The following is a 56,410-nucleotide window of genomic DNA, read 5'->3' on the forward strand; positions in this document are numbered from 1 at the left end:
CGACGACGGTCGGCATCGCGGCGGCGGCGCGCTATATTTCGTCGTCGTCGAGCAAGGGCAAGGTCGCGGTGACGGGGCTCGGCACGCCGAACCAGATGCGCGCGTTCGTGAAGAACGGCACCGTGACCGCATTCCAGTTGTGGGATCCGAACGAGCTCGGCTATCTGGCCGCGTACGCGGCGGCGTCGCTCGCGTCGGGCAAGATCACGGGTAAGGAGGGCGAAACGTTCGACGCCGGCAAGCTCGGCAAGCGCACGATCGGCGCGCAAGGCGAGATCATTCTCGGACCGCCGACCACGTTCGATGCGAGCAATATCGACAAATACAACTTCTAGGGCGAGTTCGAGCGGCAACGCAGGCTGTCCGCATCAGCGCCGCTGGCGGCGCGCGGACAGTCGGCACATCACCGTGAGCTTTCGCGTGCGGTCCGCTTAGCGGCGGATCGCAAAACGCCGCGCATAAGCGGCGGATGGCGAGCCGCTTCCCCACACTTCGCCATCGATCAATTCGCGTGTCACATCCTCGCGCGGCACCGCCACGTTCACGCGCGCGGCAGCCTCGCGATACAGCTGTGTCTGGTTGATGCTCGCGGCGATCGCTTCGTAATCGTTGCGCGCATCGACGATTCCCCAGCGCTCGAACTGCGTGAAGAACCACGCGCCTTCGAATGGATGCGGATAGTTGACCGCGCCGTCGTCGAAGAAACGCATCGGCAGGCGGCGCGGGTTCACCGGGTCGAGCGGGTCGCCGAGCCGCGCGGCGATCAGCGTCTCGTCGATACCGATGTAATCGGGCCGCGCGAGCCAGCGCGCGATCTCGTCGCGATGTCCGGCACCATCGAGCCAGCGGCACGCTTCGAGCATGGTCTGCACGAGCGCGCGCGTCGTGCGCGGATGCGCGTCGACGAAATCGCGTCGGCAGGCGAGCACCTTGTCGGGATGCTCGGGCCATATCTCGCTCGAATCAGCGATCGTTCTGCCGACGCCATGCGCCTCGGCCATCGCATTCCACGGCTCGCCGACGCACAGGCCGTCGAGCCGGTCTTCGGCGAGCGCGGCGACCATCTGCGGCGGCGGAATCGCGACGCTGTCGATGTCGCGCAACGGGTCGACGCCTTGCGCCGCGAGCCAGTAGTACAGCCACATCGCGTGCGTGCCGGTGGGGAAGGTGTGCGCGAACACCGGCTTGCGACCGAGCGTCGCGAGCGCCTCGCGTAAGGTGCCACCCGAGGTGCGGTGCTTCGCGAGCGCATCGGCGAGCCGATTCGACAGCGTGATCGCCTGGCCGTTGCGGTTCAGTACCATCAGCACGGCCATGTCGGTGCGCGGGCCGCCGAGGCCGAGCTGCACGCCGTACACGAGGCCGTAGAGCGTGTGCGCGGCATCGAGATCGCCCGATAGCAGCTTGTCACGCACGGCGGCCCACGATGGCTGACGGCACAGTTCGAGCGTCAGTCCATGCGCGTGGCCGAACTCGAGCAGCTTTGCGGCGATCAGCGGCGCCGCGTCGGACAACGCGACGAAGCCGAGCCGCAGATGGGTCTTTTCAGGCGGCCCCGCAAAGGGCGCCGCGGTGACGGGAGTGGCTGGATTCATGAGCGCATCATTTGAGCGAGCCGGCCGACGCGACGACCTCGCGCGCGACCTCGGCGAGTTTGACGCCCTGGTTCATCGCGCGTTTGCGCAGACTCGCGTAGGCGGCCGGCTCGGTGAGTTTCTGCTGATCCATCAGCAGGCGTTTCGCGCGATCGATCAGCTTGCGCTCGGCCAGTTCGTTTTCGGCCTGCGCGAGCCGCTCGCGCAATTGCGACTCCTGCGCGAAACGTGCGAGCGCGACTTCGAGAATCGGCGCAAGCCGTTCCGTCGCGAGGCCTTCGACCAGATACGCGGTGACGCCGGCGTTGACCGCTTCGCGGATCAATTGCTGGTTCGCGTCGTGGCTGAACATCAGCACAGGGCGCGGCGCGGTCGCGTGCATCACGGCGAGCTGTTCGAGCGTATCGCGCGACGGCGACTCCGTATCGATGATGATGACGTCGGGCCGCTCGTCCTGCACCGCGCGATGCAGCGCCTGCGGCGATGCGGTGCCCGCGAGCATCTCGCAACCTGACAGGGCGAGCGCGTCGCGCAGATCGCCGATGGGTTTGTCGGTGTCGGTGACAAGAAGAACACGCAGCATGGAGTCGGTGGAAAGGACAACTGACTCCTGATAAAGCAATAGCTATGCCAGTCCCAGTGCGGCGGGGCTTGGCGAGGCTTGTCGGAGGTTGCGCGCGCGAATGGCGCGGACTGATCGGGCTTATTGCGGGCGATGGCTGCGAATCATCGACGAAAGCGGCAATGTGGTCCCGCGGTTCGCGCTGCACCGGCGCGGGGCATGCAAGACCGCAGACGCCCGATGCACCGAAGCGGCGCATCGCGTGCGCCGCGGCCGATGCCTCAAAGCCAGCGCGAATCACTGCGCGGCGAAAACAGCAACGTCAGCGCCATCATCGCGGCGATGCAGCCGGCGAGGAGCGGGTGGTCGAACACAGGTGCGCAAAAGCGCGAGTGGGGAGGATTTGGGGGTGTTTGGGCGGTCGGGGAAGACGCCGATTTCGCGCGCTGACACGGCGAGGCTGACGGACCGGCTTGATGCGGAAAGCGTAGTCGGGAGGTATTGCGCGAGTCTGAGGGCCTCGCGCTTACGCCTGTAGTTCGGGCGGCCTGCCCGCGTCACCTGCACGAGGGTACGCGGCGCGGCGCCTTTACCGCTGCTTACCTCCGCCGCGCCCCATGCTGCGCCGGCCGTGGCGCACCGCCACCGCTCGAACGCTCGTCCTTGTGGCGGAAATTGATCCGCCCCTTGGTCAGGTCGTAGACCGACAATTCGAGCGTTACGCGATCCCCCGCGAGAATACGGATATGGTTCTTGCGCATGCGTCCGGACGCATAAGCGCCGACCACCACGCCGTTGTCGAGCGTCACGCGGTAGCGGCTGTCCGGAAGCACTTCGTCGACGATACCGTCAAGTTCAATCAGTTCTTCTTTCGCCATGCATAACTCCTGGTCGATGGGATAAAGGGGAAATCGGCCGCGGGCCATTGCGAGCGGCGCGACTGTGGATTCGTTGAACAAGCAGCGGCGCCCGAAAGCACGCTGCGCGACATGAGTGACGCGCCGATGACGCCGCTCAAAGATCGGCGACCGATTGGCCGCTCACCTCGCCGTCGATCAGCCGTTCCGCATGCGCCATGCACGCGATGCGCGCCTTGCCCATGCCGTCGAACGGAAACAGATACTGCAGGCGAAACACCCGGCCGTCGGCCGCCGGATTGGCGCCTACGCGGCAGATGCGCACCGACGCGTCGTAGCCGGCGCCCGGATTGCGGGTCGGTTGCGCGCCCGCGGGGCGGCGCGGATAAACGAGCGGGTGAATTTCGTAACCCTTGTAGGTCTTGATGGCTGGAATCATGAAAAATGTGTCCTGTATTGCGAGGTCCGCGCGCCGCGTGAATGGTGCCGCTTCTGAAAGCGCACCTTCGACGCGTTGCGACAAGAACCGGCGACGCAGCACCGATGGGCGCGCCGCGACAAAATGGTTGGCACAGGCCTGCTAGACCTGGCGGGCTCAATGACAATGGCTCGAGCGGTCGCGCGAAAACGCGGATTCGACCGAAACGCCGAAGCGGCGCGTCAATTCGCGCGCCGTACGCATGATGCTGAGCCGCTCGGTGTACTTCTCGCGACGGCGAATGCATGCGGCGCATTGCCGGAGTGACGGGACCGCCGATAAGCGGCGGTCGAACTGTCGGGGGTGGTGCGGAGATGCCGGTTTGAGACTGCCTGGTGCTGCCAGTGCTATATGGGTGCGAGGTGCAACTATTGCAACATAATGCCTGAAATAGGACTGATTGGATAGTGCAAACTTCAGCGCGCGGCCAGAACGCCCGGCTGGCGGGGCTTCGCGGCGAACACGACGACTCTTTATCGCATGAAAAGAATGCGCTAGCGAGGTAGACGAAATTCCCTTCGGCGTTGATTCGCGGCGCCAGCGCGAGGCCGCTACAATGGCGGCTTCCTGAATTGCGGACCGAGCGCGCGCGCCGGCGTCCGCTGCGGGCGCCTCGCAGCGTCGTCATTCGCTAGCGCGCGCCGCCTTCATCGAACCTCGCGTTTTTTCCATGCGCAACCCGAACGTGTCTCCTGTCAAAGACTTGCTGCTGAAGCGCTACGCGCCGATCGCCGACGGCATCGCCGCGCTGCTCTATCCGTGCGCCGAAGTGGTGATTCACGACCTGCGCGATCAGACCGTCGCGTATCTGGTGAACAATCTGTCGCGGCTCGAGGTGGGTGCGCCGTCGGTGCTCGACGACGCGCACTTCGCGGCGCGCGGCCAGACCATCGGTCCCTACGAGAAACTGAACTGGGACGGCCGCCGCATGCGCTGCGTGAGCAACATCCTGTTCGACGACGACGGCAACCCCGCCGGCATGCTGTGCGTGAACTTCAACATCGCGGTGTTCGAGGACGTGCGCTCGACGCTCGATCTGTTCATCAAGGGCGGCACGATGACCGAGGCGGCCGCCGACGACCTGTTCCGCGACGACTGGCAGGACCGCATCAACACCTATCTGCACACGTGGTTGCGCGACCGGCAGATCGGCATCAATGCGCTGACGCGCGAACACAAGCGTGAAATCGTCGAGGCGCTGCACGCGCAGGGCGCGTTTCGCGGCCGCAGCTCGGCCAACTACGTCGCCGCGGTGCTGACGATGGGCCGCGCCACCGTCTACAAGATCCTGAAGCAGATGAAAGAGGGCGGCTAATCTCGGGCGCGCCGCGCCTGCAAATGCTTCGATGCCGCCCAGAATGAGGACATACACGATGCGCTACCGACACTACAAAGGCGGCATTTACGAACTGGTTTGCGAGGCCACGCTGGAATCGGATCAGACGGTCACGATGATCGTCTACAAGGCGGCCAATGGTACGATCTGGACCCGTCCAGCGACGGTATTTTTCGAGCGGGTGGAGCACGAAGGCGTCGAGGTGCCGCGCTTTGCGCCGCTCGATGAGTTCAACAACGAGGCAGACGCGTCCCACGCGGGCTAACGTACGCTGCCGAAACCACAGGAACAGGAAAACCGAATGCGTCTTTTGCTTGCCATCATTCTGCCGTGGTTGCAGTTTTTCACGATTGGCCGTCCGTTTGCGGGCATCATCTGCCTGCTTCTTCAGATCACGCTGATCGGCTGGGTGCCGGCGGCCATCTGGTCCGTGTATGCGCTGAGCCAGTACAACACGGACAAGAAAATCGCCCGAGCAATGGGCAACGGGCGCTAGGACGCGGCGTCGAAGCCGTCTGCGAGCGGGGCGCCTGGCCCTCTCGCTCGCGCTCCCACTCACCGTGCCGGTATCACGACCGCATCCGGCACTTCGATCACCAGGTCGGTTTCCGCCATCGCCACGCACGGCAGGATATAACCGTCCGCCTTTTCCTCGCGGCTCACGCCGGGCCATTCAATCGAGTAGCGCACCCGCCCGGATGTCACGCGGCACAGGCATGTTCGGCACGTGCCGTTGCGGCACGAACGCGGCAAACGCAGATTCGCGAACGCGGCGGCTTCGAGAATCGTCAGCGAATCGGGCGCTTCGAAGCTCTGGCCGAGAGGCTCGACGCGAACCACAGGCGTGCGGGTGGGGACGGACATCGTATTGATCAGTGGCTGAGTGCGCGACACTTTACACGGGATCGGATGCGGGCAAGACAAACTGCGAGCGAGCCTGAAATGCCCGTTCGACGAGTCGGATTCGCGCAGCAGAAAGTAAAACTTGCACCTGGGCCGAACTCGTCTAAAGTGAATCAATTCACCTCCGCGCGGCGCGAACTGACTATGCCGCGTTCAGGTGACGGCCCGCGTCGACTGCATCGGACAAGGAGGAAAGAGCGGCGGACGCGACAGCAAGCAATCAGCGCGCCCATTACCCGAGCGCATCGTGCGCGCACTCTTCCAGGTGACTCCCATGCAAATCCATTTTCCGAACGAAGCGCCTGAATATTCAGGTCGCGAACTTACCCTGGCGTTTCCGGCAATGGTCGATGGGCAAAGGGTGGAGTGCATGATTACCGCGGAAGCGCTTGAAGATCATTTCGGCGCGGCGTCTTCCCGGCTGGAGGACATGATCGTCGCGTTCGACACGCACCGGCCGCGCATCGAGGCCGCCACGCGCCGGCTGTTGTCGGAAACGCGCGCCCAGTGTCTGGTGCTAAGAAGCGGTTACGTGCGTTTTTATGAGGCGAACTCAAACGATCCGCCGCAGCGTCCGATCCTTGAACACCAGATGGTGCGCGATCGCCGCGAGCGCATGTAGTCCGATTACCCAATAGAAGACGTTGCCGAGCCACTCGTGTGCGTCCTTCAGCAGCGGCCGCGCGATCGAATCCGCACGGATCAGCGTGAAGCCGATGTCCGTCCATGCGAGCGACACCGGCCGCCCGCCCGCGTTGACCATCAGCATACCGAGCAGTGGCTGCGCGAAGATGAACACGTAGAGCGCGAGGTGCGCGGCGCGCGCGAGAAAAGCGAGCAGCCGGTTGCTTTCCAGTTCCTCCGGCGCGCCGGCCCACAGTCTCCATAGCAGCCGCAACACGGCCAGCCCGAGCACCAGCGTGCCCGCCCAGTAATGCACGCCGGTCCACAACGCGCGACTGTCGGAGCCGCGCGGGCCACGGATTTCGATGGCCAGATACGCTAGCGCGACCAGCACAAAAGTCACCCAGTGGAAAAAGATCGCGGGTTTCGTGTAACGGTCCGTGGTGCGGTGATATGAGGACATGGCGGCTGGGGCGACCGGTCTATCGCGACCCGGTCTATCGCGACCCGGTCTATCGTCGTTCGAAAGATCGGATGATAAACGCTCCCCGAGCCCGACGACACATTCGACCACCCCGCCGCGCGAGCTCCGGTGCTCACTCGCTGCCGAGATAGAAATACCGGAACAGGAAAATCGCCCGCGATGATCCACACGACCAGCTTCACCTGGCGCGCCTGGCCCGTCAGCAGCTTGAGCCCCGCGTACGAGATGAAGCCGAACGCGACGCCGTTCGCGATCGAGTAGGTGAACGGCATCAGCAGCGCGGTCAGCGCGGCCGGGACGACTTCGGTCGCGTCGTCCCACGGCAGGTCGAGCATTTCGCGCAGCATCAGGCATGACACGTACAGCAGCGCGGGCGCGGTCGCATACGGCGGCACGACTTCGGCGAGCGGCGCGAAAAACAGCGCCGCGACGAACAACACCGCGACCGTGATCGCGGTCACGCCGGTACGGCCGCCGGCCTGCACGCCCGACGCGCTTTCGATATACGCCGTCGTCGACGACGTACCGAGCATCGAGCCGGCGAGAATCGCGGTGCTGTCCGCGAGCAGCGCGCGGTTCAGCCGATGCATCTTGCCTTCCACCAGCAGCCCCGCGCGGTTCGCGACGCCCATCAGCGTGCCGGTCGCATCGAACAGCTCGACGAGGAAGAACACCAGCACCACGTTCAGCACGCCGCTCGACAGCGCGCTGCGGATATCGAGCTGGAACAGCGTCGGCGCGATCGACGGCGGCGCGGACACGATGCCGTGAAACTGGTTGCCGCCGAAGAAAAAGCTCAGAATCGTGACGCCGACGATACCGATCAGGATCGCCCCGCGCACACGCATATGATCGAGCGTGACGATGCCGAAGAAGCCGATCGCGGCGAGTACGACGTGCGGGTCATGCAGATTGCCGAGCGTGACGAGCGTGGCCGGATTGCCGACCACGACGCCGGCCGACTTCAGCGAAATGATCGCGAGAAAGAGGCCGATGCCGCCGGTGATCGCGATCCGGATCGAGTGCGGAATGCCCTTGACGATCACCTCGCGCACGCGGAACAGCGTGACGATCAGGAACAGGCAGCCGGAAATGAACACCGCGCCGAGCGCGGCCTGCCACGTGTAGCCCATGCCCTTGACGACCGTATACGCGAAGTACGCGTTCAGGCCCATGCCGGGCGCGAGCGCGATCGGGTAATTCGCGTACAGACCCATGATCAGCGACGCGAGCGCGGCCACGAGGCAGGTCGCGACGAACACCGCGCTCTTCGGCATGCCAGCGTCGCCGAGAATCGCCGGGTTCACGAAGATGATGTAGGCCATCGTCAGGAAAGTGGTCGCGCCGGCCAGCACTTCGGTGCGCAGGTTGGTGTCGACGGCGTCGAAACCGAAGTAGCGTTTGATCGAGTCCATGTGGCGGGTTTTCTCTCTTTCAGACAGTGTTTTTGTGATCGAGGCGGTGACCGCGCGGTGGCGTTACGGCGGAATTGTAAGCACGAATGGCGGCGCCCCGACGCCCGCGGCGGCGCCAGCAGGCCGCCCGGGCCCGTCAGGTGGGCGGTTCGCCGTGCGACTGTGGCGTCTGCGCATCACCGCGCGGCGCCTGACGCGCGAGCCAGCGATCGAGTTCGCCAGCAAACGCCTTGCCATCGCGCGCGCTGAAGGCGGCCGGCCCGCCCGTGTCGACGCCGCTCGCGCGCAACTGGTCGAGCATCGAGCGCATGCGCAGACGTTCTTCGATCGTGCCGGGCGTGTACCAGTTGCCGCGTGGATCGAGCGCGTGGGCATTTTTTGCCAGCACGGCGGCGGCGAGCGGGATGTCGGCGGTGATCACGAGGTCGCCCGCGACCACGCGCTCGACGATCAGCTGGTCGGCGGCGTCGAAGCCGGACGGCACCTGGATCGCGCGGATCAGCGGCGACGGCGGCACGCGCAGGAACGCATTGGCGACCAGCGTCAGCGGCATGCCGGTCCGGCGCGCCGCGCGATAAAGCATGTCCTTGACGACGGCCGGGCAGGCGTCGGCATCGACCCAGATTGGCATGGTGGGGTTCCGGCTGAGTGCGGCTGGTTTGCTGCGTGGGAGTTGGAGGGACCGGATGATAGCTTGCCGCGGCGCAAGCCGTGCCCATGCCTCCCCCGGTGGGCGGCATTGAGACTGCGACTACGCATGCCGGGCGCGCTTTACTGCACTGCGGTCGGGGCATTGCCTCGCTGCTCGCGCTGTTGCGCAACGATGCGGGCCGCCCGCTGCGCGTTCTCAGGATAGTTGACCCAGTCCAACGGGTCGTAGCCGGCGGCGAGCCATTCGACGAGCTCGGCGCGGACCTGGGCGCGCGTTTTCGGCGCCGACGGGTCGGCGGGCTGCGTTACCGCTTGCGCGTAGACGGTGCTGATACCCATGGCGGCCAACAGCGCGCCGAGTCCCAATGCGGGAAGACAGTTTCATGGCGGGCTCCTGCGGAGCGGAAAAACAGCCGGACCTGGTGTTTTTTCGGTGCGCGCCAGGTAAGGCGGTACAAAATATCGTCCGATCACGCCGATGGCTTGTTGAAGCGTTCGATCACCGCGCTCACCAGATCGATCGGCAGCGGAAACACGATCGTCGAGTTCTTGTCGGCGGCGATCGTCGTCAGCGTCTGCAGATAGCGCAACTGCATCGCCTGCGGTTGCCGCGCGAGCATCTGGGCCGCTTCGAGCAACTGCTTCGATGCCTGCAACTCGCCTTCCGCGTGAATCACCTTCGCGCGCCGTTCGCGCTCGGCTTCGGCCTGACGCGCGATCGCGCGGATCATCGTTTCATTGATATCGACGTGCTTGATCTCGACGATCGAGACCTTGATGCCCCACGCGTCGGTTTGCGCGTCGAGCACCTTCTGGATGTCGGTGTTCAGCTGCTCGCGCTCCGACAGCAGCTGGTCGAGGTCGTGCTTGCCGAGCACCGCGCGCAGCGTCGTCTGCGCCAGCTGGCTGGTCGCCTCGAAGTAGCGCGCGACCTGGATCACCGCCTTCTCCGGATCGACCACGCGGAAATACACGACCGCGTTGACCTTCACCGACACGTTGTCGCGCGTGATCACGTCCTGGGTCGGCACATCGAACACGACGGTGCGCAGATCCATGCGCACCACCTGCTGCACGATCGGAATGATCAGCACCAGCCCGGGCCCCTTGACCTTCCAGAAGCGGCCGAGCATGAACACGACGCCGCGCTCGTACTCGCGAAAAATCCGCACCGACGACGCAATCAGCGCGACCACCAGCAGGAGCAGGATGCTGCCGAAGCCGAATGTGAAGCCGATCATGAGCGTTCTCCTTGTAAGGCGTCGACCGACGTAACGGGCACCACGGTCAGCGTGAGGCCATTGCGCGCCGTCACGCGCACGCTCTGACCCGGCGCGGCCGGCGTGGTGCTCGAGACGCGCCAGCGCTCGCCGTGCACGCGCGCCCAGCCGGCCAGCGGGCCGGCCGCCGCGGGTTCGGGTTCGGGCAGCAAGCCGCCGTCCAGCACCACCCCGACGCAGCCGATCAGCGCCTCCGAGCCCGTCACGACCGGCCGCCGCCGCGCGCGCAGCGCGAGCCGCGACACGCCGAGCACGAACGTGACGCTGAACACGACGACCGCGGCGATCAGCGCCAGCGGGATGCCGAAGCCGGGGACGTCGGTATCCATCAGCATCATTGCGCCGACCACGAACGCGACCACGCCGCCGAAGCCGAGCGAGCCGAAGGTCGGCAGGAACGCTTCGCCGATCAGGAAGGCGATGCCGAGAAAGATCAGCCCGAGGCCGACGTAGCTGATGGGTAGCATCTGCATCGCGAACAGGCCGAGCAGCAGGCTGATCGCGCCGACCACGCCGGGCAGCACGAAGCCCGGATTCGCGAATTCGAAGAACAGGCCGTACATGCCGAGCATCAGCAGAATCAGCGCGACGCTCGGATCGGTGATCACGGCGAGAAAGCGGCTGCGCCAGTCGGGTTCGAGCGTGATCAGCGGCGCATGCGCGGTGTGCAGCGTGACGCTGCCCGCGCTCGTGACGTACGTGTGGCCGTCCAGCTGGCGCAGCAGGTCCGGCACGTCTCGCGCGACGATATCGACGACGTGCTGCGCGAGCGCTTCTTCAGCGGACAGGCTCACCGCTTCGCGGACCGCGCGCTCGGCCCAGTCGGCGTTGCGGCCGCGCATCTGCGCGAGGCCGCGGATGTACGCGGCGGCGTCGTGGACCTGCTTGCGCAGTTCGGTCGATTGGGTGTCGAGCGGAAGCGCGCTGGCGGGTTCGGACGAAGCGTTGGCTGACGAAGCCGCGGGCGCGGACGCGCTGCCGGGCAGCGTGCGCATGTCCGGCAGTCCCGGCGTGCCCGAGGTGCCCGGCGGCGCCCCGCCGGCGGGCGGCTGGTTGCCGCCGATGCCCATCTGGATCGGAGTCGCGGCGCCGAGATTGGTACCCGGCGCCATCGCCGCGATATGGCTCGCGTAGACGATGTAGGTGCCGGCGCTCGCGGCGCGCGCGCCGCTCGGCGCGATGAAGGTCGCGACCGGCACCGGCGACGCGAGGACCGCCTTGATGATCTGCCGCATCGACGTATCGAGGCCGCCGGGCGTATCGAGTTGCAGCACCGCGAGTTGCGCGCGCTGGCTGGCCGCGCGCTGCAAGCCACGCACGATGAAATCGGCGCTGGCCGGCCCGATCGCGCCGTTCACCGGAATCACGACGACGCTGTTCGCGGCCGCGGCGCCGACGTTGGCCGCATTGGCCGATCGCAGCGGCGCCAGCGTTTCGCGCGTCGCGAAGCCGAATGCGCATAGCACGCCGAGCACGGCGATGCCGCGCATCAAACGGCCCACGATGCCGCCGCGGATAAGCGGCCTGCGCGGACCGGACTGCCGGAGCGGAAGACGGGGAGTCGTGTTCATCGCTGAGGGCCGCCGCGCCTGCCGGTGCGAACCGGCGGCGCGGGCCGATACCTCGATCAAGGCTGGCCGGGTGCCGCTTAAAGCTTAGTCCGATTCGGCGCGTCGCGTGAGATCGAACCCCGTGGCCCGGGCCGGTCGATAGTCGGTCGGCCGCATGCCGGTCCATTTACGGAACGCGCGATGAAACGCGCTCGGCTCCGCGAAGCCGACGGCGTTTGCGATGTCGGCGATCGTGCGTTGCGTGCGCTGCAGTTCGGCGATTGCGATGTCGCGCCGCAGCGCGTCCTTGATCGACTGATACGTATGGCCCTCCTGTTTCAGATGGCGCCGCATCGTCGCCTCGGCGACGCGCAGGCGCGCGGCCATCTGATCGGCCGCGGGCCAGCCCGACATCGGCAGCGCGCGCAGCGTCTTGCGCACGCGCGCGGCGAGCGAACCCGCATTGCGGTACTTGACGATGAAGCTGCCCGGCGCGTCACGCAGAAACGGGCGCACCGAGCGCGTGGTCTGGATCACCGGCAGTTCCACAAACGCAGGGTCGAGATCGACGTACGACTCGGATTCGTCGAAATACATGTCTTCGCAGAACATCAGCCGGTATTCGTGCGCGGCTGGCGGCGCGGCGCAGCGAAAGCGCGCTTCGAGCAACGGAATGCGCCGGCCGACGAGCCAGCACACCAGCCCGTACACGAGGATGAAATACGTCGCGTAAGCGAACATCGCCGGCTTGCGCGTGTCCGCGCGTTCGACGAACTTCAGACGCACGCGCCGCGCGTCGGTGTCGATCGTCGCGCCGAGATCGTCGAGCACGAGCCGCATGAAGCCGACCGCGCGCGCGAGCGCCTGCGCGCCGTTGCGCGCGCCGAGCGCCATCTGCGTCATCGCGATGAAGCTGCCGCTTTTCATCGGATGCGAGTCCTGGCCGAAGAACTCGTCGTCGAGCGCGCGTGCGATGCCGGACCACAGCGCGCCGTATTGCGCCGACGACACACGGCTTTTCGGCGACGCGAGCATCGGCGCGGCGATGCCGGCCGCGTCAGCGAGCGCTCGCGCATCGAGGGCGCGCAGCTGCGCGAGCGCGAGCGTTTCCTCGACGAGACTGACGGAGATCGTGCCTTTGTCGCTTTTCATCGGGATTCGGTTTCTCTTGCAAAAGCGCTCAGCATGGGTCGCTCGTGGTTGATGAAGCGGCGGAAAATGACCGGCAGTTATGCACATGCATGGTATCAGCATGGCAAAAGCGCTCAGCAACAATGAGCGGAGCGAGCATCGAATGGCGCGAGCCGCGTGCCTACACTTGCCGCATCACCGCGATCGCCAGCACGGCCGCGAGCACCCACGAGGACGCAGTCATGGACAGCTTCTACACCGACGAACAACGGATGATCCGCGACGCCGCGCGCGACTTCGCGACCGAATGTCTGGCGCCGCACGCGGCCCAATGGGATCGCGACGCGCAACTGCCGGCCGAGGTCGTCGCGCAGATGGGCGAACTCGGCTTTCTGGGCATGATGGTGCCGGCCGAGTGGGGCGGCTCCTACACCGATTACGTCGCCTACGCGCTCGCGCTCGAAGAAATCGCGGCCGGCTGCGCCGCCTGCGCGACGCTGATGAGCGTGCACAACTCGGTCGGCTGCGCGCCGATCCTGAACTTTGGCAGCGCCGCGCAGAAAGACCGCTATCTGCGCGAACTGGCCAGCGGCCGCACGATCGGCGCGTTCTGCCTGACCGAGCCGCAGGCGGGCTCCGAGGCGAACAATCTGCGCACCCGCGCGGCGCTGCGCGACGGGCAGTGGATTCTGAACGGCAGCAAGCAGTTCGTGACCAACGGCGCGCGCGCCGGTCTCGCGATCGTGTTCGCCGTCACCGATCCCGAGCGCGGCAAGCGCGGCCTGTCCGCCTTCATCGTGCCGACCGCGACGCCGGGCTTCGACGTCGGCCGGCCGGAGCACAAGCTCGGCATCCGCGCGTCCGACACCTGCCCGATCTCGCTCGATCACTGCGCGGTGCCCGAGGCCAATCTGCTCGGCGAGCCGGGCGAGGGTCTGCGCATCGCGCTGTCGAATCTGGAAGGCGGGCGCATCGGCATCGCCGCGCAGGCGGTCGGCATCGCGCGCGCCGCGTTCGATGCCGCACGCCGCTACGCGAGCGAGCGCGAACAGTTCGGCAAGCCGCTGAAGGGCCACCAGACGATCGCGAACATGCTCGCCGACATGGCGACGCGCCTGAACGCCGCACGCCTGCTGGTGCATCACGCCGCACGGCTGCGCTCGGCGGGGCGGCCGTGTCTGTCGGAGGCGTCGCAGGCGAAGCTGTTCGCGTCGGAGCTGGCCGAGCAGATCTGCTCGAACGCGATCCAGATTCATGGCGGCTACGGCTATCTGGAGGACTATGCGGTGGAGCGCCACTATCGCGATGCGCGTATCACGCAGATTTACGAAGGGACGAGCGAAGTGCAGCGGATGGTGATCGCGCGCCACGTTTGACGGCGGCGCTCGTGCCTGCCGTTTGAGCGCACGTTTGAGCGCACAATAGCCTGGCCGCCGATGTCTCGGTGAGGCACCGCAGCGGCAACCCGGCGAAAGCCGCCGGCAACAGAAAAAGACCGAGCGAAACAGGAGACGACGATGACAGCAGCGAAAGCCTTTCTCGAAGCGCGCGATCTGCTAGTGCGCCATCGCACCGACTACGAGCGCGCGTACCGCGAATTCGCGTGGCCCGCGCTCGGCGAGTTCAACTGGGCGCTCGACTACTTCGACGCGATCGCGCGTGACAACGACAACCCCGCGCTGTGGATCGTCGACGATCCTTCGAGCGACGGCCTGCGGCTGTCGTACGCGCAGATGTCGGAACGCTCGTCGCGGATGGCGAACTTTCTGCGCGGCGCGGGCGTCGGTCGCGGCGACCGCGTGCTGCTGATGCTGCCGAACCGCGTCGAGCTATGGGACGTGATGCTCGCCGCGATGAAGCTCGGCGCGATCGTGCTGCCCGCCACCACGCAGCTATCCGCCGACGACGTGCGCGAGCGCGTGCAGATCGGCGGCGCGAAGCTCGTCGTGGTCGACAGCGCGGAGTCGGGCAAATTCGATGCGCTCGACGTGCCGCTCACCCGCTTGTCGGTCGGCGCGCCGCGCGACGGCTGGATCGATGTCGCCGCCGCGTACGAGGCCTCGCCGCATTTCACGCCAGACGGCGTTACCCACGCCAGCGATCCGCTTCTGCTGTACTTCACGTCCGGCACCACGTCGAAGCCGAAGCTCGTCGAGCATACGCATCAGAGCTACCCGGTCGGACATCTGTCGACGATGTACTGGATCGGCCTGCAACCGGGCGACATCCATTGGAACATCAGCTCGCCCGGCTGGGCGAAGCACGCGTGGAGCTGCTTCTTCGCGCCGTGGAACGCGCAGGCCTGCGTGTTCGTGTTCAATTTCGCGCGCTTCGTGCCGCAAGACACGCTCGCCGCGCTCGTGCGCTTTAACGTGACCACGCTGTGCGCGCCGCCGACCGTGTGGCGCATGCTGGTGCAGGAGCGGCTCGGTGACTATCCGGTGAAGCTGCGCGAGATCGTCGGCGCGGGCGAGCCGCTGAATCCGGAGGTCATCGAGCGCGTCAGGCACGCGTGGGGCATCACCATCCGCGATGGTTACGGCCAGACCGAAACGACCTGCCAGATCGGCAATTCACCGGGCCAGCCGGTCGTGCCCGGCTCGATGGGCCGTCCCCTGCCAGGCTACCGTGTCGAACTGCTCGACGCCGACGACCAGCCGGTAGGCGAAGGCGAAATCGCGCTGCCGCTCGTCGAACGGCCGCTCGGCCTGATGAGCGGCTACGCGAACAACGCCAACGCCACCGCGCAGTCGATGCGCAACGGCTTCTATCGCACGTCGGATGTCGCGCTGCGCCGCGACGACGGCTCCTACGTGTACGTCGGCCGCTCGGACGATGTGTTCAAGTCGTCCGACTATCGGCTCAGTCCGTTCGAACTCGAAAGCGTGCTGATCGAGCACGAGGCGATCGGCGAGGCGGCCGTCGTGCCAAGCGCGGACGCGTTGCGTCTGTCGGTGCCGAAGGCGTTCGTCACCGTGCGTCACGGCTACGAAGCCGGTCCCGAACTCGCGCGCGCGGTGTTCGCGTTCTCGCGCGAAAAACTCGCGCCGTACAAGCGGATTCGCCGCCTGCAATTCAGCGAACTGCCGAAGACGATCTCCGGCAAGATCCGCCGCGTCGAGTTGCGGCGCCGCGAAATGGAGCGCGCGGCCGAGCCCGCGCGTCTGCCCGACGAGTACTGGGAAGAGGATTTTCCCGAGTTGCGTTGATTGTCTTTATTCCTCGCTATTGCTGTTTGGCGGCCCCGGGTTGAATCGCACGCGTTGAATTCGAGCTTCGGATTCAACGCGTCGGGGCACTGTTTTCTCACCACAGGAGTTTCAGCATGAGCACCCTTGCTTCGAACGAGACCCGCCGCGACGTTGCCGCCGACGTTGCCACCGAGGTTGCCACCGTCAAACTGCTGATCGACGGCGAGTTCGTCGAATCGAAGACGAACGAGTGGCGCGACATCGTGAACCCTGCCACCCAGGCGGTACTCGCGCGCGTGCCGTTCGCGACCGTCGCGGAAGTCGACGCGGCGGTGCGCGGCGCGCACGCGGCGTTCAAGACGTGGAAGGACACGCCGATCGGCGCGCGCATGCGCATCATGCTGAAGTACCAGGCGCTGATTCGCGAGCATATGCCGCGCATCGCGAAGACGCTGTCGGCCGAGCAGGGCAAGACGATTCCCGATGCCGAGGGCGACATCTTCCGCGGTCTGGAAGTCGTCGAGCACGCGTGTTCGATCGGCACGTTGCAGCAGGGGGAATTCGCCGAGAACGTCGCCGGTGGCGTGGACACCTACACGCTGCGCCAGCCGCTCGGCGTATGCGTCGGCATCACGCCGTTCAATTTCCCCGCGATGATCCCGCTGTGGATGTTTCCGATGGCGCTCGTGTGCGGCAACACCTTCGTGCTGAAGCCGTCCGAGCAGGATCCGCTGTCGACGATGCAACTCGTCGAGCTTGCGCTCGAAGCCGGCGTGCCGAAGGGCGTGCTGAACGTCGTGCACGGCGGCAAGGAAGTGGTCGATGCTCTGTGCACGCATGAACGGGTGAAGGCGATTTCGTTCGTCGGCTCGACGGCGGTCGGCACGCACGTGTATCGCCTCGGCAGCGAGCACGGCAAGCGCGTGCAATCGATGATGGGCGCGAAGAACCACGCGGTCGTGCTGCCCGACGCGAATCGCGAGCACACGCTCAACGCGCTCGCCGGCGCCGCGTTCGGCGCGGCCGGGCAGCGCTGCATGGCGACCTCGGTGGCGGTGCTGGTCGGCGCCGCGCGCGAATGGTTGCCCGAGCTCGTCGCGAAGGCGAAGACGCTGAAGGTCAACGCGGGTCACGAGCCGGGCACCGATGTCGGCCCGGTCGTGTCGCGCGCCGCGAAACAGCGCATTCTCGGTCTGATCGACGCCGGCGTGAAAGAGGGCGCGACGCTCGCGCTCGATGGCCGCGACGTGAACGTACGCGGCTACGAGCAGGGTAACTTCATCGGCCCGACGGTATTTACCGATGTGACGGCCGACATGGACATCTACCGCACCGAAATCTTCGGGCCGGTGCTCGCGGTGCTCAACGTCGCGACGCTCGACGATGCGATCGCGCTCGTCAACGCCAACCCGTTCGGCAATGGCGTTGGCCTGTTCACGCAAAGCGGCGCGGCGGCGCGCAAGTTCCAGAGCGAGATCGATATCGGCCAGGTCGGCATCAACATTCCGATTCCGGTGCCGGTGCCGTTTTTCAGCTTCACCGGTTCGCGCGGCTCGAAGCTCGGCGATCTCGGTCCGTATGGCAAGCAGGTCGTGCAGTTCTATACGCAGACGAAGACGGTCACCGCGCGCTGGTTCGACGACGATACCGTCAACGACGGCGTGAACACGACGATCCGCCTGCGTTGATGGCACACACGGAGACGACACCATGAAAATTGGCTTTATCGGACTCGGCCACATGGGCGCGCCGATGGCGCTGAACCTGCTGAAGGCGGGCCACGTGCTCAACGTGTTCGACCTCAGCGTAGAGGCCGTGCGCACGCTCGTCGACGCGGGTGCGCAGGCGGCCCGCTCGCCGCAGGCCGCCGCAAGCGATGTCGACTGCGTGATCACGATGCTGCCCGCCGCGGCGCACGTTCGCAGCGTGCTCGTCGCGGACGACGGCATCCTCGCCGGCATCGCGCCGGGCCTGCCGATCATCGACTCGAGCACGATCGACCCCGCCAGCGTGAAAGCGTTTGCCGAACTCGCCGCGGCCCAGGGCAACAGCTTCGTCGATGCGCCGGTATCCGGCGGCACGGGCGGCGCGGCGGCGGGCACGCTGACCTTCATGGTCGGCGGCAGCGCGAGCGCATACGAGCAGGTCAAGCCGGTCCTGTCGGCGATGGGAAAAAACCTCGTGCATTGCGGCGATACCGGCACCGGCCAGGTCGCGAAGATCTGCAACAACCTCGTGCTCGGCATCTCGATGGCGGGCGTCGCGGAAGCAATGTCGCTCGGCGAGGCGCTCGGTATCGATACCAAGGTGCTCGGCGGCATCATCAATACGTCGACCGGGCGCTGCTGGAGTTCGGACACGTATAACCCGATGCCGGGCGTGATCGACACCGCGCCGTCGTCGCGCGGCTACAGCGGCGGCTTCGGCACGGACCTGATGCTGAAAGACCTCGGCCTCGCCACCGACGCCGCGCGCAGCGTGCGTCAACCGGTCTACCTCGGCGCGCTCGCGCAGCAGCTTTATCAAACCATGAGCACAAACGGCGCGGGACGTCTGGACTTTTCGGCGGTGATCAAGCTGTATCGCTCGCGCGAGCGCGGTGGTGGCGAGGACGGAGGCGCGCAATGATCGACCTCGATTACGCCGACGACGGCGCCGTCGCATTGATCACGCTGAAACGGCCGCCCGCGAACGCCTTCACACCCGACGGCCTGCTGCAGTTGCAGCGCAGCGTCGAGCAGCTGAACGCCGATGCGCGCGTGCGCGCGCTCGTCATCACCGGCGACGGCCCGAAGTTCTTCAGCGCGGGCGCCGATCTGAACACGTTCGCCGACGGCGATCGCGAAGTCGCGCGCATCGCGGCGGCGCGTTTCGGCGCGGCGTTCGAAACCCTGCAGAACGCGCGGCCCGTCGTGATCGCGGCGCTCAACGGCTTTGCGATGGGCGGCGGTCTCGAATGCGCGCTCGCGTGCGATATCCGCATCGCGGAGCAGCATGCGGTGCTGGCGTTGCCGGAGACCGCGGTCGGCTTGCTGCCGTGCGGCTGCGGCACGCAGACGCTGCCGTGGCTCGTCGGCGAAGGCTGGGCCAAGCGGATGATTCTGACCGGCGAGCGCGTCGATGCGGCGATCGCGCTGCGCATCGGCCTCGTCGAAGAAGTGGTCGAGCGCGGCGCCGCGCGCGAAGCCGCGTTGAAGATGGCGCAGCGCGTCACCGGTTTGAGCCCGCAGGCGGTCAGCTTCAGCAAGACGTTGATTCATCAGGCGCGGCATGGCGTGCCGCGCGCCGCCGCGCTCGCGCTCGAACGGGAGCGTTTCGTCGATCTGTTCGATGGCGCGGATCAGCGCGAGGGCGTCAACGCGTTCCTCGAAAAACGCGCGCCACGCTGGCAGATCGACCATGCAGCGCCGCAGAGCCAGCGATGAGCGCGCCGGGCGCGTGCGGCATTTCCTGAATTCGCCACGGCACCGGGACGCGCATCCGTTGGCGGAGCCGGGCGCTCGCCTGGAGCGCGTCCGATCTTAGGTCTGCCTGGCATCGTGACGTCCAGCGTCCTGCCATCAGCCGCCCGGTGCCGATTGTGGTCTGGCGCACACAGACTACGCGCGCCAATTGACATCTTTCCGGACGCAATCTTAGATAGATAGTTCAGCCCGTCCCGACTGGCAAAGCCTGCTCGCAGCCCTCATCACGGGCGCTCGTCCGACCTGCGGTGCGTTCACGTCACCGTTTCGCGCATTCCAGTGCTCTTGATCGATCAGGAGGCAATGCGTATGGAAAAGCCGTCAGATGAGAATCGCCGCTCCAGAACTTCCGGCGATGAGTCCGATTCCCGCGTCGAACAGGGCCCGCATCCACAAAAGCTGATCCTCACCGCGCTCGGCGCAATGGTGGTTCTGGTGGGCAGCGGTGCCTACTGGTGGCTGACCTTTTCGCATCGCGTGCCGGATGCGCATTGCCTTGTGCCAGGCATCGAGTGCGTTCAGAAGCTCGTCGCGGTGATGGAGGAGGTCAGCGACGTCGATCGCACCGCCAGCATGGGCGAGAGCTGGGCGCTTGCGCTGCTGGTCACGGCCTTTACGTTCGTCGTGTTCTATGTGCACATTTGCCGTGCGGAAGAAGAGCGGGCGCGGACTGTCGCGGAGCGTAAATCCGAAGAGAAGAAGCGAATCGCGCAAGAGCAGGGCGAATCGGCTCCCGACATCATCTCCCGCTCGAAGGGCGTGGTCGGCGCGCTGCGAGTGTGGTTCGTGTCGCGCTGGTGCATTCCCGTGTTCTGCTACATCCCCGCCGTATTGCTGTTCGGGGGCGAGATATGGGAGGGCTATACCGATGCGGTCGTACTCGCGTTGGCGCTCGCCGCCATCTACGTGGCCGCCGAACACTATTCCGCGCTCGAGCAGCAACGCAAGCTCGTCGATGAGCAGGAGGCGGTGCTCGAGACCATCCGCAACGAACTCAGCGACAAGGTCGCCAGCATCGATAACGCGATGGGAACCCGCTATGGTCTTCGCGTGATTTACGATGCCTATCGCGACCCGAACCACGACCAGTTCCGTGCGGAGGAGAGAAAGCGCTTGCAGCCGGGCGCCGCGCAGGCTCACGGCGGCGCGGCGAACGCTCAGGAGTCGGAAAAAGGGATTTTCTCAATCTATCGTTTCTTCGATATCGATAAGCAATGGTGGGCGCGCGAGTCGTGGCAAGGCTATTGCAGCAGCCCCGCGGCGACGCTCTATCGGACCTTGAAGGAAGGCGCGCGCACGAAGATGACGTTGGTGACGCCGCTCGAATATCCGCAGTTCGACGATGAATCGATGCAGGACAAAGCACTTTTCTTCGGCAAGTTCATCGGGCTCGTCTGGCATTACGTCGTGTTGTGGCACGTACGGCGCGCGCTCGAGGCCGACTCGAAAGACGTCGTGTGCGAGCACAAGATCCGCATTGCGCAGACCTCGCTGTGGCTGCATGTCGTCGACCGGACCGTCTATCAGATTCTCGGCGACGATCGCGGCAAGGACGTCAAGGTGCGCAACCTGACGCACGACATGGATGAGATCTCCGTGTCGCTCGCACGCTGGGCGAAGCGTGAGATTCAAACGCTGGCGGCGCGTGGCCCTACCGTCGAGGAGTACATCTGCACCTGCCTGACCGACGCCCATCAGGCGATACCCGCGGACGGCGCGGCCACCTTCGGGCAGAACGAGGATCACGTGCTCGAAAGGCTCGGTTTCAAGGAATGGGCGAACGAAGGCGACGCGCCATCGGGCATTCGCAAAAGAGTGTTGGCGGCACGTTGCAAGGGATTGATCCGGGATGCCGTGGCGATCATCGCCACGTCCGAGCCGGGCAAGCGGCGATCATCGACGGCCAGTACGATCCGTCGATCGAAGAGATTGCAGCGGAGGTCGAGTGATGAGCACTTCCATCGATGCGATGCTGGCCGACCTGGAGATCATCAGCGCGCTGGTGATGTCCATCGTGGTGCCGACGAAAAACACCGACGGGTCGAATTTCACGACCCCGATCTCGCTGATGGTCAGGCACCATCTGGTCGGCGGGCGCTCGCCGCTTGCCGATCGCGACGTGCGCGGTCTCGTCGACAGGCTCAAGGACTGCGCCGGCGCGCTGTGCAAGGTCGGATCGGGCAAGAAACTGCTCGCCGACCCGCAGTTGATGCAGGGCATTCCAGCCGCGCCTTATCAGGCGAATCAGTTCTATGTCGAGTTGCTAACCGCGGTATCGCTCGGCCTTTACTTCCTCGGCGTGCCGATCGGCGAGCCGTGGGATCTCGTGCAGACCTGGGCCGACGAGGAGGGCGGCGGACTGCCGAACGGCATCTGCGTGGCGAAGGCGATCGGCGACATCGTGCGATCGTCGCGCAAGTGGCATCCCACGCTGCCGGCGCAAGCCGATGTGAACGAGCGCGCCAGGCGCAGGGCGTCGACGGATCTGATCGTCCATTCGTTCTTACCAATGATCCTGTTTCGCGATCTGATCCTGTGGGGCGGAGGGCAGCCGGAACCGCACAATTCGGGGCTGCCGGAGCATCCGTCGATTCGCAGCCAGACGGCGACCGGACCCACCGAAGGGGACGAGTCGGATGAGCGGTCGCTGCTCGTACCGTCGATCCATGCGTTGGGGCGCTGTTACGAAGTGTTGCAACTACAACTGTATCTACGGGCCGGTTATCCGATTTACTATGCGGTGCCAGAGGACATCCTGAGGGCCGAAATACTGCGCTCGTGCGCGGCGGGAAAATCGACCGAGGACTGCTGGGAAGACATGTGCGTGTTCCTGCGGGAAAAGATCTTCCGCGGCAAGCTGCCCGACGCCGCCACTCTGCAGAAGCAGTGCGTCTACGTGATCGAGCGGACCAAGCCGCCCGCGTGCTTCATCAATCACGATGCGGGGCTCCTGACCTTCGAAGGCATCGATCTCGACGGGGCAAACCGGGAGCTGCCGCTGCCGGCGAGCTACATGCTCGACGAGCGCAGAGAGCGCTACCGCAAGAGAGTACTTTCGTTCAAGCCGGCGGATGACGAAGCTCCGCTGAGGAATCTGTTGAACGGGGCAAGGAACAAGGAACTTTTCAGGCATATCTTTCACGGCTCGAAAGACAATCATCCCGACCCGGCTCACGGCAACGATGCCGCCAACGATGCCGCGGAGGACGCCGTCACGGTGAGGTGACGACGCACTGGGACTCGGGAACGGGAAATGCTAGCATTTTTCACGTTACTCCGACGCGGATCGCATATGGCGAAGCGATCCGCGCCCATTACCCGGCGCGGCGCGCCGTGCGTTGGCTGTTTCGTTGCAACGCCAGCAGGCAACTCCACAGTCAAACCTAGCAGGAAGGCACCATGGACAGGAATCGTGCAGAAGGTACAGCGAAGGAACTGAAGGGCTCCGTCAAGGAAGCGATCGGCAAGGTCACCGGGAATCGCGCGAAGCAGGCCGAAGGAGCGGCCGAAAAAATAGCCGGCAGGATACAGGCGCGAATCGGCGAACAAGCTGAAGAGGTACGAGAGCGTGTGAAGAGTTAGCGCGCCGCGGATTCACGTACTCCCCGCTTCATCTGCCCGGTTTCGGGCGCATTACTTCCGGTACGCAAGCCGTGCGCTGACGCACCGGTGCGTAGCGCCACGCACGTCGTCGGTGCCCGTCACGTCGCGCCCTCGCTCGCGCGGCGCTCGACACACGCGTCGCATCGATTTCTGATACGGTCAAAAGTCAGCCAGCGCGCTGTTTGCGCCGGACCGCATCGCCCATTCGAGGACGCTTCATGCTGGGATTCGACGTCGGCGCGGCCAGGAAAGTCTGGACCGCGTTTCTGATTGCGCTGCTGTTTCTGGTCATCTATTTCGCGTCGACGACAGTGCTCGTCGTCGTGTTCGCGGTGTTCTTCAGCTATCTGATGTTCCCGATGGTGGCGCTGGTCGAACGCGTGAGGCCGCGCCGCGTGCCGCGCGTCGCGTCGATCGCGTTCGTGTTCGTCGTCGTGGTCGGGCTGATCGCGGTGGTCGGTTCGGTGTTCGGCGTGGAACTGCAGGATCAGGCAACGCGTCTCGTCACGCAGTTGCCCGCACTGCTGCGCACCGGCGTGCCGAACCGTCTGCCACTGCCGCATTTTCTCGAACCGCTGCGCGAGCGGATCGTCGATTTCGTGCGCAGCCAGATCGAGACGGGCTCCGACAAAGCCGTGCCGTTGGCGCGCAGCCTCGGGCTCGGTGTCGTCCATGCGGCGAGCAACCTGATCTATCTGGTGCTGATTCCGATCCTGAGCTTCCTGCTGATCAAGGATGGCGAACGGATGCGCGACGCGTTTCTCGCGTTGCTGAACAAGCGGCATCGCGTGCTGTGGAACGAGATCGTCGACGATCTGAATGTGCTGCTGTCGAAGTACGTGCGCGCGCTGCTGTTTTTGTCGCTCGCCACGCTGTTTAGCTACGGCGTCGCGTTCTCGCTGCTCCGCGTACCATACGCGTTTCTGCTCGCGGTCAGCGCGGGGCTGCTCGAATTCGTGCCGTTCGCGGGGCCGCTTGTCGCGGTGGCGATCACGCTCGTGGTCGCGGTATTCAGCGGCTACCCGCATCTGTTGTGGCTGGTGATTTTTATCGGCCTGTATCGGCTGTTTCAGGACTACGTGCTCAACCCGTATCTGATGAGCGAGGGCGTCGAGGTCAGTCCGTTTCTGGTGATCGTCGGACTGCTCGCGGGCGACCAGCTTGGCGGCGTCGCGGGGATTTTTCTCGCGGTGCCCGTGATCGCGACACTGAAAATCGTGATCGGCCGGGCGCGCGTGTTTTACTCGGCGTCGCACGAGCAGGGTGAAGCCGCGCGGCGCGCGCTGACGGGCAGCAACGACGACGAAGCGTAGCGCGCGGTTTTTGTTGTTGTTCGAAGTACGCCGCGCCGCTCATGCCGCGCGCCACGCGGGCGCACGCTCAGTCGTCGATCGTATCGTGGACCGCGACCGCGCCCTGTTTCCAGTAGCTAGCCGCGCGAATCCGCGCCTTGTCGACGCCGCGCTCGCCGCACAGATGCTGACGCACCGCGCGGATCGTCGCGGCTTCGCCGGCGGCCCACACGTAGCCTTCACCGTTCTGCGGCAGCCAGGTGTCGCGCACCGCTTGCAATAGCGCTTCGCCGCGCGTGCGGGTGTGGATGTCGGCTTGGCTGCGATAGCACCAGACGAGGTGCAGTTCGGCTTGGGTCGTGAACTCGAGGCGCGCCGACGGATCGGCGACTTCGATCATCGCGGTAACGCGCGTGCCGGCCGGCAACTCTTCGAGACGCCGCGCGATCGCGGGCAGCGCGGTATCGTCGCCGATCAGCAGATGCCAATCGAAGCCGGTCGGAATCATCAGCGAGCCGCGCGGGCCGCCGACGCCCAGATACTGGCCCACCTTCGCCTGCGCGGCCCACGTCGCGGCCGGACCCGCATCGTGCATCGCGAACTCGATGTCGAGCTCGCGGGTGTCGCGATCGAAACGGCGCGGCGTGAAATCGCGCGCGGTCGGCCGCTTGCCTTCCGGAAACACCGGGCCGTCGGGGCCGGCTTGCGGCAGCGTCGGTTGGTCGGCGCCGGGCTCGGGGAAAAAGACCTTGATGTGGTCGTCGAAGGACGCGGAGACGAAGTCGTGCAGATCGTCGCCGGTAAAGGTCACGCGAATCAGGTGCGGCGTCAGCGCGCGCACCCGCTTGACCTGCAGCAGACGAAACTTCAACGGATGCCGCACGCGATGCACGGCGAGATCGGGGCGCTTGGATTGTTCTTGCATCAGGGTGGTGCTCCGGTTCGTTTCGGGAGGACGCGCGGGTTGTCTGGTGGACGAGCGCGCGCTGTCAGGCGGTGGGCTCGCTGTCGTTGCCGGCCTTTGCGGCGTCGTCGTGGCCGGCTTCGATTTCCTTGGCCGCGCGCATCAGGATCGCCGCGATGCGGCGCTGCTCGTCGGCCGGCGCGTTGTCTCGGCGCAGCAGCGCGTTCTTCAGTGTGCGGCGCGCTTCGTTCAGCTCGGGCACCCAGCCGCCTTCGCTGACATCGGCCGGCGCTTCGCCGGCAAACGCGCGCCGCACCGAATCCATCTTGCGTGCGATATGCGACAGTCGCGCGAGCATCAGCTCGACGCGCTCGCGGTTCGCGGCCAGATATTCGCGGCCCGCATCCGCCAGCTGATAGCGCTTGCGATTGCCTTCGAGCTGCACGGTCACGTAGCCGAGCTCCTCGAGATAGGTCAGCGCCGGGTAGACCATGCCGGGGCTCGGGCTGTAGAAGCCGTTGGAGCGCGTTTCGAGTGCCTTGATCAGCTCGTAGCCGTGACTCGGCTGCGTGTCGATCAACGACAGCAACAGCAGTTGCAGATCGTCGGAGCTGAATTTGCGGCCGCGCGGGAAGCCTTCTCGGTCGCCGCCGAAGCCGCCCGGAGCGCCGCCGAAACCACCGTAACCGCCCACGCCGCCGGGACCGCCATGACCGCCGAAGCGTGAGCCGCGGCCGCCGAAGCGCCGCTCGTGATGGCGGCCGAACGAGTGAAGCAACACGTGGAGCAGGAAGCGGTGCCGGGTATCGGGCGATACGGAGGCGATGGGGCCGAAGCCGGCGTGACAACGCTCGTGCTCGCCGCGTGCACTGGAAAAATGATGAGGATGACGCATCTCGGTGCCCGTGAATGTCGTAAGATGCATCTTAAGATATATATCTTAAGATAGTCTGTCAAACGCTTTTTTGCGCTGCGTCACGCAGCGACAGACACAGACGACATCAAGTGGGTGGCGCGGCGGCACGCGCGTTAACTGACGCGGGGTACGCGGTGCGCACCGTGTTGCGCGACCAAAGCAAGGCGGCACCGTGATCGGAGGGTGCTGGAGGAACTGCTGAGCCGCCTCAATGCGCGCCCGCCGCATCCGGCCCGCCGCCGCCCTTGGCCGGCCGCGTGATCCAGATCAGCGGAATGATCAGCATGAAGATGATCGCCGAGACAAAGAAGACGTCGTTCAGGCCCATCATCGCGGCCTGCGTGCTCACGGTGAAATCGAAGAGCGCATTCGCCGATTGCGTATTGAGATGCAGCACCGACTGCGTGGTGTCGATCTGCTGCGCGAACAACGGATTGTCGATCGACGCCTGCTCGGTGAGCCGCGCATGATGCAGTATCGTGCGGTTGTTCCATGCGGTACCCGCGATCGACGTCCCCACCGCGCCGCAGAACACCCGCACGAAATTCGACAGCCCCGCCGCCGCAGGAATCCGGCCCTGCGGCTGGCCGGACAGGATGATCGCCGTGAGCGGCACGAAGAACAGCGCCATCGGAATGCCTTGCAGCAGCGTCGGCAGCACGAGGTGCCACGTGTCTATCTCGATCACGTACTTCGAGCGCATGTAGAACACGATCGCGAAGCCGACGAACGCAACCGTCGAGATCACGCGCGCGTCCGAGCGCGGCAGCACGCGGCCGAGCACCGGCGCAAGAATGATCGCGAAGATGCCGAGCGGCGCGGTGACGAGACCGGCATCGACCGAGCGGTAGTTCAGATACTCCTGCATCCATTGCGGCAGCAGCACGAGGTTGCCGAAAAACACGCCGTATGCAATCGAAATCGCAATCGTGCCGCCGAGGAAGTTGCGCTGCTGAAAGAGCCGCAGATCGACGATCGGATGCTCCTCGGTCAGCTCCCATACGAGGAAAAACGCGAAGCTGATCAACGCGACGAGGCCGAGAATCGAGATGACCGGCGACGAGAACCAGTCGAGGTCCTTGCCTTTGTCGAGCATGATTTGCAGAGACGCGACCCACGTGATCAGCAGACCGAGGCCGACCACGTCGATCGGCGGACGGCGCGTCGGCGATTCACGGGTGCGGTAGATCATCCACGTGACGCTGGCCGCGAACACGCCGACCGGAATGTTGATGTAGAAGATCCAGGACCAGCTGTAGCTGTCCGTGATCCAGCCGCCCAGCAGCGGGCCGGCGATCGGGCCGACGGTGGCGGTCATCGCCCACAGCGCGAGCGCGGTCGACGATTTCTCTTTCGGATACGAGCCGAGCAGGATCGCTTGCGACAGCGGAATCAGCGGGCCGGCCACCGCGCCCTGGAAAACCCGCGCGAGCAGCAGGATAGGCAGCGTCGGCGCGATGCCGCACAGCCACGAGGCGAGCACGAAACCGAGAATCGCGCCGACGAACAGCTTGACCTGACCGATGCGCTGCGTCAGCCAGCCGGTCAGCGGAATCGCCACCGCGTTGGCCGCCGCGAACACGGTGATGACCCACGTGCCTTCGTCGACCGACACGCCGAGGTTGCCGGAAATGGTCGGAATCGCGACGTTCGCAATCGACGTGTCGAGCACGTTCATGAACGTGGCGAGCGCGACCGCGAACGTCGCGAGAACCAGTCGGCCGCCTTCGAGAGGCGCGGGCGGCGAGGGTGGCGCGGGAGGCTGAGGCGGCGGCGACGCGGAATCAGGCGCGGCGTTAGGCTGGCTCAAACGGTGTTCTCCGGATGTGTTGCACCGGACAGCGCGGACGGTGTGGGGACGAACGGCGAGGACGCGCGATTCGCAATGCATGGTAAGCGCGGGGTGCCGCGCACAACGCGCCGCGGCGGCGGGGCCCCTCAATGCGCAAAAGCATACCTGCAATCGCCGGCCGGCGTCGCTCACAGCCGCAGCCCATGCCGCTTGCGCCGACGCGAACGCGGCACGCGGCGTATGCTCGCGGCTAAGGCTGAGTCGCCCGGGCCGGAAACACGAAACTACGGAAAAAAGGACACCACCATGAGCTGGCAGCAATTCGAACACGGCTGGCGGCGTGCGCCGCAAAACGCATCGCAGCGTACGTCGAACGACCCGCGCGCCACGAGCCTCGTCGTGCTGATGCACGGCGTCGGCAGCAACGCACGCGATCTGATGCCGCTCGCCGACGTCTGGAGCGAGGACCTGCCCGGCACGGCGTTCGTGTCGCTCGATGGCACCGATCCGTTCGACGGCGGGTTCGGCGGCCGCCAGTGGTTCAGCCTGCGCGATGTCAACGAGGCGAACCGCGAGGCGCGCGTCGCCACCGCCTATCAGGCGCTGCGCCGCGTGCTCGATGCCGAACTCGCGCATTGGCAGTTGTCTTTCGACCGGCTTGCGCTCGTCGGCTTCTCGCAAGGCTCGATGATGGCGCTGCATCACGTCGCGTCGAGCGCGGAGGGCGCGGCCGGCGTCGTGGCGTATTCGGGGCGGCTCGCCTCGCCGATCGTGTCGTCGAACCGCGCGACGCCGCTCACGCTGGTCCACGGCGAGGACGACCAGGTGATCCCGGTGCGCGAACTCGAATTCGCGGCCGACGCCCTCCACGAGGCCGGCTATCCGGTCGACGCCTACGTGCTGCCCGGCGTCGGCCACACCATCACTGCCGACGGCATCGCGCTCGGCCGTACCGCGCTGGAACGCGCCTTGGGCGCGCTGTCGCGCGGTTGACACAACCTCAATAGAAAGTCGGCCTAAAGATTCTGATGGGCTTGCCGTCATATGGGCAATAGCTTGAAAATCACCCCGCCGCGCGGGAAGCGCAACGCCCCGCCGGGCGTGTCGCGCGGCTTCGGGGCACCGGGGGCGCATTTCCAGACCGCCCAGACGGCGGATAACGACACATCAGAGCCTATGGCCAGACCGACGCCGCATTACCCGCTCTTCGAGCGACTGTTCCGCCATTCCGTGGCGGTGGATCTCGGCACGGCCAACACGCTTATCTATACCGACGACGGCGGCATCGTGCTGAACCAGCCATCCGTCGTGTGCTTCGAGAAGCAGCCCGCGAGCGGCGCGAAACGCATCGCCGCGATCGGCGCCGAGGCGCGCCAGCTGCTCGGCCGCGTGCCGCTCAATCTCGAAGCGGTGCGGCCGATGCGCCACGGCGTCATCGCCAATTTCTCCGCCGCCGAACACATGATCAAGCAATTCGTCGACATGGCGCGGCCGCGCTCGCTGTTCAGCCGGCGCGCGGCATTCACGCTGTGCGTGCCGGGCTCGGCGACCCATGTCGAGCGCCGCGCGATCCGCGAAGCGGCCGAGGCGGCCGGCGCGTGGAAGGTCAGCCTGATCGGCGAATCGCTCGCATCCGCGCTCGGCGCGGGCCTGCCGGTGCGCGACGCGACCGGCTCGATGGTGGTGGACATCGGCGGCGGCACCACCGAGGTCGGCGTGCTCGCGCTGGGCGGCACCGTGTATAGCGGCTCGGTGCGCGTCGGCGGCGACAATTTCGACGCGGCGATCGTCAGCTACGTGCGCAATCTGTACGGCGTGCTGCTCGGTGAGCAGACCGCCGAGCACGTGAAGAGAAACATCGGCTCGGCCGTGCACGACGTGCCGCTCGAGCAGATGAACGCGACCGGCCGCAGCGTCGACGACGGCCTGCCGCGCACGGTGCAACTGAGCAATCGCGATATCGCCGAGGCGATCGAAGGGCCGCTGCGTCAGGTGATCGGCGCGGTCAAGCGCGGGCTCGAAATGGCGCCCGCCGAACTCGTGACGGACATCGCGCACAACGGCATCGTGCTGACCGGTGGCGGTGCGCTGCTCAGCAATCTTGGGCGGCGTTTGAGCGAGGAAATCGGCCTCGACGTGTACGTCGCCGACGAACCGCTGACCTGCGCGGTGCGAGGCGCGGGCGCGGCGGCCGCTGCGGGCTGGGTGGACGAGGTTGGGGGCGCGTGAGCGGTGCGCGTGCCAGCGCTGATCCAGCACGCACCTGAGCATTCGCGCGCCGATGCCGCGCTGTCCGTCTATCACCCGTGAATCAATCCGTTCCCGCTTCGTCGCTGTCGTCATCGCCATCCTTCATCGATCTACGCAGCGGCTTGCGCATGCCTTACGTCGAAGCCGGCGAAGGTGAGTTGCTGCTGTTCGTGCACGGCTCGCTGTGCGACTACCGCTACTGGCAGCCGCAACTGGCTGGTCTATCCAAGCGCTATCGCTGCGTCGCGGTCAGTCTCACGCATTACTGGCCAGTGACCGATAGCGCGACGAACCTGCCGTTCAGCTGGAGCGACCACGCGGACGAGGTGGCCGAGTTCATCGCTCGTTTCGGCGCCGGGCCCGCGCATGTGGTCGGGCATTCGCGTGGCGGCTGCGTCGCCTATCATTTCGCGCGACGCCGTCCCGAACACGTGCGTACGCTGACGCTCGCCGATCCCGGCGGCCCGCTGCGGATCGCCGGACGTCCACCCGCGAGCCTGCCCGAGACGGTCAACGCATTACGCGCGAAAGCGGCGCAGCTGATCGAAAGCGGTGAGGTCGAAGCGGGCTTGCAACTGTTCGTCGATTCGGTGAGCCGCCCCGGCTTCTGGGCGATGAGCACGCCGGGTTTTCGCCGCATGGCGACCGACAACGCGCACACGCTCGCGCGGCAATTCCACGATCCGCTGCCCGCGTACGTGCCGGAGGACGCGGCCGACCTGCGCTGCCCGGTGCTGCTGATCGACGGCGAGAAGAGTCCCGACATGTTCCACCGCACGGTGACGGCGCTGCAGGGATGGTTGCCGGATGCGCGTCGCGAAACGGTACGCGGTGCGTCGCACGGCATGAATCTCGCGCATCCGTCCGCGTTCAATCGTTACGTCGATGAATTCATTCAGGCGATCAGCGCGCGCTAAAGCAGTGAAGCGGATCGCCCGTTGACCGCGTCAGGCCTTGCGATGAGCGTCCTTGTCGAGCGCGAGTTCGGCCGCCTCGCCGACGAGCCCGTGATAGTACAGATGCACGCCGATCGCGAGCGAGTCGTTGCGAATTTCGTGGAACGCCTTCCACGCCCTCACCGGTTCCTTGAACAGCAGATAGTGAGCTTCCTGCGCGATCAGATCCGCGACCTCATGCAGGCCGTGTCCATGCAGCACGTCGACCAGCGTGTCGAGGCTGCGATGCGTGCGCGCGTCGGTGCGCGGATACAGCATGTGCAGCACCGCGACGTCCTGCGCCTTCAGCGCCGCCGACAACGCGACGACGATATCCTGATGATTGAGCGCGGTGACGGAATGGTCTTCGGTATGGACGTGATCCGGAAACAGCGTTTCGAGAGAGGCATTCATTTGTGTCGTTCCTGCTTTTCTGTGTGATCAAAAAAGCCCGCTTCGAATCGCGGGCCGCAAGCATCAATGCACGGACTCAGTATCGCAGATGGATCCAATCGGGCGCAGTGTGCCGGCAGCAAAACATTGTTGCAGCTGATGTTCCGACTTTCATGCATCTTTCATCGGGTTCGATGCACGCATGCGTAACGCTGAAGGGGTGCAAGCGCCGCGAGCCGACAACGAATGTTGCGCACACCGACATGGATTGTTGCCATCAATCGACGCAATCAACGACACGTCGCCCCGTAGAATGCGCAGCGGAGCCTGAGCATGCCCGTACTTCTTCGAGAGCGCCGTTGTCGCGCCTCGCGGTACGGCCGCGAGGCATGCCGGCAAGTGTGCGGTATCAAGCAAAAGGAAGACGTAGATGAATTCGAAGTCACACGCAACGCTGAGCTTCTCAGACAGCGACCAGACCATCGATCTGCCGATCTATCAGGGCTCGCTGGGCCCCGACGTCATCGACATCCGCAAGCTGTACGGCCAGACCGGCAAATTCACGTACGACCCGGGCTTCATGTCGACGGCGGCGTGCAACTCCGAAATCACGTATATCGACGGCGACAAGGGCGAGCTGCTATACCGCGGCTATCCAATCGACAACCTCGCGCAGAACGCCGACTTCCTCGAAACCTGCTATCTGTTGCTGAAGGGCGAACTGCCGAACGCGCAGCAGAAAGCCGAGTTCGTGAACACCGTCACGCAGCACACGATGGTGCACGAGCAGATGCATTTCTTCTTCCGCGGCTTCCGTCGCGACGCGCACCCGATGGCGATTCTGGTTGCCGCGGTCGGCGCGCTGTCGGCCTTCTACCACGACTCGCTCGACATCACGAACCAGCAGCATCGCGACGTATCGGCGATCCGCATGATCGCGAAGCTGCCCACGCTGGTCGCGATGGCCTACAAGTACAGCGTCGGCCAGCCGTTCGTGTATCCGAAGAACGATCTGTCGTACAGCGCGAACTTCATGCGCATGATGTTCTCGAACCCGTGCGAAGAGTACGTGGTCAACGACGTGCTGGTGCGCGCGCTCGACCGCATCCTGATCCTGCACGCGGATCACGAGCAGAACGCGTCGACGTCGACCGTGCGTCTCGCCGGCTCGTCGGGGGCGAATCCGTTCGCGTGTATCGCAGCGGGTATCGCGTGTCTGTGGGGCCCCGCGCACGGCGGTGCGAACGAAGCCGCGCTGAACATGCTGGAAGAAATCGGCTCCGTCGACAACATTCCTGAGTTCATCAAGCAGGTGAAGGACAAGAACTCGGGCGTGAAGCTGATGGGCTTCGGCCACCGCGTGTACAAGAACTACGACCCGCGCGCGAAGCTGATGCGCGAAACCTGCTACGAAGTGCTCGAGGAGCTGGGTCTGCACGACGACCCGGTGTTCAAGCTGGCAATGGAACTCGAAAAGATCGCGCTCGAAGACGAATACTTCGTGTCGCGCAAGCTGTACCCGAACGTCGACTTCTACTCGGGTATCGTGCAGCGCGCGCTGGGCATCCCGACGTCGATGTTCACGTGTATCTTCGCGATGGCACGTACGGTCGGCTGGATTGCGCAGTGGAACGAAATGATCGCCGATCCCGAACAGAAGATTGGTCGTCCGCGTCAGCTGTTCATCGGCGATACGCTGCGTGAAGCGAAGCCGATCGCGAAGCGGTAACAGGCCGGATAGACGCCCGATAACGCATTGATTCGAGCGCCCCGACCCACGGCTCACGAGGCCGTGGGTTTTTTTGCGCCCCGCGCCATGCTGCCTGCATGTCCCGTGCCACCGAAAACGCCGTAAAAAACGGCGGAAAAAGTCGAAACTCCGACGCGATAAGTTCGTCTCACGCGCACAGAGCCTCTACAATCGGATGCGCCGGGCTACCGGGTGCCGCGCCACCCGGCGGCAAATCCCAGGCGAGACCCGAAGTGCAACTGAACGCAGCAGCGAATCCATAGGAGCGAGCGACCTTGATACAGCAGCCAGAAGCCCTCGGCGGGCTGACCCACTCGGGCGGTGTCGATCATCGCGACGCCGAGCAGGACGGCGTCTTCATCCCGACGGAAAACCTCAACGTCGCGAGCGCCACGCAGCACGTGCTCAAGTCGGGCGACACCTTCATCGTCAACGATCCGCTCGGCGACATCACCGGCCACGACGATGGCCTGTTCGTCAACGACACCCGCGTGATGTCGCAACTGCGCCTGACCTTCGGCGGCCGCGCGCCGTCGCTGCTGTCGGGCAGCGTCAGCAGCGACAACACCACTTTCACCGCGCACCTGACCAACCGCCCGCTGCCGCCGCTCGGCGGCAGCAGCACGCCCGAAGGCGTGATCCACGTCGAACGCGTGCGCGTGCTGTCGGGTACCGTGCTCAACGAGGCGATCGAACTCACGAACTACGGCACCAGCGATGCGACCGTGCCGCTATCCATTTCGTTTTCCAGCGATTTCCGCGACATGTTCGAAGTGCGCGGCCTGAAGCGCGACAAACAGGGGCGCATCCAGCCCGCGCGGATCGAGAACCAGGAGGTGCTGCTCGGCTATGTCGGTCTCGACGACGTGGCGCGCAACGTGCAGATCGCGTTCTCGCCGCAGCCGGACAAGCTGTTCGCCGACCGCGCCGACTATACCGTCACGCTGCCCGCGCAGGCCTGCGTGTCGATCTATCTGTCGGTGGCGGTGCATGTCGTGCCGATGACCGGCAAGCCCGGCGCCGGCGTGTCGCAGCCGGTGCATGCGCTGAGCGAAGCGCACATGTCGCAGATCGACGCCGAGCGGCCGCGTGTCGGCCGCGCGGCGGTACGCGCAGCATTGGTCGACGCGCACCTGGTGATGCGCGAGCGACGCAACGCGAGCGCGCGCGTGCGTTCCAGCAATCCGCTGTTCAACGCGTGGATCGACCGCTCGTTCGCCGACCTCGGCCTGCTGACGACGGATCTCGCCACCGGCCCGTACCCGTATGCGGGCATTCCGTGGTTTTCGACCCCGTTCGGCCGCGACGCGGTGATCACGTCGCTGCAGACGCTGTGGGTGCAGCCGCATCTCGCGGCCGGTGTGCTGCGCTTTCTCGCTGAGCACCAGGCGCGCGAGAATTCGCCGTTTCGCGACGCCGCGCCGGGCAAGATCATGCACGAGATGCGCAAGGGCGAAATGGCCGCGGCCGGCGAAGTGCCGTTCGCGCTGTACTACGGCGGCGTCGACACCACGCCGCTTTTCATCGTGCTGGCTGGCGCCTACGCGGCGCGCACCGGCGACCTCACGATGATCGACGAATTGTGGCCGGCGCTCGAACGCGCTGCGCAATGGGTCGCGGGCGTATGCGACAAGAACCGTCACGGGCTGCTCGACTATCAGCGCGAATCCGATGGCGGCCTGGCGAATCAGGGCTGGAAGGACAGTCACGATTCGGTGTTCCATGCGGACGGGCGCTTCCCCGACGGGCCGATCGCGCTCGTCGAAGTGCAGGCCTATGCGAGCGCCGCCTTCGACACGATGGCTCACTACGCGAAGCTGCGCGGCCTGCGCGACGAGGCCGCGCAATACGCGGAGCGGGCGAAGAAGATCCGCCGCTGCGTCGAGGACAAGTACTGGATGGACGAGGTCGGCTTTTACGGCATCGCGCTCGACGGTCATGGTGAGCTGTGCCGCGTGATGGCATCGAATGCGGGGCATCTGCTGGCGTTCGGTCTACCCACGCGCGAGCGCGGCGAAGCGGTGGTGCGGGCGCTCGACTCGACGCTGTTTCATACCGGCTGGGGCGTGCGCACGCTGGCCGCGAGCCAGGCGCGCTTCAATCCGATGGCGTATCACAACGGCTCGGTCTGGCCGCACGACAACGCGCTATGCGCGCGCGGGCTGTCTCGCTACGGCGGCAAGCCGTCGGCCGTGAAGCTGCTGCAGGCGCTGTTTCAGGCCGCGGTCAATTTCGACATGCGTTTGCCCGAACTGTTCTGCGGCTTCCCGAGACGCCGCGGCGAGCCGCCCACCGCCTATCCGGTCGCGTGCTTGCCGCAGGCATGGGCGGCGGGCTCGCCGTTCATGATGCTCGAGGCATGTCTAGGCATCACGATCGATGCCGAGCGCCGCGAGGTGCTGATCGAACAGCCGATGCTGCCCGAAGGTATCGACTGGCTGGAGGTTAGCGATCTGCGGGTCGGGGATGCGTCGGTGTCGATTACGTTCCGCCGGATTGGCGACAAGGTGGTGGCGTCGGCGGAGCAGGGCGATGTGAGGGTGGTGGCGTTGCTTTGACGCTGCGCGCGTTGGCGGCACGTTATCTGCTAGCCGGCACAGTCGATACATACGGTGACGAGTCAGGCGGCTTGATGGCGGTGCCGGGACTTTTACCCTCACATCAGGGAGGACGGGTGCATTCAGCACGACGACTTGGGGTATGGCTGCTATCCACGGCGGCGTTGGGTTCAACCGCGGTATGGGCGAACGACATTCAGTGTGCAAGCACGCAGCAACCCGCTGAGCGCGTCATTTGCGATCACGCGATCCTGAACAACGAGTATGACGATATCTTCGCGCAGCAACAGGCTCTGCTGCGCAGCGGCAAACTTTCGGCTGCACAGCTAGTCCAGTGGCGGCAAGCGCGAAACGCCTGTGTCGACGTGCACTGCGTGGATGGCGTGTTTGCGCAGTGGAAGACGATGGCCCGGTCTGTCGACACGGTTCCTCAGGCGGCCGCGCCTGTCTTCCCGGCTTCGGAAACGGCGATGGCGCCGGTCGGTCCCCATCCGGACGCGCCTCCTGTTGCATCCGCACCTGAAGCGTCGCAGGCCTTTCAGGCCTCGCCGACATCGGAGGCTTCTCTGGTACGCCAAGGCAGCGCCGCAGGCGTGGCGCTTCCGCAGCCGGTTGCGCCGGAGGCGTCCGCGCCCGTGGCTGCGTCGGCGACTCCGGGCGAGCGCGAATCCCGTGGCATGGCGGGCACGAGTGGCGGCCTGATCGTAGGCCTGCTCGTCGCGATCGGAGCCGGTGCGTTCTTCGCGCTTCGCAACCGCGGCAGAGCGACCGCAAAGAAGATGCAAGGCAAGGACGTGCGATAAACAGCGTGTTCGAAAACTGAGCCGTCGCGCACATTCGCTGCGTTGCAGCGCGCCCAGCCGGTGGTAACATTTGTTGTCATTTCCCACCCCGGCGCCGCCCGACCTCAACATGCCAGACAGCTTCGACCAGCTCGTCGCCCTGATCCGGGCGCGCTTTCCCGAACTGAGCCCGCAGTTCCAGATGGGAGCGGGCTTCCTGCTCGATCACCCAGACGAGGTCGCGGTGTCGTCGATGCGCAAAGTGGCCGAGCGCGCGCAGGTGCAGCCCGCGTCGCTGGTGCGGCTGTCGCAGCAATTGGGTTTTCCCGGCTGGAACGAATTGCGCGATCTGTTCGTCGCGCGGGTGCGCACGCGGCCCGAGCCGTTGACGAGCCGGGCGCGCTCGATGGTCAAATCGAAAGATGCGCTCGCCAACGATCTGCTCGTCGCGCAGCAGCACAATCTAGAAACGACCGCCGCGCATAACGGCCGTGTGATCGTCGAGGCGGCGCGGGTGTTGCGGCGCGCGCCGCACGTGCACGTGGCGGGCTTCCGATCGTGCTTCCCGGTGGCGTTCGGCCTCGTCTATGGCTACCGGCTGTTTCGTTCTTCGGTGTCGCTGCTCAACGGCGAGGCCGGCACGCTCGAAATGCAGCTGCGCACGATCGAGCGCGACAGCGCGACCGTCGTCATCAGCTTTGCGCCGTATTCGATCGAAGCCGCGCGCGTCGCCGAGGCCGCGCTCGAAAAAGGCAGCAAGCTGATCGCAATCACCGACAGCGCGGTGTCGCCGATCGCGCTGAACGCCGACAAGGTGCTGATCTTCTCGCACGAAAGCCCATCGTTCTTTCCGTCGCTGGTGGCCGCCACCGCGATCGCCGAGGCACTGGTCGCGCATCTGCTCGCGCTCGAAGGCGCGGACGCGCTCGAGCGACTCGCGCTCGCCGAGCAATCGCTGCATGCGAAGGGCGCGTACGTGCCTTGAGCGTTGGCGCAAGCGCGCCGCGCTCGATCCAGTGCGGTTCGACATCATTTGACAACAAATGTTGTATTGACGTATAAACACGTACCGATTGTTGAATACGGGTGCGAGCCGTGGCGTCGTTGCAGACGTTCGACACATTCATCCCGTGTGCGCCGCCCGATCCGGTCCGCGCTTCGGAGCGTGCCGCCATCACCAGGAACTGAACACCATGTCCACCGTTTTCCATCGTTCTCCGAAGCACTCGTTGCCGGTGGCCGTCGCAGGCGACGGCATCGAAATCATCGACTCCATGGGCAAGCGCTATATCGACGCGTCGGGCGGCGCCGCCGTGTCGTGCCTCGGCCACAGCAACCAGCGCGTGATCGACGCGATCAAGCGGCAAGCCCAACAACTGCCGTACGCGCACACGTCGTTCTTCACGACGGAGCCGGCCGAGCAACTGGCCGACCGGCTCGTCGCGAGCGCGCCGGCCGGACTCGAACACGTGTACTTCGTGTCGGGTGGCTCGGAGGCGATCGAGGCGGCACTGAAGCTCGCGCGCCAGTACTTCGTCGAGCAGGGCGAGACGCAGCGGCGTCATTTCATCGCGCGTCGGCAGAGCTATCACGGCAACACGCTCGGCGCACTGGCGATCGGCGGCAATGCATGGCGCCGCGAACCGTTTCTGCCGGTCCTGATCGAAGCGCATCACGTGAGCCCGTGCTACGCGTATCGCGAGCAGCGCGCCGACGAAACCGAAGAAGCATTCGCGCAGCGTCTCGCCGATGAACTCGAACAGAAGATTCTCGAACTCGGTGCGGATACGGTCGCGGCGTTCGTTGCGGAAACGGTGGTCGGCGCTACGGCGGGCGCTGTGCCGCCGGTGCGCGAATACTTTCGCAAGATACGCGCGGTTTGCGATCGCTACGGGGTCCTGCTGATTCTCGATGAGATCATGTCGGGCATGGGCCGGACCGGCTATCTGTTCGCGTGTGAAGAGGACGGCGTGGCACCCGATATGCTGACCATCGCCAAAGGCCTTGGCGCGGGTTATCAGCCGATTGGCGCGACGCTGGTCAGCGAGCGCATCTATCAGACGATCGTCGGCGGCTCGGGCTTCTTCCAGCATGGCCATACCTACATCGGCCATGCGACCGCGTGCGCGGCGGCGCTCGAGGTGCAGCGCGTGATCGCGGAAGACGGGCTGCTGGCGAATGTGCAGGCGCGCGGCGAGCAGTTGCGCGGCCGGTTGCGCGAGCACTATGCGCAGCATCCGCATATCGGCGACGTGCGCGGGCGAGGGCTGTTCGTCGGTGTCGAACTGGTGAAGGATCGCGCTAGCAAAGAGCCGTTCGACGCCCAACTGAAACTGCACGCAGCGATCAAACGCGAAGCGTTCGCGCGCGGCCTGATGGTGTATCCGATGGGCGGCACCGTCGACGGCAAGCGCGGCGACCATGTGCTGCTCGCGCCGCCGTTCATCTGCACGGCGCGCGACATCGACGAGGTTGTCAGCCGCCTGAGCGATGCGATCGGCGCATCGCTCGCCGCCCTGTGACATTCGACCGACCGCCCTTTACGAGAACGATGATGACCGAGCGCTTGCCTCACTTCGACATGTCCGCCGCCACGCCCGAACAGAAGGCAGTGCTCGACGAAATCCTGTCTGGCCCGCGTGGCAACCTGAACGGGCCGTTCCTTGGCTGGATTCACAGCCCGGAACTCGCGCAGCACGCGCAGCGCCTCGGCGCGTTTTGCCGCTACCAGACCGGCCTGCCGCTGCGGCTGTCGGAACTCGCGATTCTGGTGACCGCTTCGCGCTGGCAGGCGCAGGCGGAGTGGCACATCCACTATCCGATCGCGCTGCAGGCGGGCATCGGCGAAGCGGATGCCGAGACGATCCGCCAGGGGCGCCGGCCTGATTTCGCCGAGGCCGACGACGCGTTGATCTACGACTTCACGAGCGAGCTATACGAGACGAAGCGGGTGTCGGACGCGACGTACGCGCAGGCGGTCGAGCGTTTCGGCCATCAGGTTGTGATCAACCTGGTCGGCCTGCTCGGCTACTACGCGCTGGTCGCGATGACGCTGAACGTGTTCGACATGCGTGCATTGGAACAGCAAAGTTTGCCGTTTCCCGAATAGCATGCTGACAAACGCGCGGCTGCGCAGCCGCGCTACGCGCTAATGAAAAGCCCCGGTTGCCGAACTTCGCAACCGGGGCTTTTTACTGCGTACTGCATTAACTGCTAGCGCGCTCAGTTACCACGCTCAGTTACCGCGATACGTCGAGAACAGGCGTTGCTGCACCGTCGCGGGTGCGCCCGCGTCCGACGAACTGGCCTTCGCGCCGCCGAGATCCTGCGAACCTTGCGCCGATGCGGTGACGATCGTCGAGTCCTGGGGCACGGCCTTCGGATACGTGGTGTCGTTCTGGTTCAGGAGGCCTGCTTTTTGCGCGGCGACCAGTTCGGCGCGCACCTGAGCGCGCGTAACCGGCCCGTTTGCCTGCTGGGCGAACGACACTGCCGGAACGATAAGAGCGGATGCGACGACGACTGCGGAAAGAAGCGATTTCATGATGACCTCCGGTTTGTTTAGTGACTGGATCGGTGTAAACCCGTTTCCCGATTGGTTGAACGCAGTCTATTTCTTACGAGGCTCGCAAAAAAGCGGCATTCCGGAGAAATATTATTGCCAATTTTGAGATAACGAGGAAGGGCGCTTTTTCGCGCCGGCACCCGGAAGCGCCTATGATGAAATCCGGTCCCCGCCCGCGCCTGAACGCCGCGCGACACCAGCGACCGATGCCCGCGCGCGGACACATCCGGGCGGACCGCCGCGGCGGGCATCATGTTCGGTCGAGCAGAGTGCGCGGCCAGGCACAAACAGGAGAGCGCAATGAAGCGCAAGGCATCGGCAGTCTGGCAAGGCGGCCTGCAGAACGGCAAGGGCTCGATTTCCACCGACAGCGGCGTCCTGAAGGACACCCAATACTCGTTCTCGACGCGCTTCGCGGACGGCGTCGGCACGAATCCGGAAGAGCTGATCGCGGCTGCGCATGCGGGGTGTTTCTCAATGGCGTTGTCGGCGGAACTGGGCAAGGCCAACATCACGCCGGAGCGGATCGGCACCACGGCCACCGTCACGCTCGACAAGGAAGGCGGGGGCTTCGCGATCACCGCGGTGCATCTCGACGTGACCGTGAAAATTCCGGGCGGTGACAAGGCCGCGTTCGACAAGGCTACCGCGGACGCGAAGGCGGGTTGCCCGGTGTCGAAGGTGCTGAATGCGACGATTACGATGGATGCGAAGCTCGAAACCTGAACCTCCGCAGTCACGGTCATCGCGCAACCAGGCCGGCGCAGGGCTCCGCCCACCGCCGGCTTTTTTCATGACGGTTGTCGAATGCACGTATGACCCTAACGCACATAGGGCTACGGGGAGCCATCCTTGTTTTATTGAATGACCAGTCATAATATGGACGAACTGACACCAACGAAGTAATCAGGTCATCGCAAGTGAGTCATTCAAAGCAAGCCGCGAAAAAACCCGGCGAAACATGTCAACGCGGCCGTCCGCGCGAGTTCGACACGGACGCCGTGCTGGCGAGCGCGAGCCAAGTATTCTGGGACCACGGCTATCACGCGACGTCGATCGACGACCTATGCAAGGCCACCGGTCTGCTGCGCGGCAGCCTGTACGGTGTATTCGGCGACAAGCACGGCATCATGCTTGCCGCACTGGATCACTACTCGGAAGGCGCGGTCGCGCGGCTTGCGCAGCGATTGAGCGCGTCCGCCGACCCCGAGCAGGCGCTGCGTGACGCGCTACTGCATTACGCACGAGTCGCCTGCGCGCTGAGCGGCCAGCGCAGCTGCTTCATCACCAATACGACGCTGGAAATGCAGCACGATGACGAAGTGCTGCGCGCGCGCGTCGCCGCGATTCAGCGTCGCATGGCGACGCTGCTCGCGGCGGCGGTGATTCGCGGTCAGGCGAGCGGCGCATTCGATTCGACGCTCAACGAAAAAGCCGTCGGCGATTTCCTGCTGTGCGTGATGCAGGGCTTGCGGGTCCTGGGGCGGGTCGCGCATCAGGAGGATGCGCTGACCGGTATCGTCGATGTCGCGATGCGCGCGCTGGTGTAGCGCCTGACGGCGCATTTTTTTTAGTTAATTTTTGAACGATCGGTCATGAAAACGCAAGCGATCAAGTCCGCTCAGGCGGCATTCGGTGGATCCGCCAGCCGCGCGGCGAGCGCAGCCGGGGTCGTGCCCGGTCCCGGCCCGGCGATGGCAGGCATGGCTGTCGCCGCCCAGGCGGCGTCGCCGCGCCAGGCGCTCGCGCTCGCCGTGCTATTCGTTGGCGCCTTTCTCGCGCCGCTCGATTACTTCATCGTCAATCTCGCGTTGCCGTCGATTCGCACCGGCCTCAACGCGAGCGACGCGCAACTGCAGCTCGTCGTGTCGGCTTATGCGTCCGCCTACGCGGTGCTGCTGATCACGGGCGGCCGGCTCGGCGATCTGTTCGGCCGCCGTCGCATGTTCATGACGGGCATGGCGGCTTTCGTGATCGCGTCGGCGCTGTGCGGCTTCGCGACGAGCGGCCACGTGCTCGTGATCTCGCGCATCATGCAAGGCATCGCGGCCGCGGTGATGGCGCCGCAGGTGCTCGCGACGATTCGCGCGGTCGTGCCGTTGCATCAGCAGACGCGCGTGATGAGCCTGTATGGCTTCGTGTTCGGGCTGTCGTCGATCGTCGGGCAACTCGGCGGCGGCGCGCTGATCACGTATCGCCCGTTCGGGCTCGACTGGCGCGTGATCTTCCTGATCAACATCCCGATCGGCATCGCGGCGTTCATCGGCACATGGAAGTTCGTGCCGGAGAACCAGCCGGCCACGCATACGGGCGTCGATCTGAAGGGCGTCGCGTTATTGTCCGCGCTGCTGTTGCTCGTCATCTATCCGATGACGCACGGCCGCGAAGCCGGTTGGCCGGCGTGGACGTTCGCGATGTTCGCGCTCGCGGTGCCGGTGTCCGCGCTGTTCGTCGCGACCGAGCGGCGCGTCGAGCGCGGCGGCGGCCATCCTCTCGTCGATCTGCAACTGTTTCGCAATCGCGCGTTCGCGCTCGGTCTCGTGCTTGCGTTCCTGTTCTACTGCAATAGCGCATTCTTCCTGACCTACGGCATCTTCCTGCAAACCGGCCTGCACTGGACGCCGCTCGCGTCGGGCATCGCGATCATGCCGTTCGCACTCGGCTTCGTGATCGGGCCGCTGAGCTCACCGGCCGTGATCAAGCGCATCGGCGCCCACGTGCTGACGCTCGGCTTCTCGATGATGACGCTAGGCTTCGCCGTGACCGGCTGGTCGGCGACCCGATCCGCAACGCCAGATTTGCTGTTCTACGGCGGGCTGGTTTGCGCGGGTGTCGGACATGGGCTGCTGTTGCCATCGATCATGCGCATCGTGCTGCAGGAGGCGGTGCCCGAGAAGGCCGGGCTTGCATCGGGTGTGGTGTCCTCGACGTTGCAGATCGGCTCCGCGTTCGGCACCGCGGCGATCAGCGGCGCATTCTTCGGAGCGCTCGACGGTAGCGCGGCACCTGCGTCTTATGCGCACGCGTTCCAGCTGAGCCTCGCGATCAATGCCGTGCTGATGTTCGTGTGTATCGGCCTGAGCGTGCTGCTGGTGCGTCATCAACGACGCGCGCGGCACTCAGTCGCGCTCGCAGTTTGAAATTAATTCGTTGGTAATCGTTTTCATTTGTTGGTTCACTGAAAAAATCGTTCGATTTGAACGGAGCGGTATAACGAACTATCCGGCATTTACCGGCGATCTACTCGTTCACAGGTAATTCTGATTTAGGATAAACCGGCTCCTTCGGAATAACCCTTGTGCTTCGTTGCGTCACGTTTTCTAATCAGACGAAACCCCAGCGCATTTCCTACCGGCCTGCAAACGGCCAGCAGTAAGTGTTGCGTATGTGCGGTAGCGCACATAGGTGGAAAGGTCGGGAACTTTAGCCATCAGGCATGGAGGCACGTCCGACTGAAAACGGTATCAATAAAAAGCACTTGCGGCGCTTAAATTCGATTGTTAATCTGTCTTAACTTTTAGAGTGCTGATTCAACAGGGCGAAGTCGATAAACCCAGGCTCAATGACTTAATAACGCTCAAGATAGGGGGACTGAATATGCTGACCGCTACCATTGACGCATTCCAGAGCACATCCGCCGCCTTCAACGCGGGCGACGTCGTCAAACTAAAGGAAGGGGGCCCGCGCATGACCGTCACGTACGCTGGTCCGGTAGCGCTGGACCCCGGCGACTGGCTGATTTGCGAGTGGTTCGACGAACACGGCGAACTGCGCCAGGAAATGTTTGCACCGCAAGCCGTGCGTGCGGAACCGCGCTCCATTCCGGCGGGCTCGGTACAGTGGAGTCGCATCGGGCGCGCTGCCTGAGTGACAGACCTTCACGTCAATCATCCCGTTTATTGTTGTCGGCTTATCGCTCGTATCGATCGAGTCGCCCGAATCGTTTCAGCGCTTGGGTCGGTTGCGGTCGGCCTCGCGTCGCCGCACGCGCAGCATCAGCGCCGATGAAAACGCGCGCATGCTCGACAGCTTGCGTGTCGCCATCACGTCGCTCGCGAGGCTGTCAGCCGGATTGGGCTGCAGCGCCCAATACAGCGCGAGCACCCAGCCGAGCACGGTCCAGCCAAGGCAGGCGTTGAACAGCGCGAGCGTCAGCACGTCGCGACGCTTGCGTCGGTCCGCGATGATCGCCGGCAGAAAATACAGCGCCAGCGCGAACGCCGCGGCGATGGCCTGAACGGCCACGTTGCCACCCATAAAAACTCCTGATGCGTGATGCATGTGGGAATTGTCGCGCGAATGGCCGCTTTGCGCCGCCTCCTTGTGCATTCCCGCTGCGCATCCCATCGCCGCAAGGGGTTCAGCGCTGCACGCATCGGGACTATGATGATCGTTTCGACCGAACAGCACCTCACGGACCCGATCATGATCACAGACGATACGACCCGCCAGGCTCAACTCAACCCTGAGACGCTACGAGAATTCGTCGAGCGCAAGTGGGACGACGAGATCGTGCCCGCGCTGACGGACTACATCGCGGTGCCGGCCAAGAGTCCGGCGTTCGATCCGGACTGGGCAAAGCACGGTTATCTGGAGCGCGTGATCACCGACGCCGCGCACTGGGCCGAGCAGCAACCGGTGCGCGGCCTGAAGCTCGAGGTGGTCCGCCTGCCGGGCCGCACGCCGGTGATCTTCTTCGAGACGGCCGCGACGCGCTCGGGCAGCGACGAAACCATCGTGCTGTACGGCCATCTCGACAAGCAGCCCGAGTTCGACGGCTGGCGCCACGACCTCGGTCCGTGGACGCCGAAGTTCGAAGACGGCAAGCTCTACGGGCGCGGCGGCGCGGACGACGGCTACGCGATCTACGCGAGCCTGACGGCGCTTGCCGCGCTCGATGCGCAGGGGGTCGAGCGTCCGCGCTGCGTCGGGCTGATCGAAACCTGCGAGGAGTCGGGCAGCTACGATCTATTGCCCTACGTCGACGCGCTGCGCGAGCGGCTCGGTAACGTCGGGCTCGTCGTGTGTCTGGACTCGGGCGCGGGCAATTACGATCAGCTGTGGCTGACCACGTCGCTGCGCGGGCTCGTCGGCGGCGATCTCGAAGTGCAGGTGCTCGACGAAGGGATTCACTCGGGCGTCTACGGCGGCATCGTACCGTCGAGCTTCCGCATCATGCGGCAGCTGTTCGACCGTCTGGAAGACTCCGCGAACGGCTCGCTGCTGCCGAAGGGCTTCCACTGCCCGGTGCCGGCCGATCGTCTGCGCGAAGCGGAGGCCGCCGCAAAAATCCTCGGCGATGACGTCTGGAAGAAAATGCCGTGGGCGTGCGGCCAGGACGGCCGCCAGGTGTTGCCCACTACGACCGATCCGCGCGAGGGGCTGCTCAATTCGACGTGGCGTCCGTCGCTGTCGGTGACGGGCGCGGCTGGCTTGCCCGCGCTCGCCGACGCCGGCAATGTGCTGCGTCCGCGCACGGCGTTCAAGCTGTCGCTGCGTCTGCCGCCGACCATCGAAGCGGACAAGGCGGTCGCCGAACTGAAGGCGCTGCTCGAATTCGATCCGCCGTACAACGCGAAGGTCACGTTCAAGCCGGATGCGGGCGGGGCGAGCGGCTGGAGCGCGCCGGAGGTCGCGCCTTGGCTGGCCACCGCGCTCAACGACGCATCGCGTCGGCACTTCGGCGCCGACGCCGCCTACATGGGGCTTGGCGGCACGATCCCGTTGATGAACGTGCTCAAGGCGGGCTTCCCGAAGTCGCAGTTCATGGTGTGCGGCGTGCTCGGGCCGAAGTCGAACGCGCATGGGCCGAACGAGTTCCTGCACGTGCCGTACGGCAAGAAGCTGACGGCCGCGGTTGCCGAGGTGATCGCCGCGGCGCCTTGAGCTTCGTCCCGCCGGTTGATTTCCTCCGTTCGAACCACACCGACACGCTGAATGACCGACTCCCAGACTGCCCAAGCCACCACGTCCCGGATTCCGGCCGATCAACTGCATGCCTACGTCAGGGCGATCTGGGAGCGAGCGGGCAGTGCGCCGCGCGAAGCGGAACTGGTTGCCGATCACCTGGTGGCCGCGAATCTGACCGGACACGACTCGCACGGCGTCGGCATGATCCCGCGCTATGTCGAGTCGCTCGCCGACGAGCAATTGCAATTGAATCGGCACGCCGACGTCGTGAAAGACGCGGGCGCGGTCCTGACCGTCGAAGGCGGCAAGGGCTTCGGCCAGGTGATCGCGTTCGAGGCGATGGAGCGGGGCATCGAGCGCGCGCGGCGGCTCGGCATCTGCGCGGTGGGCTTGCGCGGCGCGCATCATATCGGCCGCATCGGGCATTGGGCCGAACAGTGCGCACACGCCGGGCTGGTGTCGTTCCACTTCGTCAACGTGGCGGGCGATCCGCTCGTCGCGCCGTTCGGCGGCGCGGACCGGCGCATCGGCACGAATCCGTTCTGCGCCGCTTATCCGCGGCCCGGCAAGCCGCCGCTCGTGCTCGACTTCGCGACCAGCACGATCGCATTCGGCAAGACGCGCGTCGCTTATAACCAGGGCAAGCACACACCACCCGGCGCACTGATCGATCACGAAGGCATGCCGACGCTCGAACCGAAAGTCATGCACGAAGCGCCGTTCGGCGCGCTGACGCCGTTCGGCGGATACAAGGGTTTCGGGCTCGCGGCGATGTGCGAGATTTTCGGCGGCGCGCTGTCGGGTGGCTTCACGACGCATGCGGACACGCTCGGCACCACGCACGCGATCATCAACGGCATGCTGTCGGTCATCATCGATCCGGCCGCATTCGACGCGCCCGACGCGCAAGCCGAAGCCGATGCGTTCGTCGCGTGGGTGAAGGCGTCGCCGCTCGCGGCGGGCACCGCGCGCATCTACGAACCCGGCGAACCCGAGCGCGTGACGCGCGCGCAACGCGAGGCCGCCGGCATTCCGATCGACGCGGCCACATGGAAGCAAATCCACGCTGCGGCGCGCGCCGTCGGCGTCAGCGAAAACGAACTAGCGGGATGGCCGGCGCGCCTGCGCTGACGCGCGCGTCGAAAAAGGCTCAGGCGATCAGCCTGAGCTTGCGCCTATCGAGCAGCCAGCGCTCGAACTCGATGGCGGGCATCGGCTTCGCATACAGGAAGCCCTGTACGTAATCGACGCCGAGCCCCTTCATGAAGGCTTCTTCCGCTTCGGTTTCGATCCCTTCGGCGACCACCTGGAAATCGAGCTCCTGCGCGACCGCGACCATCGAGCGCACCAGCGCCTGGGCCTTCAGGTCCGCGTGGATCGAGCGCACGAAGCTGCGGTCGAGCTTGATCACGTCGAGCGGAATGCGGCCGAGCTGCGACAGCGACGAATAGCCGGTGCCGAAGTCGTCCAGATGCACCTGCGCGCCGAGCTGGCGGAACTGCTTGATCAGCTCGATCGCGGCCGCTTCGTTTTCGATCAGGCAGCTTTCGGTCAGCTCGAGGTCGATCAGGCACGGATCGAGGCTCGCGTGCTGCAAGGCCTCGGTGAAATGACGGACCACGGCTGTATCGGTCAGCTGTCGCGCCGACACGTTGATCGCGACGCGCAGGTCGTAGCCGGCCGCCTTCCAGCGGGCCGCCTGTTTGGCGGCGGTTTCCATCACCCAGCGGCCGAGCACGCCGATCAGTCCGGATTCCTCGGCATAGCGGATGAATTCCACCGGCATGATCTGCCCGCGCTCCGGCGAGTTCCAGCGCACCAGCGCTTCCGCGCCTTGCACGGCGCCCGTGGCGAGGTTCAGCTTCGGCTGATAGTGCAGTGCGAGCTGGCCCTCGTCGAGACCGCGGCGCAGATTCGTATCGAGCCACATGAACTCGGCGACGCGGCGGTTCATGTCCGGCGAGAACACGCGATGGGTGCGCTTGCCTTCGTCCTTCGCGACGTACATCGCGGTGTCGGCCGAGCGGATCAGTGATTCGAGGCTGTCGCCATGCTCCGGCGAACGCGCAATGCCGATCGAGCAGCCGGTATAGACCTCGACGAGCCCGACCGCGAACGGCATGCGCATCCGGTCGAGAATGCGCTGCGCGGTGTTTTCGAGCTGATGCGCAAAGCCCTTCGCCGCGAGCACGATGAATTCGTCGCCGCCGAGCCGCGCGAGCGAGTCGCCCGGATTCAGGCAGTTGCGGATCGCGTCCGACACGTCGCAAATCAGCCGGTCGCCGAACACGTGGCCGTAGTGATCGTTGACCTTCTTGAAGTTGTCGAGATCGAGAAACAGCACGCCGACGGTTTCGCCGGGCGCGGCCTGTTCGATCGCGATCTGGATGCGCTGCTGGATCGCGTTGCGATTGGCGAGGCCGGTGAGCGGGTCGGTCGTGGCCTGCTCGATCAGGCGGTCCTGCGCGAGCCGTTGTTCGGTGATGTCGGTGCCCGAGCAGATCAGGAACTGGTCTTCGATGCCGCTGCCGCTGCGCACGAACTTGTTGCGAAACAGGAACAGCCGCTCGCCATGCACCGTGTTGATGCGCCGTTCGATCTCGTACGGTTCGCCGCGATTGAAGAAGTTCGCGCTGACCTCGTTCGAGACCCCGCCGTTGTCGGACGACATGAACAGCGTCCAGACGCTGCGGCCGATGATGTCTTCTTCCCTGAGCCCGGTCAGCTCTTCGGCCAGGTGGTTGAAGCGCTGTATCCGGCCGTGCCGGTCGACGATCACGACGACCGAGTTCACTTCGGAGACCACCTGTTCGGCAAACGACAGACCGTGCAGCAACGCGCGCGCGACGGATTCAGTGTCGGCATCGGCCGAGGCGGTGCCGCCCCAGCGATGACAATCGAGTTTCCTGCCGATCAGATGCAGGCGCAGCGGCGCGCCGTCCAGATGCACGTCGACGACCACGTGCGAGGTCACGCCGCTCAGAGCGCGGACCCGCGAGGCTTGAGAAGGCGTGAGGGGAATGGCGACGCCGCCAGCCGCGTGGCCGTGCGTCGGCGCGAGTTGCAGCGAATCGCTGGCGGCCGCCAGGCGCCAGCAAGGGCTGCGCGTGCCGAACCGCGCGTGAAGCACCTGGTCGTGTAACTCGTCGCTCATGAAATCCCCGGAGTATGGCGGCGGTCCCTATCAAGGCGGGCGGCGGCCGGCAGTCTTCCTCATACTAAATCGAAACTGTCTCATTGTATCTAAGCGTGACAATTCCAGCGAAGAATCATTAACGTTTTGCTAACAATGTGCGCGGGATCATTCCACAGTAAAACGACGCTACGGTGACGCCGCTAGAAGCGGCGCGCCAGCAACGCGCGGGCGCGTTCGCGCTCGGGCGGATCGGCGTCGAGCGCCGCGTCGAACCAGAACTTCCCGGCCACCAGCGTGGCCGCCACCACGCCGTCGCGGTAGAGCACGCGATTTCCGGCGACGGCCGGCACCTTGTCGCCGACCAGCAGCGTGCCGACGAGATTCAGCGGGTCCGTGCCCGCGACGCAAATAAGCGCACCGTCGTTCGGCTGCCGCCGCACTTCGCGCAGCAGTGGAATTGCCTCCGGAAGCGCGAACTGCTCGCCCGCGAGCCCGTTGACGAAGCGCCCGCCGCGGATCACACCGCGTGCTTCCAGCCGCTGCAGCACGCGCAGCAGATCGCGCCACGGCGGCAGCCACTCGGCCTCGCGTTCGAGCACGCGCCAGAACACGACGCCGTAGCGTCGCAGCAACGTCATCGCGACGTGTTCGAGCACCTCGGGCGGCAACTGGCGGCGCCGCTCGGGCGGATTTTCCGGCGTGGCGGCGGACGGGCGGCTCACGAGCGCCCACCGCCCCGCGTCGTCCATGCCGCCGATCAGCGCGCTCGCTCGCGCCCGCCGGCCGCCGGAAAACGCGTTGCGTTTGGCGACCGGCTTCAGCAACGCGCGCAAGCCCGCGAAGCTGTCGGAGTTCGCGAGGCCGGCCGCGACCAGCTCGCCGAGCGCGTTTTCCAGCTCGATGCGCAGCACACGCACATCGGCCAGCAGTTCATCGAAGAACATTGCGCCGTGTTGCGCGAGCGTGTCGTGCACGCTTTGCGCGAGCGCCGACAACTCGAGCTGGCGCGCCGGATCGAGCAGCGCGCGCCACGCGCGCAACTGGGCGCGCGGCAGCAGCACGATCGGCGTGCCGCGCACCGGACCGGCGGCGCCGCGCGCCCGCTCGGTCAGGCGGGTCCAGACGATCTTGCCGGCGCGGCATAGTTCATCGAGCGAACTGTTGGCGTAGGCGCGCACGCGCGCGGGCAGGATGTCTTCCTCCCACGCGCCCGCCGCGGCCTGGAAGCCTTCGAGCTGATCGAGCGCGGCGGCGAGCGCGTCGCGGCCTTCGGCGCGCGAAGTCGGCGTCAGATGCTGCCATTCGAACAGGAAGCGCATGAAGTCGTGCCGCTCGACCGGCTCGATCTCGCGCCGCAGCCGCTTCACCGTGTAGCGGTGGATACGTGCGAGCAGGTGCCGCTCGCACCATTCCTCGTCGCTCGTGTGCGGCGTGAAGCGGCCGCGCAGCAGATAGCCTTCGGTTTCCAGCCGGATCAGCGCCGGTTCGACCCGGTCGGCCGGCAAGCCTAGCGGGCGCGCGATCGCGTCGAGCGTCAGTGGACCGAAACCGGTCAGACGCGCGCGCAGCACGTCGACGAGCGCGTCGTCGGCGCTCCAGGTTTCGGTATAGCCCTTCGGCGCGTTTAACGGCGGAGCGTAGCGATCGCGCGGGATGCCGGGGTAGAGCGCTTCAAAGCAGGTGAGGCGTTCGACGGGCAGCCACAGTGCGCTGTCGTCGTGATGGCTGGCGGTGCCCGGGTTCGCTTTCGCGGCCAGCGGCAAGCGCGTCGCCCGGCCAGCTTTCGCCAACGCGTCGAGCAGCGCCGGCCAGGCCTCGTGCGCTAGCGCTTCGGCTGCGGTGATGCACGCTAGGCCCGTCAGCGCTTCGTGCATTTCGTCGGCGGTGCGTGCCTGGGGCCAGGCTTCGTCGCGCACGCTGTCGAGCGCGGCGGCGTCGAGCGCGCCGAGATCGTCGGCGCTTTCAGGGTCCGTCCAGCGACGGTTCAGCACCGCCTGGGTGCGGCGCTCCTCGATCGGCGCGTCGTCCAGATACGCGTAGGGCTTCGCGGTCAGAATTTCGGCGGCGAGCGGCGACGGCGCCGGCAGATCGCGCGCGACGAGCCGCAGTTCGCCGTGCTCGATGCGGCGTAGCAGCGCGAGCCAGCGTTCGCTGTCCATCGCGTCGTGCAGGCAGTCGTCGATGGTCTGGTCGACCAAAGGATGGCGCGGCACCTCGCGTTCGCCGACGACGTTCTCCAGACACGCGGCCTGCTCAGGAAACACGCTGGCGAGCAGATCCTCGCTGCGCATGCGCTGCAGTTGCGGCGCGGTTTTGCGGCCACCCGTGTAGCGCGGCAGGCCGAGCGCGGTCGTCGCGTTCCAGCGCCAGCGCACGCCGAATAACGGCGCATCGAGCAGCGCCTGGATCAGCAGATGCTCGGCGCTGTTCGAATGCAGATAGCGCCAGACCTCGTCGAGCACGAACGAGTGGCTGCCGGTCAGCGACAGCACGATCGCGTCTTCGGTGGCCGCGGCTTGCAGCTCGAAGTTGAAGCTGCGGCAGAAGCGCTTGCGCAGCGCGAGCCCCCACGCGCGATTCACGCGGCTACCGAACGGCGAGTGGATTACGAGCTGGGTGCCGCCCGATTCGTCGAAAAAGCGCTCCATCACGAGCGTGCTCTGCGTCGGCAGCACGCCGAGCGCCGCGCGGGCGCGCGCCAGGTACTCGACGATCTGGCGCGCGGCGGGTTCGTCGAGCGCGAGGTTGTCGATGAGCCATGCGATGGCGTGGTCGAGAGGCGCGGCGGTGGAGCTGGGCTCGTCTGCCAGTTCCGTCGCGGCGATTCGCGCCGAGGCGAGCGCGCGTGCCGCGGGCTCGCGCTCCGTGAGCAAGCCCTCGACCTGCTCGCGCAGTCGCGCGACCGCGAACGACAGCTCATCGCTGCGCCCCGGCGCCTCGCCGAGCCAGAACGGAATGTTCGGTGGTTGCCCTTGTGCGTCCTCGACGCGGACCCGGCCGCTCTCGATGCGCAGAATCCGGTACGACGCGTTGCCGAGCTGGAACACATCGCCGGCGAGGCTTTCGACTGCGAAGTCCTCGTTGACGGTGCCGATGTTGATCGCCTGCGGTTCGAGCACGACCGCGTAATCGGCGTTCTCGGGGATCGTCCCGCCCGACGTTACGGCGACCAGCTTGCCGCCGCGCCGGCCACGCAGCGTGCCGCTGACGGCGTCTCGATGCACATACGCGGCGCGCGGACCGTGGCGGCTCGTGTAGCCCTCGGCGAGCATGCGCAGCACCGCGTCGTATTGTTCGCGCGGCAGATCCGCGTACGGCGCGGCGCGCCGCAGCATGTCGAACAGCGCATCCTCGTTCCACTCGGCGCTCGACACTTCCGCGACGATCTGTTGCGCGAGCACGTCGAGCGGCGCACGGGGAATGCGCAGCGCGTCGAGCTCGCCACGCCGCACGCAATCGAGCAGCGCCGCGCATTCGAGCAGATCGTCGCGCGAGGCCGGAAACAGCCGCCCCTTCGGCATGCCGCCCACGTGGTGCCCCGAGCGGCCGACGCGTTGCAGGAACGGCGCGATCGCGCGCGGCGAACCCATCTGGCAGACCAGGTCGACGTCGCCGATATCGATGCCGAGTTCGAGCGACGCGGTCGCGATCAGCACGCGCAGCTCGCCGCGTTTCAAGCGCTGTTCGGCGTCGAACCGATGCTCCTTCGCGAGACTGCCGTGATGCGCGGCGACCGCGTCCTTGCCGAGCCGCTCGGTCAGATGGCGCGCGGCGCGCTCGGCCATGCGGCGCGTGTTGACGAAGATCAGCGTCGTGCGATGTTGCGCGACCAGCTCGGCCAGCCGGTCGTAGACGCGCTCCCACACCTCGTTGGGCAGCACCGCTTCGAGCGGCACCGGCGGGATCTCGAGCGCGAGGTCGCGTGCGCGGACGTGGCCGACGTCGATCACCGCGCACTCGGCCGGCGCGTCGCTGTCGAGGCTTGCGCCGCCGACCAGAAACCGCGCGACCGCGCTGACCGGCTTTTGCGTCGCCGACAGCCCGATGCGCGGCAGCCGTTGCCCGCACAGCGCGTCGAGCCGTTCGAGGCTCAGCGCGAGATGACTGCCGCGCTTGCTGCCCGCGAGCGCATGGATTTCATCGACGATCACGGTGCGCACCGTCGCCAGCATGCGGCGTCCCGAGTCCGAGCCGAGCAGCACGTACAGCGATTCGGGCGTCGTCACGAGAATGTGCGGCGCGCGTTTTTTCAGCGCGTTGCGCTCCTGCTGTGTGGTATCGCCGGTGCGCACCGCCGTGCGGATCTGGAGCGGCGGCTGGCCGAGCGCAGCCAGCTCGGCGGCAATGCCTTGCAGCGGCAACTGCAAATTGACGCGGATGTCGTTGGAAAGCGCCTTTAGCGGCGACACGTAGACGACCAGCGTTTCGTCGGGCAGCGTGCCGCCGTTCGCCAGGCCTCGCGACACCAGGTCGTTCAGCGCGGACAGGAACGCGGTCAGCGTTTTGCCGGAGCCGGTTGGCGCGGCGACCAGCGTCGAGCGGCCGCTACGGATTTGCGGCCATGCGGCGGTCTGCGCGTCGGTTGGGGCGGCGAACGTTTTCAGGAACCAGCCGGCGACGGCTGGGTGAAAACCGTCGAGTGCCTGCTGTACCGGCGGCAGGGCCGGCGCGGTGGGCCGCGCCGCGTTCGCGGTGGCGCGGGCCTTGCGGGAAGCGGGCGCCGTGTCGAGTGCGGCGGTTGATCTGCTGGCCGAAGTCATGCTCGTGTAGATGAGGGCGGCGGCGGGGTTATCCAAGAGTGGGTGGCAGCGGCGTTGCGGGCCAGTACGACCGGCACGGGCCGATGCGCATCACGCTCAGTCTCGCAGGTTTTTGCGGCTTGCGCGCGCTGGCAATTTTCTTCCGCGCGCGGTGTCTGGCGCCGCCAGGAAATGGATTGTGTCAGTGCGCCAATGCAGAAGAAATTCTATGTCTTATAGCGCAGCGGTTCGCCATTCGCGACGCTGCGCACGCAGCTCGGAGCCGGTCCGCTCGAATTGTTGAAGTTGCGCGGATTCCAGATGCCTGAGCGGATCTTTGTGGTGGGCAACGCGGGCGCCGCGCCGATGTTGCCGCCGTTGCCGCCAGATTTGCAGCCGTGAGGCCGTCTCACGCCTTTGCTACCAACCTCCACCAATTGCAGTACGCTTGACGATTCTCCCTGCACCCCACGATGGAGCGTCGACGATGCGATATAACCAGTTGGGCCGTACCGGTGTATTTATTTCGGAGTTGTGTTTGGGCACGATGACCTTCGGCGGTGGCGAAGGCATCTGGCGGCAGATCGGCGATCTGCAGCAGAACGACGCGGAGCGGCTGGTCGGCCGGGCGCTCGACGCGGGCATCAATTTCATCGATACGGCCGACGTCTACGCGGGCGGCCTGTCCGAGCAGATCACCGGCCAGGCGCTGAAGAACCTGAAAGTGCCGCGCGACAAGGTCGTGATCGCGACCAAGGTGTTCGGCCAGACCGGCGAGTTCGCGAACGCGCGCGGCGCGTCGCGCTATCACATCCTCGATGGCATCAAGGCGAGCCTGAAGCGTCTGCAGCTCGATCACGTCGACCTCTATCAGATCCACGGTTTCGATCCGGCCACGCCGATCGAGGAAACCGTGCGCGCACTCGATACGCTCGTGCAGCACGGTCACGTTCGCTACGTCGGTGTGTCGAACTGGGCCGCCTGGCAGATCGTGAAGGCGCTCGGCATCGCGGAGCGGCTCGGCACCGCGCGCTTTGAATCGCTGCAAGCGTATTACACGCTCGCGGGCCGCGATCTCGAACGCGAGCTCGTGCCGATGCTGCAAAGCGAAGGTCTCGGCCTGATGGTATGGAGTCCGCTCGCGGGCGGTTTGTTGAGCGGCAAATACGGACGCGAGCAGCAGGCCGAGGCGGGCAGCCGTCGCACGAGCTTCGATTTTCCGCCGGTCGATCGCGAGCGCGCGTATGACTGCATCGACGTGATGCGCGAGATCGCCGCGACGAGGAACGTATCGGTCGCGCAGATCGCGCTGGCGTGGCTGCTGCATCAGCGTGTCGTCAGTACGGTGATCGTCGGCGCGAAGAAAATCGAGCAACTCGACGACAACATCGCCGCGACCAACGTCGCGCTGTCCACCGACGAGCTCGCGAAGCTCGCCGAGGTCAGCACGCTGCCAGCCGAGTATCCGGGCTGGATGCTGGAGCGGCAGGGCGAGCAGCGCCGGCAGCAGCTTGCCGAGGTTCGGCACGTCGCACAGGGATAGCGCGGCGGTGCATTGGCGAACGCCGTGGAGCCGCGAACCGCTTCGTTCTTGATCCGCGCGGCTAATCATCGATGCTGTTCACCCTTGCGTATGCGCGGCAACTGCGTCCAGCGTGCGCGCCGAGTACACCAGCGTCGCGCCGGCGTTGATCGCCATCGCGACGCCGAGCGCTTCGGCGATTTCTTCACGCGTCGCGCCGTGCTTCAGCGCCTCGGCCGTATGGACCGTGATACAGCCGTCACAGCGCAGGCTGACCGCAACCGCGAGCGCGATCAGCTCGCGCGTTTTCGCGCCGAGCAGGTCGGTCTTCTGACCGGCGTTCGACATCGCCTGATAGGCCTTTACGCTGTCTGGCGCGAGCTTCGACATTTCGCCGATTCGGCCAAACAGTTCCTTGCGGTAATCGATCCAGTTCAACATGGCAGTGCTCCTCGGTCCGTTGCGCGTCGGCGGCTGCCGGCGTCGTGGGAAGCAGTATTGCGCCGCGTCGCAATATCCTGAATACTCATTCGACTCAACTTTTAGCGCGCTCGTCTCATGGACACGCTCAGTCGCCTGATCGACCTTGCCCGGCCGCAAGCGAGTCTCGATCTTCGCTGCCTGCTGTCAGGCGCATTCGATATCGATCATGCGCCGCTCGAAGCGGGCGTCGCGCCGTTTCATCTGGTGCTCGACGGCGCCTGCGTGATCGAGACCGCCGCCGGCGAGTCGCTCGACATGCAGGCCGGCGATTTCATGCTGTTTCCGCGTGGCGCCGCGCATCGCGTGCGCGACGTGACGCGCTCGGCGGGCGGCCTGCCGGTGACGCTCGGGCACGACGG

Annotated in this window: 52 protein-coding genes and 1 pseudogene (2 of these 53 cut by a window edge); 31 read left to right on the forward strand and 22 right to left on the reverse strand. The window is 65.7% G+C overall.

Translation table 11 applies throughout. The features are described 5' to 3' along the window. Nucleotides 1-335: the 3' end of a rhamnose ABC transporter substrate-binding protein gene (gene rhaS, locus OKW43_RS09805; RefSeq protein WP_429446879.1), read on the forward strand. The gene continues 676 nt to the left of window position 1, outside the view; the window shows 335 of its 1,011 coding nt (coding positions 677-1,011); its start codon lies beyond the left edge, outside the window; its stop codon occupies nt 333-335. 96 nt (nt 336-431) lie between these two features. Here the strand turns inward: rhaS and OKW43_RS09810 are convergent, their stop codons facing one another. From OKW43_RS09810 to OKW43_RS09825, 4 genes are all read right to left on the reverse strand, one after another. Then, nucleotides 432-1,595, reverse strand: a complete 1,164-nt coding sequence (locus OKW43_RS09810; RefSeq protein ID WP_187634086.1) for a CmpA/NrtA family ABC transporter substrate-binding protein — start codon at nt 1,593-1,595, stop codon at nt 432-434. A 7-nt stretch (nt 1,596-1,602) separates the two neighbouring features. Beyond that, the gene (locus OKW43_RS09815) at nt 1,603-2,178 is read right to left on the reverse strand and encodes an ANTAR domain-containing response regulator (RefSeq protein ID WP_187634087.1); all 576 of its coding nucleotides are present in this window, start codon (nt 2,176-2,178) and stop codon (nt 1,603-1,605) included. Between the two features lie 578 nt (nt 2,179-2,756). Then, on the reverse strand, nt 2,757-3,035 hold the full coding sequence (gene infA, locus OKW43_RS09820) for a translation initiation factor IF-1 (protein WP_027196184.1): 279 nt from the start codon (nt 3,033-3,035) through the stop codon (nt 2,757-2,759). A gap of 136 nt (nt 3,036-3,171) precedes the next feature. Then, on the reverse strand, nt 3,172-3,453 hold the full coding sequence (locus OKW43_RS09825; protein ID WP_187634088.1) for a hypothetical protein: 282 nt from the start codon (nt 3,451-3,453) through the stop codon (nt 3,172-3,174). Nucleotides 3,454-4,162: 709 nt separating this feature from the next. On the opposite strand from OKW43_RS09825, the gene OKW43_RS09830 reads away from it, so the two are divergent. Genes OKW43_RS09830 through OKW43_RS09840 form a run of 3 tightly spaced genes read left to right on the forward strand, consistent with a single transcriptional unit; the run spans nt 4,163 to nt 5,324 of the window. Continuing rightward, nucleotides 4,163-4,807, forward strand: coding sequence for a helix-turn-helix transcriptional regulator (locus OKW43_RS09830; RefSeq protein ID WP_187634089.1), 645 nt, complete (start codon nt 4,163-4,165; stop codon nt 4,805-4,807). 43 nt (nt 4,808-4,850) lie between these two features. Continuing rightward, a complete protein-coding gene (locus tag OKW43_RS09835; protein WP_246530035.1) occupies nt 4,851-5,093 on the forward strand; it encodes a DUF1653 domain-containing protein in 243 nt (80 codons plus the stop codon). Between the two features lie 36 nt (nt 5,094-5,129). Further along, on the forward strand, nt 5,130-5,324 hold the full coding sequence (locus tag OKW43_RS09840) for a YqaE/Pmp3 family membrane protein (protein WP_187634091.1): 195 nt from the start codon (nt 5,130-5,132) through the stop codon (nt 5,322-5,324). A gap of 59 nt (nt 5,325-5,383) precedes the next feature. Here the strand turns inward: OKW43_RS09840 and OKW43_RS09845 are convergent, their stop codons facing one another. Then, complete coding sequence (locus OKW43_RS09845) at nt 5,384-5,692, reverse strand: 2Fe-2S iron-sulfur cluster-binding protein (protein ID WP_429446883.1); 309 nt, start codon at nt 5,690-5,692, stop codon at nt 5,384-5,386. A gap of 313 nt (nt 5,693-6,005) precedes the next feature. On the opposite strand from OKW43_RS09845, the gene OKW43_RS09850 reads away from it, so the two are divergent. Further along, on the forward strand, nt 6,006-6,353 hold the full coding sequence (locus OKW43_RS09850; protein ID WP_429446885.1) for a DUF1488 domain-containing protein: 348 nt from the start codon (nt 6,006-6,008) through the stop codon (nt 6,351-6,353). Here the strand turns inward: OKW43_RS09850 and OKW43_RS09855 are convergent. The 7 genes and pseudogenes from OKW43_RS09855 to OKW43_RS09885 all read right to left on the reverse strand — a co-directional run bounded on the left by OKW43_RS09855 (nt 6,285) and on the right by OKW43_RS09885 (nt 12,887). Then, complete coding sequence (locus tag OKW43_RS09855) at nt 6,285-6,818, reverse strand: cytochrome b (protein WP_187634094.1); 534 nt, start codon at nt 6,816-6,818, stop codon at nt 6,285-6,287. The genes OKW43_RS09850 and OKW43_RS09855 overlap by 69 nt on opposite strands. 133 nt (nt 6,819-6,951) lie before the next feature. Continuing rightward, nucleotides 6,952-8,254, reverse strand: a pseudogene (locus tag OKW43_RS09860) (NCS2 family permease). 136 nt (nt 8,255-8,390) lie between these two features. Next, nucleotides 8,391-8,885 carry a YaiI/YqxD family protein gene (locus OKW43_RS09865; protein ID WP_429446887.1) on the reverse strand — a complete coding sequence of 165 codons (495 nt, stop codon included), beginning with the start codon at nt 8,883-8,885 and terminating at the stop codon, nt 8,391-8,393. A gap of 140 nt (nt 8,886-9,025) precedes the next feature. Then, nucleotides 9,026-9,244 (reverse strand): DUF4148 domain-containing protein, encoded by a 219-nt coding sequence (locus OKW43_RS09870; RefSeq protein ID WP_429446889.1) that lies wholly within the window; start codon nt 9,242-9,244, stop codon nt 9,026-9,028. Nucleotides 9,245-9,375: 131 nt separating this feature from the next. Continuing rightward, nucleotides 9,376-10,146 (reverse strand): slipin family protein, encoded by a 771-nt coding sequence (locus OKW43_RS09875; protein ID WP_187634097.1) that lies wholly within the window; start codon nt 10,144-10,146, stop codon nt 9,376-9,378. Beyond that, nucleotides 10,143-11,756 carry an NfeD family protein gene (locus OKW43_RS09880; RefSeq protein ID WP_429446891.1) on the reverse strand — a complete coding sequence of 538 codons (1,614 nt, stop codon included), beginning with the start codon at nt 11,754-11,756 and terminating at the stop codon, nt 10,143-10,145. Before OKW43_RS09880 ends, OKW43_RS09875 begins: the two co-directional genes overlap by 4 nt. A gap of 84 nt (nt 11,757-11,840) precedes the next feature. After that, nucleotides 11,841-12,887: an AraC family transcriptional regulator ligand-binding domain-containing protein gene (locus tag OKW43_RS09885; RefSeq protein WP_429446893.1), complete on the reverse strand. Its 1,047-nt coding sequence runs from the start codon at nt 12,885-12,887 to the stop codon at nt 11,841-11,843. 221 nt (nt 12,888-13,108) lie between these two features. On the opposite strand from OKW43_RS09885, the gene OKW43_RS09890 reads away from it, so the two are divergent. The 9 genes from OKW43_RS09890 (at nt 13,109) to OKW43_RS09930 (ending at nt 24,437) form a co-directional block, all read left to right on the forward strand. Continuing rightward, entirely contained in the window at nt 13,109-14,242 is a 1,134-nt protein-coding gene (locus OKW43_RS09890) for an acyl-CoA dehydrogenase family protein (RefSeq protein ID WP_429447378.1), read from the forward strand. Nucleotides 14,243-14,383: 141 nt separating this feature from the next. Next, the gene (locus OKW43_RS09895) at nt 14,384-16,075 is read left to right on the forward strand and encodes an AMP-binding protein (protein ID WP_429446895.1); all 1,692 of its coding nucleotides are present in this window, start codon (nt 14,384-14,386) and stop codon (nt 16,073-16,075) included. Nucleotides 16,076-16,191: 116 nt separating this feature from the next. Continuing rightward, a complete protein-coding gene (locus OKW43_RS09900) occupies nt 16,192-17,745 on the forward strand; it encodes a CoA-acylating methylmalonate-semialdehyde dehydrogenase (RefSeq protein WP_429446897.1) in 1,554 nt (517 codons plus the stop codon). Between the two features lie 22 nt (nt 17,746-17,767). Then, nucleotides 17,768-18,685, forward strand: a complete 918-nt coding sequence (mmsB, locus tag OKW43_RS09905) for a 3-hydroxyisobutyrate dehydrogenase (protein WP_429446899.1) — start codon at nt 17,768-17,770, stop codon at nt 18,683-18,685. Beyond that, a complete protein-coding gene (locus OKW43_RS09910; RefSeq protein WP_429446901.1) occupies nt 18,682-19,482 on the forward strand; it encodes an enoyl-CoA hydratase in 801 nt (266 codons plus the stop codon). The genes mmsB and OKW43_RS09910 overlap by 4 nt, the downstream gene beginning before the upstream one ends. Before the next feature lie 324 nt (nt 19,483-19,806). Next, nucleotides 19,807-22,161 (forward strand): hypothetical protein, encoded by a 2,355-nt coding sequence (locus OKW43_RS09915; protein ID WP_429446903.1) that lies wholly within the window; start codon nt 19,807-19,809, stop codon nt 22,159-22,161. Between the two features lie 49 nt (nt 22,162-22,210). After that, on the forward strand, nt 22,211-22,747 hold the full coding sequence (locus tag OKW43_RS09920; protein WP_429446905.1) for a hypothetical protein: 537 nt from the start codon (nt 22,211-22,213) through the stop codon (nt 22,745-22,747). A 173-nt stretch (nt 22,748-22,920) separates the two neighbouring features. Next, nucleotides 22,921-23,103, forward strand: a complete 183-nt coding sequence (locus tag OKW43_RS09925; RefSeq protein WP_187634106.1) for a CsbD family protein — start codon at nt 22,921-22,923, stop codon at nt 23,101-23,103. A 239-nt stretch (nt 23,104-23,342) separates the two neighbouring features. Further along, nucleotides 23,343-24,437, forward strand: a complete 1,095-nt coding sequence (locus tag OKW43_RS09930) for an AI-2E family transporter (RefSeq protein ID WP_429446907.1) — start codon at nt 23,343-23,345, stop codon at nt 24,435-24,437. A 67-nt stretch (nt 24,438-24,504) separates the two neighbouring features. On the opposite strand, the gene OKW43_RS09935 is transcribed toward OKW43_RS09930, so the two are convergent. From OKW43_RS09935 to OKW43_RS09945, 3 genes are all read right to left on the reverse strand, one after another. Further along, nucleotides 24,505-25,341 (reverse strand): siderophore-interacting protein, encoded by an 837-nt coding sequence (locus OKW43_RS09935; RefSeq protein WP_429446909.1) that lies wholly within the window; start codon nt 25,339-25,341, stop codon nt 24,505-24,507. A gap of 64 nt (nt 25,342-25,405) precedes the next feature. Then, nucleotides 25,406-26,215, reverse strand: coding sequence for a PadR family transcriptional regulator (locus tag OKW43_RS09940; RefSeq protein WP_429447380.1), 810 nt, complete (start codon nt 26,213-26,215; stop codon nt 25,406-25,408). 229 nt (nt 26,216-26,444) lie between these two features. After that, nucleotides 26,445-28,046 (reverse strand): DHA2 family efflux MFS transporter permease subunit, encoded by a 1,602-nt coding sequence (locus tag OKW43_RS09945; protein WP_429446911.1) that lies wholly within the window; start codon nt 28,044-28,046, stop codon nt 26,445-26,447. 288 nt (nt 28,047-28,334) lie between these two features. On the opposite strand from OKW43_RS09945, the gene OKW43_RS09950 reads away from it, so the two are divergent. The 3 genes from OKW43_RS09950 to OKW43_RS09960 all read left to right on the forward strand — a co-directional run bounded on the left by OKW43_RS09950 (nt 28,335) and on the right by OKW43_RS09960 (nt 31,195). Further along, complete coding sequence (locus OKW43_RS09950) at nt 28,335-29,021, forward strand: alpha/beta hydrolase (protein WP_187634110.1); 687 nt, start codon at nt 28,335-28,337, stop codon at nt 29,019-29,021. A 183-nt stretch (nt 29,022-29,204) separates the two neighbouring features. Beyond that, a complete protein-coding gene (locus OKW43_RS09955; protein WP_187634111.1) occupies nt 29,205-30,257 on the forward strand; it encodes a rod shape-determining protein in 1,053 nt (350 codons plus the stop codon). A gap of 77 nt (nt 30,258-30,334) precedes the next feature. Continuing rightward, entirely contained in the window at nt 30,335-31,195 is an 861-nt protein-coding gene (locus tag OKW43_RS09960) for an alpha/beta fold hydrolase (protein ID WP_429446914.1), read from the forward strand. Between the two features lie 30 nt (nt 31,196-31,225). On the opposite strand, the gene OKW43_RS09965 is transcribed toward OKW43_RS09960, so the two are convergent. Further along, nucleotides 31,226-31,627, reverse strand: coding sequence for a hypothetical protein (locus OKW43_RS09965; protein ID WP_187634113.1), 402 nt, complete (start codon nt 31,625-31,627; stop codon nt 31,226-31,228). 409 nt (nt 31,628-32,036) lie between these two features. Here OKW43_RS09965 and gltA point away from each other — a divergent pair, with 409 nt between their 5' ends. The 6 genes from gltA to OKW43_RS09995 all read left to right on the forward strand — a co-directional run bounded on the left by gltA (nt 32,037) and on the right by OKW43_RS09995 (nt 39,805). After that, nucleotides 32,037-33,335, forward strand: a complete 1,299-nt coding sequence (gene gltA / locus OKW43_RS09970) for a citrate synthase (protein ID WP_429446916.1) — start codon at nt 32,037-32,039, stop codon at nt 33,333-33,335. A 299-nt stretch (nt 33,336-33,634) separates the two neighbouring features. Beyond that, complete coding sequence (locus OKW43_RS09975) at nt 33,635-35,914, forward strand: amylo-alpha-1,6-glucosidase (RefSeq protein WP_429447382.1); 2,280 nt, start codon at nt 33,635-33,637, stop codon at nt 35,912-35,914. Nucleotides 35,915-36,030: 116 nt separating this feature from the next. Further along, nucleotides 36,031-36,717, forward strand: coding sequence for a hypothetical protein (locus tag OKW43_RS09980; protein ID WP_429446918.1), 687 nt, complete (start codon nt 36,031-36,033; stop codon nt 36,715-36,717). 109 nt (nt 36,718-36,826) lie between these two features. Continuing rightward, complete coding sequence (locus OKW43_RS09985) at nt 36,827-37,681, forward strand: MurR/RpiR family transcriptional regulator (protein WP_429447384.1); 855 nt, start codon at nt 36,827-36,829, stop codon at nt 37,679-37,681. Nucleotides 37,682-37,889: 208 nt separating this feature from the next. After that, on the forward strand, nt 37,890-39,218 hold the full coding sequence (locus OKW43_RS09990; protein WP_429446920.1) for an aspartate aminotransferase family protein: 1,329 nt from the start codon (nt 37,890-37,892) through the stop codon (nt 39,216-39,218). A gap of 32 nt (nt 39,219-39,250) precedes the next feature. After that, complete coding sequence (locus OKW43_RS09995; RefSeq protein WP_429446922.1) at nt 39,251-39,805, forward strand: carboxymuconolactone decarboxylase family protein; 555 nt, start codon at nt 39,251-39,253, stop codon at nt 39,803-39,805. 126 nt (nt 39,806-39,931) lie between these two features. Here the strand turns inward: OKW43_RS09995 and OKW43_RS10000 are convergent, their stop codons facing one another. Continuing rightward, nucleotides 39,932-40,240: a DUF4148 domain-containing protein gene (locus OKW43_RS10000; protein WP_429446924.1), complete on the reverse strand. Its 309-nt coding sequence runs from the start codon at nt 40,238-40,240 to the stop codon at nt 39,932-39,934. 321 nt (nt 40,241-40,561) lie between these two features. On the opposite strand from OKW43_RS10000, the gene OKW43_RS10005 reads away from it, so the two are divergent. The 4 genes from OKW43_RS10005 (at nt 40,562) to OKW43_RS10020 (ending at nt 44,128) form a co-directional block, all read left to right on the forward strand. Further along, a complete protein-coding gene (locus tag OKW43_RS10005; protein WP_429446926.1) occupies nt 40,562-40,987 on the forward strand; it encodes an OsmC family protein in 426 nt (141 codons plus the stop codon). Between the two features lie 194 nt (nt 40,988-41,181). Next, complete coding sequence (locus OKW43_RS10010) at nt 41,182-41,811, forward strand: TetR/AcrR family transcriptional regulator (RefSeq protein ID WP_429446928.1); 630 nt, start codon at nt 41,182-41,184, stop codon at nt 41,809-41,811. 45 nt (nt 41,812-41,856) lie between these two features. Beyond that, on the forward strand, nt 41,857-43,401 hold the full coding sequence (locus OKW43_RS10015) for an MFS transporter (protein ID WP_429446930.1): 1,545 nt from the start codon (nt 41,857-41,859) through the stop codon (nt 43,399-43,401). 457 nt (nt 43,402-43,858) lie between these two features. Further along, nucleotides 43,859-44,128 carry a YodC family protein gene (locus OKW43_RS10020; RefSeq protein ID WP_187634270.1) on the forward strand — a complete coding sequence of 90 codons (270 nt, stop codon included), beginning with the start codon at nt 43,859-43,861 and terminating at the stop codon, nt 44,126-44,128. A gap of 78 nt (nt 44,129-44,206) precedes the next feature. On the opposite strand, the gene OKW43_RS10025 is transcribed toward OKW43_RS10020, so the two are convergent. Further along, a complete protein-coding gene (locus OKW43_RS10025; RefSeq protein WP_187634122.1) occupies nt 44,207-44,518 on the reverse strand; it encodes a superinfection immunity protein in 312 nt (103 codons plus the stop codon). Nucleotides 44,519-44,686: 168 nt separating this feature from the next. Between OKW43_RS10025 and OKW43_RS10030 the strand changes: the two genes are divergently transcribed. Together OKW43_RS10030 and OKW43_RS10035 are read left to right on the forward strand one after the other, a co-directional pair. Then, entirely contained in the window at nt 44,687-46,147 is a 1,461-nt protein-coding gene (locus tag OKW43_RS10030) for a M20 family metallopeptidase (RefSeq protein ID WP_429446932.1), read from the forward strand. 51 nt (nt 46,148-46,198) lie between these two features. Then, nucleotides 46,199-47,302 carry a malate/lactate/ureidoglycolate dehydrogenase gene (locus OKW43_RS10035; protein WP_187634124.1) on the forward strand — a complete coding sequence of 368 codons (1,104 nt, stop codon included), beginning with the start codon at nt 46,199-46,201 and terminating at the stop codon, nt 47,300-47,302. Nucleotides 47,303-47,321: 19 nt separating this feature from the next. On the opposite strand, the gene pdeR is transcribed toward OKW43_RS10035, so the two are convergent. The 3 genes from pdeR to OKW43_RS10050 form a co-directional block, all read right to left on the reverse strand. Then, the gene (gene pdeR, locus OKW43_RS10040) at nt 47,322-49,325 is read right to left on the reverse strand and encodes a cyclic di-GMP phosphodiesterase (RefSeq protein ID WP_429446934.1); all 2,004 of its coding nucleotides are present in this window, start codon (nt 49,323-49,325) and stop codon (nt 47,322-47,324) included. A gap of 182 nt (nt 49,326-49,507) precedes the next feature. After that, the gene (locus OKW43_RS10045; RefSeq protein WP_429447386.1) at nt 49,508-54,067 is read right to left on the reverse strand and encodes a DEAD/DEAH box helicase; all 4,560 of its coding nucleotides are present in this window, start codon (nt 54,065-54,067) and stop codon (nt 49,508-49,510) included. A gap of 206 nt (nt 54,068-54,273) precedes the next feature. Continuing rightward, nucleotides 54,274-54,459, reverse strand: coding sequence for a hypothetical protein (locus OKW43_RS10050; RefSeq protein WP_187634127.1), 186 nt, complete (start codon nt 54,457-54,459; stop codon nt 54,274-54,276). A gap of 74 nt (nt 54,460-54,533) precedes the next feature. Between OKW43_RS10050 and OKW43_RS10055 the strand changes: the two genes are divergently transcribed. Next, nucleotides 54,534-55,589 carry an aldo/keto reductase gene (locus tag OKW43_RS10055; protein WP_429446936.1) on the forward strand — a complete coding sequence of 352 codons (1,056 nt, stop codon included), beginning with the start codon at nt 54,534-54,536 and terminating at the stop codon, nt 55,587-55,589. 78 nt (nt 55,590-55,667) lie between these two features. Here OKW43_RS10055 and OKW43_RS10060 read toward each other — a convergent pair whose 3' ends face one another. Beyond that, nucleotides 55,668-56,009: a carboxymuconolactone decarboxylase family protein gene (locus OKW43_RS10060; protein ID WP_027196245.1), complete on the reverse strand. Its 342-nt coding sequence runs from the start codon at nt 56,007-56,009 to the stop codon at nt 55,668-55,670. 117 nt (nt 56,010-56,126) lie between these two features. On the opposite strand from OKW43_RS10060, the gene OKW43_RS10065 reads away from it, so the two are divergent. After that, nucleotides 56,127-56,410: the 5' end (the start) of a cupin domain-containing protein gene (locus tag OKW43_RS10065; protein WP_429446938.1), read on the forward strand. Its footprint extends 697 nt past the window's final position; 284 of the gene's 981 nt are visible here — the first part of the coding sequence; the start codon lies at nt 56,127-56,129; its stop codon lies off the right edge, out of view.

This window comes from Paraburkholderia sp. WC7.3g (assembly GCF_050436345.1).
GTDB lineage: Bacteria > Pseudomonadota > Gammaproteobacteria > Burkholderiales > Burkholderiaceae > Paraburkholderia > Paraburkholderia podalyriae.

What these genes read in the sequence shown, in the direction of transcription:
- OKW43_RS09810 (WP_187634086.1), bottom strand. Translation starts at nt 1,595, where the DNA reads ATGAATCCAGCCACTCCCGTCACCGCGGCGCCCTTTGCGGGGCCGCCT.
- OKW43_RS09815 (WP_187634087.1), bottom strand. Translation starts at nt 2,178, where the DNA reads ATGCTGCGTGTTCTTCTTGTCACCGACACCGACAAACCCATCGGCGAT.
- infA (WP_027196184.1), bottom strand. Translation starts at nt 3,035, where the DNA reads ATGGCGAAAGAAGAACTGATTGAACTTGACGGTATCGTCGACGAAGTG.
- OKW43_RS09825 (WP_187634088.1), bottom strand. Translation starts at nt 3,453, where the DNA reads ATGATTCCAGCCATCAAGACCTACAAGGGTTACGAAATTCACCCGCTC.
- OKW43_RS09830 (WP_187634089.1), top strand. Translation starts at nt 4,163, where the DNA reads ATGCGCAACCCGAACGTGTCTCCTGTCAAAGACTTGCTGCTGAAGCGC.
- OKW43_RS09835 (WP_246530035.1), top strand. Translation starts at nt 4,851, where the DNA reads ATGAGGACATACACGATGCGCTACCGACACTACAAAGGCGGCATTTAC.
- OKW43_RS09840 (WP_187634091.1), top strand. Translation starts at nt 5,130, where the DNA reads ATGCGTCTTTTGCTTGCCATCATTCTGCCGTGGTTGCAGTTTTTCACG.
- OKW43_RS09845 (WP_429446883.1), bottom strand. Translation starts at nt 5,692, where the DNA reads ATGTCCGTCCCCACCCGCACGCCTGTGGTTCGCGTCGAGCCTCTCGGC.
- OKW43_RS09850 (WP_429446885.1), top strand. Translation starts at nt 6,006, where the DNA reads ATGCAAATCCATTTTCCGAACGAAGCGCCTGAATATTCAGGTCGCGAA.
- OKW43_RS09855 (WP_187634094.1), bottom strand. Translation starts at nt 6,818, where the DNA reads ATGTCCTCATATCACCGCACCACGGACCGTTACACGAAACCCGCGATC.
- OKW43_RS09865 (WP_429446887.1), bottom strand. Translation starts at nt 8,885, where the DNA reads ATGCCAATCTGGGTCGATGCCGACGCCTGCCCGGCCGTCGTCAAGGAC.
- OKW43_RS09870 (WP_429446889.1), bottom strand. Translation starts at nt 9,244, where the DNA reads ATGGGTATCAGCACCGTCTACGCGCAAGCGGTAACGCAGCCCGCCGAC.
- OKW43_RS09875 (WP_187634097.1), bottom strand. Translation starts at nt 10,146, where the DNA reads ATGATCGGCTTCACATTCGGCTTCGGCAGCATCCTGCTCCTGCTGGTG.
- OKW43_RS09880 (WP_429446891.1), bottom strand. Translation starts at nt 11,756, where the DNA reads ATGAACACGACTCCCCGTCTTCCGCTCCGGCAGTCCGGTCCGCGCAGG.
- OKW43_RS09885 (WP_429446893.1), bottom strand. Translation starts at nt 12,887, where the DNA reads ATGAAAAGCGACAAAGGCACGATCTCCGTCAGTCTCGTCGAGGAAACG.
- OKW43_RS09890 (WP_429447378.1), top strand. Translation starts at nt 13,109, where the DNA reads ATGGACAGCTTCTACACCGACGAACAACGGATGATCCGCGACGCCGCG.
- OKW43_RS09895 (WP_429446895.1), top strand. Translation starts at nt 14,384, where the DNA reads ATGACAGCAGCGAAAGCCTTTCTCGAAGCGCGCGATCTGCTAGTGCGC.
- OKW43_RS09900 (WP_429446897.1), top strand. Translation starts at nt 16,192, where the DNA reads ATGAGCACCCTTGCTTCGAACGAGACCCGCCGCGACGTTGCCGCCGAC.
- mmsB (WP_429446899.1), top strand. Translation starts at nt 17,768, where the DNA reads ATGAAAATTGGCTTTATCGGACTCGGCCACATGGGCGCGCCGATGGCG.
- OKW43_RS09910 (WP_429446901.1), top strand. Translation starts at nt 18,682, where the DNA reads ATGATCGACCTCGATTACGCCGACGACGGCGCCGTCGCATTGATCACG.
- OKW43_RS09925 (WP_187634106.1), top strand. Translation starts at nt 22,921, where the DNA reads ATGGACAGGAATCGTGCAGAAGGTACAGCGAAGGAACTGAAGGGCTCC.
- OKW43_RS09930 (WP_429446907.1), top strand. Translation starts at nt 23,343, where the DNA reads ATGCTGGGATTCGACGTCGGCGCGGCCAGGAAAGTCTGGACCGCGTTT.
- OKW43_RS09935 (WP_429446909.1), bottom strand. Translation starts at nt 25,341, where the DNA reads ATGCAAGAACAATCCAAGCGCCCCGATCTCGCCGTGCATCGCGTGCGG.
- OKW43_RS09940 (WP_429447380.1), bottom strand. Translation starts at nt 26,215, where the DNA reads ATGCGTCATCCTCATCATTTTTCCAGTGCACGCGGCGAGCACGAGCGT.
- OKW43_RS09950 (WP_187634110.1), top strand. Translation starts at nt 28,335, where the DNA reads ATGAGCTGGCAGCAATTCGAACACGGCTGGCGGCGTGCGCCGCAAAAC.
- OKW43_RS09955 (WP_187634111.1), top strand. Translation starts at nt 29,205, where the DNA reads ATGGCCAGACCGACGCCGCATTACCCGCTCTTCGAGCGACTGTTCCGC.
- OKW43_RS09965 (WP_187634113.1), bottom strand. Translation starts at nt 31,627, where the DNA reads ATGAATGCCTCTCTCGAAACGCTGTTTCCGGATCACGTCCATACCGAA.
- gltA (WP_429446916.1), top strand. Translation starts at nt 32,037, where the DNA reads ATGAATTCGAAGTCACACGCAACGCTGAGCTTCTCAGACAGCGACCAG.
- OKW43_RS09985 (WP_429447384.1), top strand. Translation starts at nt 36,827, where the DNA reads ATGCCAGACAGCTTCGACCAGCTCGTCGCCCTGATCCGGGCGCGCTTT.
- OKW43_RS09990 (WP_429446920.1), top strand. Translation starts at nt 37,890, where the DNA reads ATGTCCACCGTTTTCCATCGTTCTCCGAAGCACTCGTTGCCGGTGGCC.
- OKW43_RS09995 (WP_429446922.1), top strand. Translation starts at nt 39,251, where the DNA reads ATGACCGAGCGCTTGCCTCACTTCGACATGTCCGCCGCCACGCCCGAA.
- OKW43_RS10000 (WP_429446924.1), bottom strand. Translation starts at nt 40,240, where the DNA reads ATGAAATCGCTTCTTTCCGCAGTCGTCGTCGCATCCGCTCTTATCGTT.
- OKW43_RS10005 (WP_429446926.1), top strand. Translation starts at nt 40,562, where the DNA reads ATGAAGCGCAAGGCATCGGCAGTCTGGCAAGGCGGCCTGCAGAACGGC.
- OKW43_RS10015 (WP_429446930.1), top strand. Translation starts at nt 41,857, where the DNA reads ATGAAAACGCAAGCGATCAAGTCCGCTCAGGCGGCATTCGGTGGATCC.
- OKW43_RS10020 (WP_187634270.1), top strand. Translation starts at nt 43,859, where the DNA reads ATGCTGACCGCTACCATTGACGCATTCCAGAGCACATCCGCCGCCTTC.
- OKW43_RS10025 (WP_187634122.1), bottom strand. Translation starts at nt 44,518, where the DNA reads ATGGGTGGCAACGTGGCCGTTCAGGCCATCGCCGCGGCGTTCGCGCTG.
- OKW43_RS10030 (WP_429446932.1), top strand. Translation starts at nt 44,687, where the DNA reads ATGATCACAGACGATACGACCCGCCAGGCTCAACTCAACCCTGAGACG.
- OKW43_RS10035 (WP_187634124.1), top strand. Translation starts at nt 46,199, where the DNA reads ATGACCGACTCCCAGACTGCCCAAGCCACCACGTCCCGGATTCCGGCC.
- pdeR (WP_429446934.1), bottom strand. Translation starts at nt 49,325, where the DNA reads ATGAGCGACGAGTTACACGACCAGGTGCTTCACGCGCGGTTCGGCACG.
- OKW43_RS10045 (WP_429447386.1), bottom strand. Translation starts at nt 54,067, where the DNA reads ATGACTTCGGCCAGCAGATCAACCGCCGCACTCGACACGGCGCCCGCT.
- OKW43_RS10055 (WP_429446936.1), top strand. Translation starts at nt 54,534, where the DNA reads ATGCGATATAACCAGTTGGGCCGTACCGGTGTATTTATTTCGGAGTTG.
- OKW43_RS10060 (WP_027196245.1), bottom strand. Translation starts at nt 56,009, where the DNA reads ATGTTGAACTGGATCGATTACCGCAAGGAACTGTTTGGCCGAATCGGC.